Annotated in this window: 41 protein-coding genes; 19 read left to right on the top strand and 22 right to left on the bottom strand. The window is 64.9% G+C overall.

Features of this window, described 5'->3' with window-relative positions:
• Nucleotides 1-218: 218 nt before the first annotated feature.
• The 3 genes from AAF481_18665 to AAF481_18655 all read right to left on the bottom strand — a co-directional run bounded on the left by AAF481_18665 (nucleotide 219) and on the right by AAF481_18655 (nucleotide 2,492).
• Complete coding sequence (locus tag AAF481_18665) at nucleotides 219-599, bottom strand: hypothetical protein (protein ID MEM7483193.1); 381 nt, start codon at nucleotides 597-599, stop codon at nucleotides 219-221.
• A 432-nt stretch (nucleotides 600-1,031) separates the two neighbouring features.
• Entirely contained in the window at nucleotides 1,032-1,778 is a 747-nt protein-coding gene (locus AAF481_18660; protein MEM7483192.1) for a glucose 1-dehydrogenase, read from the bottom strand.
• Nucleotides 1,779-1,889: 111 nt separating this feature from the next.
• Nucleotides 1,890-2,492, bottom strand: coding sequence for a TetR/AcrR family transcriptional regulator (locus tag AAF481_18655; GenBank protein ID MEM7483191.1), 603 nt, complete (start codon nucleotides 2,490-2,492; stop codon nucleotides 1,890-1,892).
• A gap of 144 nt (nucleotides 2,493-2,636) precedes the next feature.
• On the opposite strand from AAF481_18655, the gene AAF481_18650 reads away from it, so the two are divergent.
• The 3 genes from AAF481_18650 to AAF481_18640 all read left to right on the top strand — a co-directional run bounded on the left by AAF481_18650 (nucleotide 2,637) and on the right by AAF481_18640 (nucleotide 8,186).
• A complete protein-coding gene (locus AAF481_18650; GenBank protein MEM7483190.1) occupies nucleotides 2,637-4,118 on the top strand; it encodes a phosphatidylserine decarboxylase in 1,482 nt (493 codons plus the stop codon).
• A gap of 118 nt (nucleotides 4,119-4,236) precedes the next feature.
• Entirely contained in the window at nucleotides 4,237-5,625 is a 1,389-nt protein-coding gene (locus AAF481_18645) for a 3' terminal RNA ribose 2'-O-methyltransferase Hen1 (GenBank protein ID MEM7483189.1), read from the top strand.
• Nucleotides 5,622-8,186, top strand: coding sequence for a polynucleotide kinase-phosphatase (locus AAF481_18640; protein ID MEM7483188.1), 2,565 nt, complete (start codon nucleotides 5,622-5,624; stop codon nucleotides 8,184-8,186). The genes AAF481_18645 and AAF481_18640 overlap by 4 nt, the downstream gene beginning before the upstream one ends.
• On the opposite strand, the gene AAF481_18635 is transcribed toward AAF481_18640, so the two are convergent.
• Nucleotides 8,183-10,582 carry a DUF305 domain-containing protein gene (locus AAF481_18635; GenBank protein ID MEM7483187.1) on the bottom strand — a complete coding sequence of 800 codons (2,400 nt, stop codon included), beginning with the start codon at nucleotides 10,580-10,582 and terminating at the stop codon, nucleotides 8,183-8,185. The two genes, AAF481_18640 and AAF481_18635, sit on opposite strands and share 4 nt — an antisense overlap.
• A gap of 169 nt (nucleotides 10,583-10,751) precedes the next feature.
• On the bottom strand, nucleotides 10,752-12,971 hold the full coding sequence (locus tag AAF481_18630; GenBank protein ID MEM7483186.1) for a hypothetical protein: 2,220 nt from the start codon (nucleotides 12,969-12,971) through the stop codon (nucleotides 10,752-10,754).
• A gap of 40 nt (nucleotides 12,972-13,011) precedes the next feature.
• On the opposite strand from AAF481_18630, the gene AAF481_18625 reads away from it, so the two are divergent.
• Nucleotides 13,012-13,881, top strand: a complete 870-nt coding sequence (locus AAF481_18625) for a tetratricopeptide repeat protein (protein MEM7483185.1) — start codon at nucleotides 13,012-13,014, stop codon at nucleotides 13,879-13,881.
• A 12-nt stretch (nucleotides 13,882-13,893) separates the two neighbouring features.
• On the opposite strand, the gene AAF481_18620 is transcribed toward AAF481_18625, so the two are convergent.
• Both AAF481_18620 and AAF481_18615 read right to left on the bottom strand, forming a co-directional pair.
• Nucleotides 13,894-17,469, bottom strand: a complete 3,576-nt coding sequence (locus tag AAF481_18620) for an amino acid adenylation domain-containing protein (GenBank protein ID MEM7483184.1) — start codon at nucleotides 17,467-17,469, stop codon at nucleotides 13,894-13,896.
• On the bottom strand, nucleotides 17,466-19,544 hold the full coding sequence (locus AAF481_18615; GenBank protein MEM7483183.1) for a CRTAC1 family protein: 2,079 nt from the start codon (nucleotides 19,542-19,544) through the stop codon (nucleotides 17,466-17,468). Before AAF481_18615 ends, AAF481_18620 begins: the two co-directional genes overlap by 4 nt.
• 234 nt (nucleotides 19,545-19,778) lie before the next feature.
• On the opposite strand from AAF481_18615, the gene AAF481_18610 reads away from it, so the two are divergent.
• Nucleotides 19,779-21,224: a hypothetical protein gene (locus tag AAF481_18610; protein MEM7483182.1), complete on the top strand. Its 1,446-nt coding sequence runs from the start codon at nucleotides 19,779-19,781 to the stop codon at nucleotides 21,222-21,224.
• Nucleotides 21,225-21,253: 29 nt separating this feature from the next.
• Here the strand turns inward: AAF481_18610 and AAF481_18605 are convergent, their stop codons facing one another.
• Nucleotides 21,254-21,664, bottom strand: coding sequence for a thioesterase family protein (locus tag AAF481_18605; protein MEM7483181.1), 411 nt, complete (start codon nucleotides 21,662-21,664; stop codon nucleotides 21,254-21,256).
• Nucleotides 21,665-21,688: 24 nt separating this feature from the next.
• On the bottom strand, nucleotides 21,689-22,105 hold the full coding sequence (locus AAF481_18600) for a MerC domain-containing protein (GenBank protein ID MEM7483180.1): 417 nt from the start codon (nucleotides 22,103-22,105) through the stop codon (nucleotides 21,689-21,691).
• Between the two features lie 236 nt (nucleotides 22,106-22,341).
• On the opposite strand from AAF481_18600, the gene AAF481_18595 reads away from it, so the two are divergent.
• The 4 genes from AAF481_18595 to AAF481_18580 all read left to right on the top strand — a co-directional run bounded on the left by AAF481_18595 (nucleotide 22,342) and on the right by AAF481_18580 (nucleotide 25,039).
• Complete coding sequence (locus AAF481_18595; GenBank protein ID MEM7483179.1) at nucleotides 22,342-23,109, top strand: GNAT family N-acetyltransferase; 768 nt, start codon at nucleotides 22,342-22,344, stop codon at nucleotides 23,107-23,109.
• A gap of 135 nt (nucleotides 23,110-23,244) precedes the next feature.
• Nucleotides 23,245-23,472, top strand: coding sequence for a ribbon-helix-helix protein, CopG family (locus AAF481_18590; GenBank protein ID MEM7483178.1), 228 nt, complete (start codon nucleotides 23,245-23,247; stop codon nucleotides 23,470-23,472).
• A gap of 15 nt (nucleotides 23,473-23,487) precedes the next feature.
• Nucleotides 23,488-23,889, top strand: a complete 402-nt coding sequence (locus AAF481_18585; protein ID MEM7483177.1) for a type II toxin-antitoxin system VapC family toxin — start codon at nucleotides 23,488-23,490, stop codon at nucleotides 23,887-23,889.
• Nucleotides 23,890-24,148: 259 nt separating this feature from the next.
• Nucleotides 24,149-25,039, top strand: a complete 891-nt coding sequence (locus AAF481_18580) for a hypothetical protein (protein ID MEM7483176.1) — start codon at nucleotides 24,149-24,151, stop codon at nucleotides 25,037-25,039.
• On the opposite strand, the gene AAF481_18575 is transcribed toward AAF481_18580, so the two are convergent.
• From AAF481_18575 to AAF481_18550, 6 genes are all read right to left on the bottom strand, one after another.
• Entirely contained in the window at nucleotides 25,036-25,401 is a 366-nt protein-coding gene (locus AAF481_18575; GenBank protein MEM7483175.1) for a hypothetical protein, read from the bottom strand. The two genes, AAF481_18580 and AAF481_18575, sit on opposite strands and share 4 nt — an antisense overlap.
• A 47-nt stretch (nucleotides 25,402-25,448) precedes the next feature.
• Nucleotides 25,449-27,029, bottom strand: a complete 1,581-nt coding sequence (locus tag AAF481_18570) for a GWxTD domain-containing protein (protein MEM7483174.1) — start codon at nucleotides 27,027-27,029, stop codon at nucleotides 25,449-25,451.
• Between the two features lie 55 nt (nucleotides 27,030-27,084).
• Nucleotides 27,085-28,425 carry an ATP-binding protein gene (locus tag AAF481_18565; protein ID MEM7483173.1) on the bottom strand — a complete coding sequence of 447 codons (1,341 nt, stop codon included), beginning with the start codon at nucleotides 28,423-28,425 and terminating at the stop codon, nucleotides 27,085-27,087.
• Nucleotides 28,426-28,441: 16 nt separating this feature from the next.
• On the bottom strand, nucleotides 28,442-29,833 hold the full coding sequence (locus tag AAF481_18560) for a sigma-54 dependent transcriptional regulator (protein ID MEM7483172.1): 1,392 nt from the start codon (nucleotides 29,831-29,833) through the stop codon (nucleotides 28,442-28,444).
• Nucleotides 29,834-29,912: 79 nt separating this feature from the next.
• Complete coding sequence (locus tag AAF481_18555; GenBank protein ID MEM7483171.1) at nucleotides 29,913-30,662, bottom strand: ABC transporter ATP-binding protein; 750 nt, start codon at nucleotides 30,660-30,662, stop codon at nucleotides 29,913-29,915.
• 224 nt (nucleotides 30,663-30,886) lie between these two features.
• On the bottom strand, nucleotides 30,887-32,143 hold the full coding sequence (locus AAF481_18550) for an HlyD family efflux transporter periplasmic adaptor subunit (protein ID MEM7483170.1): 1,257 nt from the start codon (nucleotides 32,141-32,143) through the stop codon (nucleotides 30,887-30,889).
• Nucleotides 32,144-32,520: 377 nt separating this feature from the next.
• Here AAF481_18550 and AAF481_18545 point away from each other — a divergent pair, with 377 nt between their 5' ends.
• From AAF481_18545 to AAF481_18515, 7 genes are all read left to right on the top strand, one after another.
• Nucleotides 32,521-33,033, top strand: coding sequence for a MogA/MoaB family molybdenum cofactor biosynthesis protein (locus tag AAF481_18545; GenBank protein MEM7483169.1), 513 nt, complete (start codon nucleotides 32,521-32,523; stop codon nucleotides 33,031-33,033).
• A 51-nt stretch (nucleotides 33,034-33,084) separates the two neighbouring features.
• The gene (folE, locus tag AAF481_18540) at nucleotides 33,085-33,696 is read left to right on the top strand and encodes a GTP cyclohydrolase I FolE (protein MEM7483168.1); all 612 of its coding nucleotides are present in this window, start codon (nucleotides 33,085-33,087) and stop codon (nucleotides 33,694-33,696) included.
• A gap of 13 nt (nucleotides 33,697-33,709) precedes the next feature.
• Nucleotides 33,710-34,303, top strand: a complete 594-nt coding sequence (locus tag AAF481_18535; GenBank protein ID MEM7483167.1) for a GWxTD domain-containing protein — start codon at nucleotides 33,710-33,712, stop codon at nucleotides 34,301-34,303.
• A 201-nt stretch (nucleotides 34,304-34,504) separates the two neighbouring features.
• The gene (locus AAF481_18530; protein MEM7483166.1) at nucleotides 34,505-35,575 is read left to right on the top strand and encodes a 3-oxoacyl-[acyl-carrier-protein] synthase III C-terminal domain-containing protein; all 1,071 of its coding nucleotides are present in this window, start codon (nucleotides 34,505-34,507) and stop codon (nucleotides 35,573-35,575) included.
• A 233-nt stretch (nucleotides 35,576-35,808) separates the two neighbouring features.
• The gene (locus tag AAF481_18525) at nucleotides 35,809-38,613 is read left to right on the top strand and encodes a tetratricopeptide repeat protein (protein MEM7483165.1); all 2,805 of its coding nucleotides are present in this window, start codon (nucleotides 35,809-35,811) and stop codon (nucleotides 38,611-38,613) included.
• Nucleotides 38,610-40,658, top strand: a complete 2,049-nt coding sequence (locus AAF481_18520) for a CRTAC1 family protein (protein MEM7483164.1) — start codon at nucleotides 38,610-38,612, stop codon at nucleotides 40,656-40,658. The genes AAF481_18525 and AAF481_18520 overlap by 4 nt, the downstream gene beginning before the upstream one ends.
• A gap of 270 nt (nucleotides 40,659-40,928) precedes the next feature.
• Complete coding sequence (locus AAF481_18515) at nucleotides 40,929-42,083, top strand: hypothetical protein (GenBank protein MEM7483163.1); 1,155 nt, start codon at nucleotides 40,929-40,931, stop codon at nucleotides 42,081-42,083.
• Between the two features lie 198 nt (nucleotides 42,084-42,281).
• On the opposite strand, the gene AAF481_18510 is transcribed toward AAF481_18515, so the two are convergent.
• Nucleotides 42,282-44,003: a tetratricopeptide repeat protein gene (locus AAF481_18510; GenBank protein ID MEM7483162.1), complete on the bottom strand. Its 1,722-nt coding sequence runs from the start codon at nucleotides 44,001-44,003 to the stop codon at nucleotides 42,282-42,284.
• 49 nt (nucleotides 44,004-44,052) lie between these two features.
• Here AAF481_18510 and AAF481_18505 point away from each other — a divergent pair, with 49 nt between their 5' ends.
• The gene (locus tag AAF481_18505; GenBank protein MEM7483161.1) at nucleotides 44,053-44,826 is read left to right on the top strand and encodes an exodeoxyribonuclease III; all 774 of its coding nucleotides are present in this window, start codon (nucleotides 44,053-44,055) and stop codon (nucleotides 44,824-44,826) included.
• A gap of 27 nt (nucleotides 44,827-44,853) precedes the next feature.
• Here AAF481_18505 and AAF481_18500 read toward each other — a convergent pair whose 3' ends face one another.
• From AAF481_18500 to AAF481_18485, 4 genes are all read right to left on the bottom strand, one after another.
• A complete protein-coding gene (locus AAF481_18500; protein MEM7483160.1) occupies nucleotides 44,854-45,645 on the bottom strand; it encodes an SDR family oxidoreductase in 792 nt (263 codons plus the stop codon).
• Nucleotides 45,646-45,655: 10 nt separating this feature from the next.
• Complete coding sequence (locus tag AAF481_18495) at nucleotides 45,656-46,129, bottom strand: type II toxin-antitoxin system VapC family toxin (GenBank protein MEM7483159.1); 474 nt, start codon at nucleotides 46,127-46,129, stop codon at nucleotides 45,656-45,658.
• A 64-nt stretch (nucleotides 46,130-46,193) separates the two neighbouring features.
• Nucleotides 46,194-46,448, bottom strand: a complete 255-nt coding sequence (locus AAF481_18490; protein MEM7483158.1) for a type II toxin-antitoxin system prevent-host-death family antitoxin — start codon at nucleotides 46,446-46,448, stop codon at nucleotides 46,194-46,196.
• Nucleotides 46,449-46,557: 109 nt separating this feature from the next.
• Nucleotides 46,558-47,580 (bottom strand): tetratricopeptide repeat protein, encoded by a 1,023-nt coding sequence (locus AAF481_18485; protein ID MEM7483157.1) that lies wholly within the window; start codon nucleotides 47,578-47,580, stop codon nucleotides 46,558-46,560.
• A 75-nt stretch (nucleotides 47,581-47,655) separates the two neighbouring features.
• On the opposite strand from AAF481_18485, the gene AAF481_18480 reads away from it, so the two are divergent.
• Nucleotides 47,656-48,735 (top strand): AAA family ATPase, encoded by a 1,080-nt coding sequence (locus AAF481_18480; GenBank protein ID MEM7483156.1) that lies wholly within the window; start codon nucleotides 47,656-47,658, stop codon nucleotides 48,733-48,735.
• A gap of 306 nt (nucleotides 48,736-49,041) precedes the next feature.
• Here the strand turns inward: AAF481_18480 and AAF481_18475 are convergent, their stop codons facing one another.
• Nucleotides 49,042-50,091, bottom strand: coding sequence for a hypothetical protein (locus AAF481_18475; GenBank protein ID MEM7483155.1), 1,050 nt, complete (start codon nucleotides 50,089-50,091; stop codon nucleotides 49,042-49,044).
• Nucleotides 50,088-50,540 (bottom strand): helix-turn-helix transcriptional regulator, encoded by a 453-nt coding sequence (locus AAF481_18470; GenBank protein MEM7483154.1) that lies wholly within the window; start codon nucleotides 50,538-50,540, stop codon nucleotides 50,088-50,090. Before AAF481_18470 ends, AAF481_18475 begins: the two co-directional genes overlap by 4 nt.
• A 212-nt stretch (nucleotides 50,541-50,752) precedes the next feature.
• Here AAF481_18470 and AAF481_18465 point away from each other — a divergent pair.
• Nucleotides 50,753-50,947: hypothetical protein (locus AAF481_18465; protein ID MEM7483153.1), on the top strand; the 195-nt coding region annotated here is incomplete at its 3' end.

Genomic DNA, 50,947 nt, shown 5'->3' with positions numbered 1-50,947 from the left:
TTGGGCCTACCGCATCTTGATGGAAGAGCTGCGCAGCCAATACCTGCTGACCTACTACCCGCCGGAACGCCCCGACGACGACTGGCGGCGGGTGCGAGTGGACGTCGAAAGGCCGGGGATGACGGCGCGGACCTTGGCGGGCTACTACCCGTAAGAGAGGGTCGGCGCTTGATGAATAGGTGGGGGACTGAAGGCCGCTTGTGCTCGCCGTCAGTGGGTCACCGGGCCATTAGGATTTCGGTTCTTCGCAAGTTCTTGGCGGCGACTTCGAAGGTAGCCAATCGCTCGGTTCCGCTAGCCAGATAGTCGCCGTGGATCATGCGATCCACGAAGCCCGGTCTAGCGGTTTCGAGGTCTGGTGTCGCGAGAACGGCTTCGGCCTCGCCGGTGGGTTCGATTCCCGAACTGGCTAGGAAGGCTGCGAATGCATCGAGGCATTGCTTCTTGGAAACCCCATAGTGATGCTGAAACGCGTGATAGGCCTCGGCAACGACCAAGTCCGAGACCGAGAAGCGGTCGCCGGCTTCGATTCGCGATTGAAGGTACTGCAGAGCGGTGACGGCGAGATCTTGCGGTTCACCGGAGAGAACCCGAACCACGACCGAAGTATCGAGTCCGATTTTCAATCTCGGTACTTCTCGGCGATGCCCGCCGCGATGCTCTTGCGAATGGACTCCATGTCGTGATCCGCTCCTGTGCGCAGATGTGGACGCAAGATTCCGAACCAGGCCGGGGTGTTCGGTGGGGATACGTCCCTTTCGTCGCCTGGTGGACCGATCGTTTGGTCCCTGGGGGAGCCTCTTCTTACATAGTGCTCGAAGAGTTCGATCGCCACCTGCCGCACCGGCCGGCCTTCGAGGGCGCTTCGTGCCTTGACTCGGCGATACAACTCGTCGGGAACGTCGAGCGTCGTCTTGATGGAGCAATAAAACCATATTGCCGTATTGTCCGCAAGAATTTCGACTCAGATCGAGTGAAAAACAGAACCCTCGCCCGGGCGATCCCGGGCGAAGGCGGTCGATGGCCAGTGATCACATGGTCGCCAAACCCCCGTCGGCGATGATCTCGGCGCCCACCAGGTACGACGAGTCCGACGACGCCAGGAACAGCGCCGCCGTCGCCATCTCTTCGGACTTGCCGAAGCGGCCCATCGGGGTGCTGTCGATGATCTGCTGCTCGAAGGCGTCGGCGGCCTCCTCGGGCATTCCCATGCGGTCGTAGATCGGCGTCTCCACCGGTCCCGGGCTCAGCACGTTCACCCGGATGCCGCGCGGCAGAAGTTCCGCCGACAGCGACCGGGCCAGCGAGCGGACCGCCGCCTTGGTGGCCCCGTAGACGGACATCCCCGGGAAGCCCTTGTAGGCCACGATCGACGCCGTGATGACCACCGAAGCGCCGTCATTGAGGTGCTCCAGGGCCTTCTGGATGGTGAAGTACACCCCCTTGAAGTTGACGTTCGACACGAAATCGAATTGCTCTTCGCTAGTGTCCGCGAAGGGCACTGGCGGTGCCACGCCGGCGTTGGCGAACAGCACGTCGATCTTGCCGAAGCGCTCGACCGTCTCAGCGTACAGGCGGTCGAGATCCGCCATCGAGGTGACGTCCCCTCGCACCGCATGGGCGCCGTCGCCCAGACTGGCGAGGGCGGAATCGAGGGTTTCTTGGTCGCGGCCGAAAATCACCACCTTCGCTCCTTGGCGCCGGAATTCCTGCGCCGAGGCCAGTCCAATGCCGCTGTTTCCTCCGGTGATCACCGCTACTTTGCCTTCGAGTTTCATCAGTTATCTCCTATTAGTTGACCGTTCGTCTATTGGGTCGTGTTGGTTGATTTTGCTCAGTCGGTTCGGGGTTTGGGCGGATTTCGGTTCAGCGCAAGGGGTGAGGGTGCTTCAGGCCGCCGCCGGTGACACCAGCCGCAGCGCCTGATCTGCCGCCTTGGCGAGGATCTCGGGATCGTTGCGGGTCTTGGCGAGGAGGATCATGCCCTCCAGGTGAGCCAGCACGGCACGGGCGGCGTCCGCCGGATCCACCGCATTGGGCAGCTCTCCCTCGTCCACGGCCTCCGCAATCACCTCCGCGAGGGCCGCGATCTGGAGTTCGAAAATCTCCGCCAGGCGATCCCGCAGAACGGGATCCTGAGCGCTCATCTCGAGCGCCAGATTGCCCGCCGGGCAGCCCAGGAACTGGCCGCTACCGTCGCAGCTCATGGACCGCTTGCGGTAGGGCTGTTGGCAGAACGAGCGGAGCCGATCCAGCGGTTGGCCGGCGGCGCGCAGCGACTCGTCGAGGCGCTGGTGTACCGCGACCTCGAGTGCGTCCAGCACCGCCAGCGCCAGCGCCTGCTTCGACGGGAAGAAGTGGTAGAAACTGCCTTTTTGTACCCCCGCCTCGCGGCAGATCTCGCTCACCCCCACGGCGGTGTAGCCGCGGGCGTGCATCAGCTCCGCCGCGCTGGCGAGCAGGTGGTCGCGTGCTTCGCTTGTCCTTCCCATAGCGAAAACTATAGACGACTGGTCAACTATTTGTCAAGGAGGACGAAGCGGGCGCTTCGCGAAACGCTTCTGCTGGCCGGGGACACTGACGATTGAATGGTCTTTGAAGATAAGGCTGAAACTGGGAACGGGAGGAGGCGTGTGATGTCGAAGAAGTTGCGGAGGTTCGAATTCTCGGCGCTGTTGGGGATGATCCTGCTGGTGGCGGTGCCGTCGCTAGCGCAGAACGACGGCAAGGCGGCCGGTGAGGTGATGGAGTCGCCCTGCGAGGCCTCGATCCGAGGACTAGCCGAAGCCTACGAGCGGGATGCTCGAACCCGTGCCGCGTTTCAGGCCGTCTACGATGGGCTGGCGCCGCTGCCCTACGGCTACTACTACGATGGAGCGCGCGAAAACCCTTGGAAAAAGGCCGGTGACGGTGCCGGTCTGGCCCGGGCGGTGGGGGAGTTCTACCGCCAGGTCTGCACTCTGCTGCCGGCGATCATCGGCAGCAACGACAATGCGCTGGATTCGATCCAGTACTTTGCGTGGTTCTACTTCCACAACCAGGCCGGCGAACGGCTGGTGGCGGGGATCGATCCTCTCGATCCCTCCCAACCGCTCGATTCGGTGAAGCACTTCTTGATCGAGTTCAATCGCGAGTACAAGCACTACATGGACAGTCCGGACTCCACCGGCAAGGTGGCCGAGTGGATCGCCGATCCGCGCCTGGAGATCGAGGACTACGTCTACCAGAATCCGGCCGACTACCCGAGCTGGAACGCCTTCTTCGCGCGCAACCTGAAGTCGGTCGATGGGCGGTATCCCTCGCGGCCGGTGACCATGCCGGAGCGAGACTATGTGGTGGTGTCGCCCACCGACTGCATCATGAACCCTCTCGTGCAGCCGGTGGTGACAGCCAGTGGCGAGGTGACCCGGGCGCTGATCGAAAACCCGCTCCAGAAGGACACGGTGCTCGACGTCAAGGGCATTCCAATCTCCGTCGACGATCTCTTGGCCGGCGCGCCGGACGAACTCAAGGCCAAGTTCGAGGGCGGTAGCGGGCTGGCCTGTGTACTGATGCCCAACACCTACCACCACTTCCACAGCCCGGTGGACGGCGTCATCCGCTATGCCGAGATCGTCGAGGCCGGCGCTGGCGACCCGTATGCGTACGGCACCTTCGGCTACAGTGACTGGCCCAATTGGGTGCCCCTCGACGGCAACGTCGGCCGGCCCGGCACGGACTTCAGCCAGTTCCAGGGATTCCAGCGCGGCGTGATCATCATCGAGGTGGCCTATGACAACCTGCCGGGACGGCAGCCGAAGAAGCTCAAGGGGTGGGTCGCATCCATCCCGGTGGGCCTGGACACCGTCGGTTCCCTCGTCTTCCACAAAGGAGTGAAGAAAGACGCGCGGGTCACCAAGGGCGTCACCCCCTTCGGCAACTTCTACTTCGGCGGCTCCCTCAACATCCTGCTCTTCTCACCCATCCAAGGCACCGACGCCCAGATGTTGAGCCCGGCGGTGCAAACCCGCATGGGGAACCAGATCGGCATTCTGAACACCCCCTACCCGGCACCGCCGACGCCGTGGACACCGGATTCCGGACGGTCGCGGGATCGCAAGGTCCGGAAGCATCGGTAGCGGAGCCCATACGGTGGCTGACTAAAGAAAAAGCAGCAAAGCCTGACGTGAGGCTGGACCTCGACCATCCGGAGCAACTAGTCTTGGCGGTTCCGAATCGAAGTCATGAGGTACTGCCATGTTCATGACCCTGACCACCACCCACACGCCAGCCACAGACCTCGGTTACCTGTTGCACAAGAATCCTGCCCGGATTCACAAGATCGAGTTCCCCTTTGGGGTGGCGCGGGTTTTCTACCCGGTTGCGACCGAGTGTGAATGCACGGCGGCCTTGATGCTGGACATCGATCCCGTGTCCCTCACCCGACGCAGTTCGGTTCAGGTGATGGCGGAGCACTACGTCAACGATCGACCCTACGTGGTGTCGTCGTTTTTTAGTGTTGCGATCGGTAAAGTCTTCGGCACCGCGTTGAGTGGACGCTCGAAAGAACGGCCCGATCTCGCGGAGCGTTCGATTCCGCTGCGAGTCGAAATGCCCGTGGTTCCAGCGCGAGGAGGTTCGAAGATCCTCTCTCGCCTTTTCGAGCCGTTGGGCTACTCGGTCGAGTACGAGCGATACCCCCTGGATGCCCAGGTGCCGGACTGGGGCCCATCGCCGTACCACCGCGTTGTCCTCGAGGCGGAGTGCCGCCTCCGCGACTTGCTGCGCCACCTCTACGTGTTGATTCCGGTGCTCGACGACAAGAAGCACTATTGGGTCGGGGAGGCGGAAATCGAGAAGTTGGTCAACCGGGGAGAAGGCTGGTTGGCCGACCACCCGGACCTTGAGTTCATTCTTCGTCGAGGTTTGAAGCGCCGCGGGCGCCTGACGCGCCTGGCGTTGGAGCAGTTGACGGACGACGAGCCGCCGATCAGCGAACGAGAGGCCGCTGCGCAAGAGATCGGCTTGGAACAGCCGACCCGCCTCAATGACGTGCGCCTCGACACGGTGAAGCAGATTCTCGAAGAGGCCGGGGCTCGCAGGGTGCTCGACCTCGGCTGTGGTGAAGGCAAGCTCATGCAGCGTCTGTTGCGCTCGAAGCAGTTCGAGATGGTAGTTGGTCTCGATGCCAGCGTGCGGGCATTGGAACTGGCGCACCGGCGATTGCGGCTGACGGATGCTTCTCCCAAGTTGCGAGAGCGAGTCGAGCTTCTCCACGGAGCGCTGACCTACCGAGATGACCGGCTCGCCGGATTCGACGCGGCGGTTCTGGTAGAGGTTATCGAGCACCTGGATCTTCCCCGGTTGCCGTCGCTGGAGCGGGTTGTCTTCGGCTACGCCCGCCCTTCCGTAGTGGTGGTGACGACACCCAATCGCGAGTACAACGCACGCTTCGAGAGTTTGTCGTCGAACAGTTTTCGGCATCGTGATCACCGCTTCGAGTGGAGCCGTGAAGAGTGCCGAGCATGGGCTGGGCAGGTAGGCGAAGAGTGGGGCTACGCGACCACAATCCAGGGCATCGGCGAAGAGGACCCGGAACTGGGAACACCAACCCAGATGGTGATTTTCGAGAGGGTCGAAGAATGAATCTCAAAGTGCCCGCATTCTCTGTGGTGGCGCTGATCGGCGCCTCCGGCTCCGGCAAGTCGACCTTTGCCAAGAAACACTTCCGGGCGACGGAGGTACTCAGCTCCGACAGGTTCCGTGGCCTTGTCGCTGACGATGAAAACGATCAGGCTGCGACGGCGGATGCTTTCGATGCGCTGTACTACCTGGCGGAGAAACGACTCGCCCGCCGACGCCTCACTGTCTTCGACGCAACCAACGTACAGCGGGATTCGCGCAAGAAGATTCTCACCCTCGCACGGCAGTATCACTGCCTGGCGGTGGCCGTGGTGCTGAAGATCGACCCGAAGATTTGCCACGAGCGCAACCAGGGTCGACCGGATCGAGCCTTTGGGCGTCATGTGGTGCGCAACCAGAGCCTGCAACTCCGAAAGTCCCTCCGCAGCCTGAAGCGCGAAGGCTTTCGGTTTGTTCATGTGCTTTCGACCCCCGAAGAAGTGGCCGAGGCAACCTTCGAAAGACAGCCGCTCTGGACGGATCGGCGCAACGAGAAAGGTCCTTTCGACCTCATCGGGGATGTCCACGGTTGCCACGACGAACTGCTCGCGCTGCTGGATGCGCTGGGTTGGAGGGTCTCTTTCGATGACGGTCCGAACGGCAAACACTATGAGTTGAACCATCCTGAAGGCCGCAAGCTGGTCTTCGTAGGCGATCTGGTCGATCGCGGACCGCACACCCCAGAGGTTCTCCGACTGGCGATGGATGCCGTTGACGCGGGACGAGCAATCTGCGTTCCCGGCAACCACGATGTCAAGCTTCTCAAGGCGCTGCGCGGTGCCAAGGTTCAGCTCAAGCATGGCCTCGACCTTTCTCTCCAGCAGCTCGATGACGAGAGACCCGAGTTTCGGGAGCGGGTTGTGGAGTTTCTGAGGAGCCTGATCAGCCACTACGAGCTCGACGACGGCCGCTTGGTGGTGGCACACGCCGGCATGCGGGAGGACATGCAGGGTCGGGCTTCTGGTGCCGTGCGGGCCTTTGCCCTGTACGGTGAGACCACGGGTGAGACGGATGAGTTCGGATCGCCGGTGCGGCACGACTGGGCACGGGAATACCGCGGCTCGGCAACGGTCGTCTACGGTCACACGCCGGTGCCGGAGCCTGAGTGGCTCAATGGCACCCTCAACATCGACACCGGATGTGTCTACGGCGGTCGCTTGACGGCGCTTCGGTATCCGGAGCGGGAGGTCGTTTCCGTGCCGGCACATCAGACCTACTGTGAGCCGCGCCGGCCGTTGGCTGCCCCAGGCGAAGGCGAGCAGAGTGCTCAGCACGCCCATGACCGCCAGCTTTTCCTGGAGGATGTCGCCGGGCGACGCATCATCTCCACCCGGCTACGCGGCAACCTGACCATCAGCGAGGAGCACTCGGCAGCCGCTCTGGAAGTGATGAGCCGCTTTGCAGCTGATCCGCGCTGGCTGATCTATTTACCGCCCACCATGGCACCCACCAAGACGAGCCGGGAACACGGCTTGTTGGAGCACCCGGCGGAGGCTTTCGGCTACTACCGCCGGCTGGGGATCGAGCGGGTGATTTGCGAAGAGAAGCACATGGGTTCCCGGGCGGTGGTGGTGGTCTGTCGCGATGCGGATGCGGCCACGGAGCGCTTCGGAGTTGCTACCGGAGAGACCGGAATCTGCTTCACCCGAACTGGCCGCCGCTTCTTCGCGGATCCGGAACTCGAAATCCAACTGCTCGATGCCGTTCGTTCCGCGGCGACGTCCGCCCGAATTTGGGAGGAACTCGAGTCGGAGTGGCTTGTTCTCGACTGTGAATTGATGCCGTGGTCCGTCAAAGCACAGGAACTCCTTCGCGGTCAGTACGCGCCGGTCGGAACCACAGGTGGGATGAGTTTGACCTTCGGCGCCGAACTGGCGCGCCGAAACGCCAATCCATTGATCGACTTGACGGGTTTGGCGGCGAGTCTGGAGGAGCGTCGCGAAAACCTCGGCCGATACCAAGTGGCGTACCGGCGGTATTGCTGGCCTGTGGATTCCCTCGACCAGATCCGGCTGGCGCCCTTCCACCTGTTGGCGTCAGAGCAGGGGGTGCATCGCGACCGCGACCACCTCTGGCACCTCGACATGTCGGAGCGAATGGTCGAGGCCGATCAGGGCTTGCTGATGTCCACCGCCCATCGCACTGTGGATCTCACCGACGATGGGAGCCGTGGTGCGGCAACCGACTGGTGGACCGAGCTGACAGAGGCCGGAGGCGAGGGAATGGTGGTCAAGCCCTTGGACTTTGTCGCAACGGGACGCAAGGGGCTCATCCAGCCGGCCCTCAAGTGTCGAGGCAGGGAGTACCTCAGGATCATCTACGGTCCGGAATACACCGAACCGCAGCATCTCCAGCGCCTGCGGAGTCGTGGCGTCAGCCGCAAGCGCTCCCTCGCTCTGAGGGAGTTTGCCCTCGGAATGGAAGCGCTCGATCGCTTCGTGGCAATGGAGCCCCTACGTCGGGTCCACGAATGCGTGTTCGCCGTTCTGGCTCTTGAGAGCGAGCCAGTCGATCCCCGGCTCTAACCCTCTCGACGCATTCGGTCTGCGATCTCCCCCAGCACCCGGCCCAGTGCCGCACGCCGGTGTTGGGCCAAGCCGCTGGCCTCAGCTTCGGTGACGGTGGAGGCGAGCGTCTCTAGCTCGTCGGCGAGGTCGGCGTCGGCGCCGCCGTTGGCGAGCGTTTCAGCGGCGCGACCGAGGGCGTCGTCGAGTTCCGTTGCGAATTCCTCCGGCAGCGCTTCGTCGCGGCCGAGCTGGTCGATGTAGGCGCGGGCCACCATCGGGTCCGCCGGCCAGGTGACCGGGAACTGCTGTTGCGGATTGAAGATGCCGTTCTGGTCCGCCAAGGCGGCGGCGGCGATCTCGTTTTCGGTCAGGTGCTCGCTGGGCAGGAGGGCCAGCACGTCCAGGCCGCGCACGATTTCCGTGCCGTAGATCCGGTTACCGTACCAGTAGGTGGACCAGAAGCCGGCGAGGATCTGCTCTTCTTCGTCGAGCGGTCCGCGGTCGAAGTACGCGATCTCCAGCGGGTTGGCGGTGTCCGTGAAGTCGATCACCGACAGGCCGCCCTGATACCAGGCCTGAACGAACAGATCCCGCCCCGGCACCGGCACCACCGAGCCGTTGTGGGCCACGCAGTTCTCGGACTCGAGCTGCGGTGCCGGCATCTTGAAGTAGCTGCGGAATTCGAGCTTGCCGTCCACGATGTCGTAGAAGGCGTTGGCGCCCCAGGTAAGCGGGTCGTAGGAACGGCAGCGCGGCCGGCCGCCGCCGCCCCACTCATCCGTGAACAGCACCTTGGTGGCGTCGTTGTTGAAGGTCGCCGAGTGCCAGTAGGCGAAGCCTTTGTCCACCACCACGTCCAAACGCTGCGGGTTCATCGGGTCCGAGATGTCGAACAGGATGCCGTTGCCGGAGCAGGCGCCGGCGGCGATCTTCTTGGTGGGGAAGACGGTGATGTCGTGGCAGTGGTCCGTGCGGTTGGTCTCCTGGGTCTCGTCGCCGTGGTCGCCGCCGCGCCACAGGCCCGCCAGAACGCCGTCCTTCTCGGGATCCGCGAACACCGCCGGACTGGCGACGATGCGCGCCAGGGAAGGATCGTCCACCGGAATCTCGACGACATCGATGCGGAAGAGCGCGGTGCGCTCGTCGCCGGGGGATTCGTCGAAGCAGCCGGGCAGTTCCTCTTCCTCGCGGACCGAGGCGGTGCCGGAGTTGTACACCAGGATCTTGCCATTCTCGTCCGGGCCGGAGACCACCGAGTGGGTGTGGGAACCGCGGCAGGTCTGCACCGCGCCCACCTGGCGCGGCCGGGTGAGGTCCGAGATGTCGAAGATGCGCAGGCCGCGGAAGCGCTCGTCGCTGACGTCCTCGCTCACTCCCTGGAGGCCGCAGTCGAGGCGCCCGCGGGTCTGCTCGACGGACATGATCAACAAGTCTCCGACAATCGACACGTCCCCCTGGCCGCCGGGGCAGACCACCGAACTCAAGTGCTCCGGCACGCCGTTGTCGCCCAGCCGGTAGACGTTGAATCCGTGGTAGTTGCCGGCCACCATCACGTCGCCGGAAAAGGCGATGTCGGAGTTCGAGAAGGAGAGCAGCGGGAAGCGGTCGTCGTCGCCGTTGCGGTCGTCTTCCTCGTCTTCGTCCTCGCTCTCCTTCTGCTCGTCCTCGGGATGCTCCAGGGGCAGGCCGGCGGGGTTTTCCGGATCGAAGAAGCCCGGCGGTTTGGGTAGCGAGGCCACCAACTCCAGGTTCGAGATGGCCTGGCCGGCGTCGAACACCCCGGCCTTGAGACCGGCGCGCGGATCGGCGGAGAGGCCCACCCGCAGCACGTTCATCTTTTCGATCTCGGCGGTCTGGTCGTTGACGATGTCGGACGTGAACTCAAACAGCACCGGGTCATAGGCCGAGCCGGGTTGGTCGTGCAGCTCTTCGACCATCGTCACGGCGCCCTCGTGGTGGGTGATCATCAGATCCAGGAACATCCGGTCGAACTCCGTGTCCTCAGCCGCCGCCAGCGCTGCCATCTGCTCCGGCGTCGCCATGCCGGTCATGGTGTGGTGCATGTGCATGGCGTGGTGAGCGGTGGGATCCGGAGTCTCCTGGCCGCGTGATTCGAGCCACTGTTTCATGAATTCGATCTCGTCGCCCTGCGAGGCGTTGATCCGGCCGGCCACGTCGATCAGCTCCGGCGAATTCGTCCGCTCCGCCACCAGCGCCGCCATCTCCAGCGCCTGGTGGTGGTGCGGGATCATGTCCTGCATGAAGCGCACATCCGCCGGCGAGTAGCTGGTGTTGGCAATCTCGATGGCCTCCTCGGCGGACAGTTCCCGGGGTGCCTCGCCCGGCACGCCGGGCTGCACGATGGGGGCCTGGGCTTGACTCCAGGTGGCGAAAAAGCAGCCGAGGACGGCGATTCGAAGAAGGTGGGCGCGGGCAGCGAAGAGGATGGTCACGGGCTGTGCTCCTTTGCCGAGAGAGACGACCGGAGGCGGTCAGTTGTACCTATGGCAAAGGGAAATCTAGCAGACTGCCCGCGCCATCACCGGTCCCAGACCCGCTGCGAAGAACCGGTGATGGCCAAACCTAGAACTTCACTTCGACGCCGAAGGTGACCACTTCGTGCCGGCCCCGCGCCGTGAGACCGGAGATCTGAAACAGCCTTCCGTTGTCGTCCATGCCGACTCTCTCGATTCCCGCGATCGGGTCGCTCAGGGGTAGCAAGCTGAACTCGTCGAGTCCGCGATCAAGGGAGAACCTGGGCGGATTGGAGTCGTGGTACTCGATGAAACTCGCCTTGAGGGAGACCCTGGGGCTACCGCCGGTCAACGCGAACGTTCCCTCGATGCCCGCTTGACTTCGGTAGTCCGTATCGCCGCCAGGTGAATCCTCCAAGGAGTACTTGTAGTAGTACCAGCCTCTGAAGGTCAGATCGTCGGTGGGCCGGAGAGTGATCACCGGCCGCACGGTGACCCGGGCCATCTGGTCGGACTCTGGGCGAAGGGTGATCGGGTCGGGATTTTCGGCGTCCTCAATGGGGATACCGTTCGCGTCGATCTCGGTGGCCATCAGGGAGAGCTCGGCGGGTTGCTCCAGGTCGGAGAAGACGCTGAGGGCGATGCTGGCCTGAAACACCGCATGGCGTTTCTCGATGCCGGTTTGATATCGGCAGTATTCTTCGGCGGTCGCCGTTGATACAAAGCCCTTGGACAGCAGTTCGTGGCGAATCATTTCCCGGTACTGCGCCATCCGCTGCTCGGCTCGCCGGGTGAGGTGTGGCCGTTTGCCGGTGTAGCCGCGGTTGCCGAGTCCCCGCGAGGCGCAGAAACGGTCCATCGATTGGGACCGCTTGTCGTATTCGAACAGGACCCCGCCGCCCCCTTCCCAACGTTGGTCGATGGCGAGGAAGTTGTTGGTGAACCGTTCGACGAATCCATAGACCTCCATCCACGGTTTGAGGTAGTGGTCGTAGTTGAGGCGAATCCGAGTGACGTTTTCCTCCAGGTCATCCTCATCGTCGTCAAAGACGACCTGGGCGCCGACATTGAGGCGAGTCTGGCTTGGATAGGTGCCGCGCGATGCCGTGGCGTCGATCGAGAGCTTGGCTTGATCGTCTGAGGCGGTACTGTTGCTGACCGAGTTGAAAGTGAACTTGGCATTCAAACCGTCTTCAGACTTTTTCTCATTTTTCAGCCATGCCTTGAATTCGGCGCTGGGGCTCGCGGTTGCAATGGGGATCGTGAGGGGGCGAACCAGGCGGGGCTCGAGGAGCCAGAACTTGCCGAGTGACTTCTGCAGTGTTTGGGGGTCACTACTCGCTCGAGAACCGCTGAGGAGACCGCATCTTTCCACAATCTTGCTGACCTTAGTGCAAACCTTTTCGATTACCTCGTCCTGGTTGCGGGCGCTGCAGTCGATGGTGTCGGGATCGCTGATGTCTTTTCTGTCGAAGTCACTGTTATGGGTGGCGACGCAGGTCAGTACGTCGAGTCCGTCGAGGAACGACCGGCCTGATGAAGTGCCTTGGTGTAGGACGTCGAGCAGAGCCCCGTGCTCCGGATTGAAAGGCTCCGGTGCGATCACGCTGAGCCCGGCCGCCGTCAACAGGGCCGTGTCGTCGTCGTTGAAGGGAAAGCGCAAGTCACCTCCGACCTCGACGACGATCTGGTCGAGCAGGATGAATTCGCCCGGAGCGTTCGCGCGCCTGCCGAGGGCGCCGGCTGCTTCGACTCCGTCGAGGCGGGAGATCTGGTTGGCTAGCCAGAGAATCTCAGGCTCCGTTTGGCACTGCTTGACTTTGTAGATCGCGATCTTGGGATCGCTCTTGCCGAGTGGCATCAGTTCCAGGGCCTTGGCGTTGGGGCAGCATGCAGGCCCGATGGTTGGATCGCCGGCGGCGAGTTCCGGAAGCCTCGAAGCAGCTTGGGGGTTCTTCAGCTTGACCGCGATGCGATTCGGGACGATCGAGTAGAAAACCTGGCACTCTTTTCGACCGCTACGCTTTTTCTTTTGAATATTCGGATGCCTGAAGTCGCAGTCGTAGTAACGGTGCTCGATGAGGCTGGAGGCGCTTGCCGATGTGGTGGCGCTCGCGGCGAACGGTACGGCGAGCAGGCTCAGTCCAGCGAGTACGAGGCGTAACGACCGCGCGGCGGTGAGAAAATGTTGCATGATTCCCTCCTGTTGGTTCGGCTGGAGGGACGGACACCATCGGTCATTTTCTCCGGGTGGGGTGCTTTCCCGCTCGACCCCGAGACCGGATGGGATTCCCTGGATCTGGATCTCTGGACTGCCGATGAAGCCCATTGCTATCGGGTCCGTCTGCACTTGTTGAGGAGGCGTTGTGATGAATTGGTTGACGCTGCAGAACTTCTTTCAATTGGGCTTTCATGCCGCCGCGCTGGTGTTCTTGTACTTGGGGTACCGCCTGCTCCGGCAAGTGGTGGCGTCCGGTGGCGAGGAGCTGCCGCTGAAGCTGAAGAATGTCCGGTTCTTCATGATCATGTCGCTGGCGTTCTTTGTGCTGGGAGCCAGCCTGCAGCTTTACGAGGGCTGGGCGCGGCGGACGGATCGCAGTGGCGCCCGCCAGCTCCTCCTCCATCTCAGCCCGACCCGCATGCCCGAGGATGTGCCGCCGGCGGAGGTGCGATTGGCCGGAGAGTTACTGGAGTTCGACAATGGGCGGGCGGCGCCGGAGATTCACGCCGCCACCGACATGGCCATCAATCTCGAGAGGATTCGCGATGTGGTGGTGCGCCTGCGGGCGATCAATCGGGAACTCCAGCTCGACCAGGCGGCGGCTTTGCCGGATGTGGGAGTCGGTACCGACGACCTGCCGGGTGAGTGGACGCTTTCGGATCAAAGCCTGCGCGAGGCGGGCGCCGCGGAACTGGACTCCACCGTCGCCCGCCTGAACGAAGCCCTGGAGGAGTCGGATGGCGCGGATTCGGCGGCGATTCGCTCTTCCCTCGGCTGGGTCTACTACGCCCGAGGCGACTTCGGCGCCGCGACGGCGGAACTCGAGCGGGCCGCTAGCGAAGCGCAGGATGAAGAGATCCGGGTGCGTGCCTACAACAACCTCGGCCGGGTACTGCTCGACCGGGGGGATCTGGAAGGCTCGCGGGCCGCCTTCCAGAACGCCGGCTCCGGCGTCGCCGCTCGCGGAGGGCTGGGTCAGGTGGCGGCGACGGAGCAGGCGTTGCGGGTGGCGAACTAAAGGCTCGTGGCGTCAGGCTGCCGCCTCATGCCGCCGCTCGGTCAGTCGCCCGATGAGCCAGATGAACGGCTCGATTTGGCCGCTCACTTCGCATTCGCCCCTGACCAGACTGCCGAGCAGTCCTTGCACATCGGAGGTGCACAGGGCGGAGACCGCCCGGCGATCCTTGAGAAGCAAGGAACAGAACGGCGTATTCGATCTCTGCTCGGGTTGGGTCCCGTGGGTTCCCGCCGTGACCTCCCGTCCGTGACAGGCGAAGGTGATGGGCTCGCCATGATCTGGAACCCCGAAGGATAGGGCGAGGTTGGGGGTTGGAGCCGGGCCGTTCTCCTGCCAGCCGGCGGAGAAGGCGTGAACCCAGTTTTCCAGATCGGAGCGCTCAGGACCTTCGCTCCCGGATCGATCATCGGCCGCTTCGCGCGCCTCTTCCGTTTCTCGCTCGGCGTCGATCAGGGCTTCCAAGGTTCGGTCCACGTCCTCGCGGCTGTGAGCCGCCGAGCAGATGAAGCGCAGGCGGCCCCGTCCGCTCTCGACGATCGGGTAGGTCACGGCCGCCGTGTGAACGCCGCGTTCGAACAGGCCCCGGACGATCGCGAAGAGGGTGTCTTTGTCGGAGAAATGCGGGGTGACGATGGGACCGTCGCCGGTCCCGAGGTCGTAGCCGGCTTCGCTGAACCTCTGCCGCATGTAGGCGGTGGTGTCCCACAGGCGCTCGCGCAGCGAGTCGTCCGTGCGCAGGCGGCGCAAGGCGGCGAGCGCCGCGGCGATGTCCGCGGGGCTCGCCGATGCCTGGAAGATGTAGGCCCTGGAGGACGCCTTCAGCAAGGCGACGTGCTCTCGGCGGGCGGCGACGACGCCCCCGAGGCTGCCGAGGGCTTTGCTGAGGGTGGTCATGATGAAGTCGACCTGGTCGGTCACCCCTTCGGCGGCGCACAGGCCCGCGCCGCGCGGGCCGTAGAACCCAAAGGAATGGGCCTCGTCGACGAGGACCAGGGCGCCATATTTCTTGGCTGTGCCCGCGATGTCCGCCACCGGCGCCGCTCCTTCGCCCATGCTGTAGACGCTTTCTAGCACGACCAGCACTGTGCGGTAGGGCGACGCTTCGGTTTGGAGAATGGACTCCAGATCCGCCGGATCGTTGTGCCGGAAGGTTCGGATCTGCGCGCCGGCGAGCAGGGCACCGTCGACGATGGAGGCGTGGCAGAGCTGATCCATCACCACGACGTCTTGCGCACCGAGAAGGCCCGCGACCAATCCGAGATTGGCGGTGAATCCCGTGGGAAACAGGCAGGCGGCGGGTTTTTCCACCAGCTCGGCAAACTCCTTCTCGAACTCCAGGTGGAGATCGGTGACGCCGGAGGCCGCTGCGGATGTGCCCATGCCGGTGCCGAGGTGCTCCAGAGCGGCGCCGGCTGCCGCCATGACCTCCGGATCGCGATTCAGGCCGAGGTACAGATTGGTGGTCCAGATGATGGCCTCGCGTTCTTCCTGGGTCACCGCGTCGGCGACGATGCCGCGGTGTGCGCTACCGGTGCGCACCAGCTTGCCGTAGGGGTCTCGGCCGGGAGCGGCGGCCTGGAGTTTGAGTTGTTCGACCAGTGTGCCCTTGTCGGTGGCGGACCAGGCCGGTAGCTTCGCCGCCAGAAACGGCGGGTGGCAGAACTGAAGCTGCGCCTGAAAGCGGCCGAGGGGATTCGAGGTTCCGTTCCGTTTCTCCTCGGTTACGGGAGGTGCCGAGTCGCCTGCGACCGCTCCGAGGAGGTGGCCCGCCACGTCTGCCGGAGTCCAGCGCTCCAGGAGGGCCGACGCCGGCAGTTTTCGCTCGAGGGTAGCGGCGAGGCGGGAGTTCAACTCCACGGAGGTCAGCGAGTCCAGTCCTAATTCGTCCAGGGGAACGTCCGGCGGCACCTGGCCGGAACGAACGCCGAGGAGCGAGGCGACCTCGCGCTGGATGACTTCGAGCAGTTCGGCGCGCCGCTTGCCCTCCGGTAGCTCCGCCAGATGGCGGGCCAGATCCCCGGTCTCTCCGGCGATGCTGCCGCGGCGGTCGCCGAATTCTGGTCTCGGGAGCGCGTTGCGGTCCAGCTTGCCGTTGGGCAGCCGGGGGAGCTCGGCGATGTGCTCTACGACCTGAGGCACCATGAATGGGGGCAGCCGTTCCGCCAAGAAGGCTCTCGCCGCGTCCTGGGTCACGCCGTTTCGGCCCACGACGTAGGCGACCAAAACCTTGCGATCACCGGTCCCGTCGACCACCGCGGCGGCGGCGCCGTCCACGCCGGTCATCGATTCGAGCGTCGACTCGACCTCTTCGAGTTCCACCCGGAAGCCGCGCAATTTCACCTGATGGTCCACCCGTCCCAGAAACTCAATCTCACCGTCTTCTCGCCATCGGCAGAGATCTCCCGTTCGGTACAGCCTTTCCTCGGGGATCGGCCCGTTCGGGTCCAGCTCGATGAAGCGCTCTTGGGTCAACTCTTGGTCGTGCAGATAGCCGCGGGCGAGCTGGTCGCCGGTCAGGTACAGCTCACCTGGCTCTCCCGCGGCCACCGGCTGCATGGAGTCGTCGAGGATGTAGGACCAGGAGTTCACCACCGGCTTGCCGATAGTGATGGTTTCCACCTCGGTCGTCACCTCCTTGGCGGTGGAGTAGACCGTGTCCTCGGTCGGCCCGTACACGTTGACCACCCGTGGCGGCGGATCGAGGGCGTGTAGCTGGTCCACCAGGGAACGCGTCAGCACCTCGCCGCCGAGCACCAGGCACCGGATGCCGGCTGGCGGCCGTCCGGCCGCCAGCAAGGCCTGCATCGCCGACGGCACCATGACGCAGGTTCGCACCCGGTGGGCCGCCGGCAGGTCCAGCAGCTCGAGCACATTCTCCGCCAGCACCACCGTTCCGCCGAGGCACAGCGTTCCCAGGATTTCCATCACCGAAGGGTCAAAGCAGACGGAAGTGGCCGCCAGCACGCCGGCGAGTTCCCGGTCATCGAGCAGTTCGCGCATCGACCGGCTCATCGCCACCACGCTGCGGTGCTCCATCGCGACCCCCTTCGGTCGCCCGGTCGAGCCGGAGGTGTAGATGACGTAGGCGAGATCCTTCGGGGAAGGTCCGATCACCCCTTGGGCCGTCCGTTCCACCACCTCGTCGAGGCGGAGGATCTCGGGTACCCCGGCGCAGAGCTCCGCCCGCTTCTCGTGATCTACGATGGCGGCCTCGGCGCGCGCGTGCTCCAGCATGTAGCGCAACCGTTCCCGTGGGTATGCCGGGTCGAGCGGCACATAGGCGCCGCCGGCGCGCAGCACTCCCACCAGTGTCGCCACCAGTTCCCAGGTGCGGTTCATGCACACCCCGACCATCGACCCCGGCTGGACGCCCCGGGCCGCCAACGCGCCCGCGATGGCGCGTGCCCGTTCGGTCAAACGCCGGTAGGTGATCTCCAAGGTACCGTCGATGATCGCCGTCCGCTGAGGCTTTGCCTCCGCCTGCCGGTCGATCAATTCCAAGATCGTTTCGCTTCGGTCGTTTTCCTCTCGCTGGCGGCTCGGCTCGGTGGAGCCCGACCGCCGCCGACCGCCGGAGATGGTGGTCATGGCTGTTCGAACCTCGCAATTTTGGGAAGGGGAGGCCAACCAAGGTCTCGCAGGATTTCCAGGGCGTCGGCTATGCACGAGCGGTACTTCCGGCGGTCCAGCGATGGGTCGCAGGGCAGTTCGGGGAAGACAATGCGTTCTCCGGCCCGGACATTCCGCAGGCGGTTGACGGTGCCGCCGGGCCACAGGACCTCCACCGTGGCGGTCTCGGCCCGCTCGAGTCCGAAGAGCTGGGCCAGGGCGTTCTGGGAGGCGAAGCCCGAACCGCCGGTGACCGGGCGCAGCGCCGTCCGGCCGCCTTCCGGGGTCACCCGGATCACGGCGCCCACGCCGTCCCGGTTGACCCGTCCGTTCGGCAACAGGCCGACGGTTCCCAGGGCGCGCACCTCGATCCAACGGTTGCCGTTGCCCCGGTTGATCTCCACCGCCAGGCGCCCGTCCGGAAAGCGCAGGCCGTTCCAGGTGAACTCGCCTTCTCCGACCGGCGAAAAGGCCTCCACGAACCAGGCCGTTTCATCGAACGGGCTGCCGTGCTTGACGGGGTAGCGCTTTAAGGGAATGTCTTCCGGGATGTCAAAGGCGGAGGCGGTCACCAGGTCCGGAAATCCGTCTCGGTTGAGGTCGCCGGTGGCTCCGCCGTGGACGTTGCGCCGGGTGTGGTTCACGGCCAGGGCCTCGAGGTCGGCCTCGAATTCGGCGGAGCAGTCCGGGTTCAGAAGAACGACCCCGGGGTTGTCCGCGGTGATGGTGTGGATGGCGCCGTCCAGACTGCCGAAGAACACCACGTCCGGGTCGCCGTCGTTGTCCAGGTCCGGCGCCATTACCGACCAGCCGAAGGGGGTGGCCCGCAGCCCCTGCCCGGGCCCGGCGTCGGCGAATCCGCCACCGGGGGTGCCGAGGAAGGCCCGCGACGAGAGCTGCCCGCGGTAGAACGGCATGCCCACCGCCGAGAAGACGTAGTCGCCCATGTTGGTGGCGTAGAAATCCATCCGGCCGTCGCAGTTGAAGTCGGCAAAGGCGAGACCCATCCACGAGGTGCCCGGCAGGTCCGTGCCGGATCGGTCCGTGACGGCGGTGAAGCGGCCGTCGCCGTCGTTTTCGAGTACCTGGATCAGCCCGCGGCTCTCCTCATCCGGGGAGATGCCGCCCTGATCGTCGGCCTGGAGGAGGTCGAGGTCGCCGTCCTGGTCGTAGTCCACCAGGGCGAGGGCCCAGGTGATGGTGGCGGAGGCGTTCCGCCGCGGCCGGAAGCCGTTCATTTCCAGAATGCCGGAGCTCTCGCTGGCGTCCCGAAAGGCGAGGCCGCCTTCGTTCACGAAGAGCTGGTTCGGGTGATTGTGGGTCCACGGCTCCGTCAAGGTAGCCTCGCGGCGGCTCCAGTCGTAGGAGTTGGCCACCGCCAGGTCGAGCAGGCCGTCGCCATCCACGTCGCCCACGGAGCAGTCCGTGTGGCCCCAGCCGGTGCCGCCCAGGCCGCTCTGGGCGGTGACGTCCCGGAAGGTACCGTCGCCTCGGTTTTCGAACAGCAGATTCGGCTCCGAGCGCCCCAGCACCACCAGGTCCGGGTCGCCGTCGTTGTCCAGATCGCCAAAGCAAACGCCGGTAGAGTCCTGCGCCTTGGCCGTGACACCGGCGGCTTCCGCCACGTCCTCGAAGCGCAGGGCGCCGGTGTCCTCCAGGCGGCTGGCGTACAGGCTGTTGGCGGCGCCGGGACCGTTGGTGACGTAGAGATCGAGATCGCCGTCGCCGTCGTAGTCCAAGAGCGCCACTCCTGGAGAACCGCGAGGCTTTTCCGGCGTGGCGACCACCAACGGCATGGTGTAGCGGGGCTCGGTCTTGATCCGCTCGAAGGCGTCGTTGGTGACTGACGGGACGCGCGCGAAGTCGATCCCGGACGCTGCGTCGGCGGCCAAGTCATAGAACGTGACGCTCGCCATGTCGTTGCCGCCGGTCGGCACGCTGGCGGCGGTTTGTGGTGGAGACGGACAGCCGGTTATCGCCGCCGCCAGGAGAGCGGCGAGCAGGATCGTGGTGATGCGGCGGAGCGTCAGTCGCTGCGTGTAGTGAAAGAACATATATAGATATCTTGCCATGTCAGTATAAGATGTGCAATCGAATGACCTGAGATCGAGGACGAGGCAGTGGCCTTCGACATCGTCTTGGTCGTATCGAAAATCTGTAATATGCTGCCTTGAGCAAAGCTCATAGTTCGAATTGACACGCTTCGGCCGGGTCGGCCAAGACGCCCGGAGGCGGTCGTGCAGCTCCCGTCTCACGGGCACGTTTCTCTTTGTAATAAGGAGCGTCCGATGAAGAGATCACTCGTTCTCACAGCCCTCGCCACCGTTTGCGTGAGTTCTTCTGCCGCCGGTCTCGCCGGTAGCTTCACCGTCGCCTGGACGCTCGGCGAGGATCCGGGTGTCGGCTTCGAAGGATCACCGTCGTACTGTGACCTCGACGGCGACGGCCAGGACGAAGCGATTGTCGCCGTGGGGTCCGGCGCGGCTCCTTTCCCCGCGGACCCCGCTTACGTCGAGGCGGTCGATCCGGTCACCGGTAGCCGACTCTGGCGCGCTGCCCAGGGCGACTCCGGTTTCGCCCAGCCGCTCTGCCGAGACGTTGACCACGACGGCGTTCTCGACGTGTTGACCGCCGGCCGCTTCGGTGATGTGCGCGCGCTGTCGGGGGTCGACGGCACCGTGCTGTGGTCTTTGAATGCCCTCAATCCCGGCGAGGTCGGCGCGAATGCCAACACCTACAGCCCCGTCTCCGCGCCGGAGCGCCCGGACTTGATCTTCGTTTCGACCGGAGGTGGAGTCGAACCGGCCGACGGTCCGCGCAACCCGGGAGCGGTCCTCGCCATCGACCTCGACGGAACGGTGCTCGCTCGCTGGGACGAGCCCGATCAGGCGGAGATTTACACCTCGCCGGCGGTCAAGGCGATCGGCAGGCACGCCCGCAACCTCCTTCTGGTGGTCGGTTCTGGTGGCGAAACGCTTCCCGGCAGTTTGCACTTCCTGCTGTACAACACTCGCTTCCGCCGCTTCTTTCCCTACGCCCAGATCCCCTCCTCCTGCGACACCGGAGGCTTTGTCGCGAGCCCGGTGCTCGGCGACATCACCGGTGACCGGTTTGGAATCCCCGAGGTGGTGGCAGCCGAATTCTGCGGCTCCGTCGCCGCCTTCAATCTGCTGGGCCATGAACTCTGGCGTCAGGATCTGAACTGGCCCTACGTGATCTCCAATCCTCTGCTGAACGATTTGGATGCCGACGGAGTGTTCGATGTCGCGGTGGCGAGCATCGCGGTCAACCCCAGCCGGCCGGAGACCTTCCCGCTCCTCGACGCTTCCCTCGAAACCTTCGAGGGAGCCAACGGTACGCCGATCTGGTCCACGCCCCTGAAGCTGCCGCCCTTTGCGTCGCCGGCCGCCGCCGACATCGATGGGGACGGCGTGCAGGACATCTGGGTGGCGACCCAGCATTTCTTCCTACCCAGTGAGTTGACGGTGTACTCTGGCGTCGACGGCTCAGAGCTGATCGCCCACGGCAGTGTGAGCTGGGCCGGTTCGCCGCTTCTCCACGACGCCGATGGCGACGGAGCGATCGACGTGCTGGTGATGGATGCGCCGCCGGTGTTTGCTCCGCCTTTCCCTCCGGTCAGCACCAGCCTGGTCAACCTACCCGGCGTGGCCTTCGATCCGAACGCCTCCTGGAGCGGCTTTCGCGGACCGGATCACGACGGCTATCGTCGCTGAATGGGGTAAGGGCGGCGCGGGGAATCGAGTTAGCCGAGATCGGCGAGTCGGGCGCGAAGGTCCGTCGGAATCGGTACCTTCGCGCCGCCTTGGTAGTCGAACATCACCACCACCCCCGAGCCCTCGGCGACCGCCTCTTCGGGCTTCGCTTCGAGGGCAGCCCGGTAGTCCATCACGAAACTCGTATTGCCGAGTCGGGCCACGCGGGTACCCACTTGAACCGTCGCGGGATACTGAACCGGAGCTTTGAACCGGCATTCCGTTTGCGCCAGGATCGGGCCGATCTTCGGCAGTCCGGTGGTGGCGAGCCCGACCCGCTGGAACAGCTCCATCCGGGCGGTCTCGAACCAGGTGAAATAGCGGGCGTTGTTGACGTGTCCGAGAGCGTCGAGTTCGGCCCAGTGGACAGGAAACGACACCTCGACGGGGAAAGTACCCATGGTTCGATTCTATGCCGGGTGCCCTCAGGCGTCGTCGTGCCGGCACGCATCCGACCGGCAGAGCCTGTAGTTTCGGAGATGTGCACAGACGAGCAGGATGGCCGACCCCAGGGTCGCCAGTTTCTCTGCCGTCTCGCCCATCAGGTCGTGGAGGACGGTCCCCGACAGCAGGAGACCGGCAACGCCCAAGACCCCCAATAGCAGCACCCGCCGATCCCTGTGCCGCTTACAACCGAGCGCGAAGGCGATCACGGCCGCTGGAACGACCCACCACAGCATCGAGCGGTGGAAGGACTCGTCAGCGAAGAAGACCGTCGGAAGCGTCGTGCCGAGGACGAGGAGAGCCGGCAGAGCGATGCAGTGCAGGGCGCAAGCCGCTGCGCCTAGGACTCCGAGCCCATCGGCGATGGTTCTGATGTCTGGAGTGGATGTCGATTTCATTTTCGGTAGTCTCCTAGCCAGTTCCCTCGAGTCGGGGCTGAATCTTGGCGGACCGTTTCAAGGCTCGATGCGGCTGCGGTATTTTCCCTGCGAGACGTGAGTCTGGGCAGCACGGGTGCGTTCGCGCAATGGCCGATCCCGCATATCGATAATGAGATCTGATCATCATTAGAGTTCGACGGCAAGTCAAGCGAGCAGAGTCAAGCGAACCGATGAGACCTAGCGAGCTCCCGGTGGTGTCTGACGTCCGCGAGGCGGGTTCCCTGGGCGAAGGGTTGAGTGCGCTTTTCTCATCCTTTCCCTATCTCCCCGTCGTCCTGGAGGCAGGGCTTGCGGGGCGAGGCACGGTGTGGGTCGATCCCGCAGGGCCTGCGGCGGCCGCCCGCCTCGACATCGGCTGCTACTCGTTCTTCGCGGGCAACCCGGAGAGCGCCTCGGCCGCGGCGCTCGTGGAGAAAACGCCCTTGCCGCGCGAATTCATCTTCCCCGGGGAGGATGTGCGGTGGCGGGCGAGAGTGTTCGAGGGTTTCGGCGACCGAGTCCGCGATCGGCCGATGTGCTCGTACCTGGCGAATGCTCTCGACCTGGACACCCTCGCCGATCAAGCCTCGGTGCCCGCGGGTTTCGAGGTGCGTCGAATGGGATTGGCCGACCTGGAGCAACTCGGCGAGCACTTGGAGCCGCACGGATTGCAGGTCGAAGCGAGCGTTGAGAGGTTTTTCGAACAGGGCATCGGCTTCTGTGTCGTCCGGTCGGATCGCGTACTGGCGGCGGCGACCTCCTATGCCCGAACGACAAGTGGAGTGGAGATTTCCGTTGCCTGCGATACGGCCTATCGGCGGCGCGGATTCGCGAAGGCGGCGGCATCCGGCCTCCTTCGGTGGTGCCTGAGGAATGGCGTTCGACCGCACTGGCATGCGGCCAACCCCGTCTCGCAGCATCTCGCTCTCGCCTTGGGCTTCACTGAAGGACCGGAGTGCCCTGCCCTCTTCGTGAAGCGCTAGCGTTGATTCCTCGCGGGTGGCGCTGTTTCTCTCGATGCCACCCGAGTGTCGAGGAGCCGAGCAGCAATCTCAAAGATCTTGGGTGAATCCTGAGTGCGGATTGACATCAAGGGTTCAGCAGATTAGCTTGAGCATATGAGCCATCGCCTGCAAGTGCTGATTCCCGACCCGCTCAACGCCGAGATCACCAAGGCAGCACAGCGCAAACGGTCCTCGAAGGGCGAATGGGTGCGGCGTGCGTTGGAGCAAGCCCTCGCCGAGGAACAAGCGGTTGGCGATCCGCTACAGCGGCTCGCCGCCCTAGACGCTCCCACCGCCGATATCGACCAGATGCTCGCCGAGATCGAAGCCGGACGCCGGTAACCAGAAGAGCCGTCGATGAAGGTCTTCTTCGACTCGAACATCCCTATGTATGTCGCCGGGGGCGAGCATCCCAACCGGACCCCGGCCTTGCGGCTACTAGAGCGCGCGCAGGCCGGCGAAATCGAGGCCTTCACCAGTACCGAGGTTCTGCAGGAGGTCCTCTATCGATACACGGCTTTGAGAAGGCGTGATTTGGCCTTCGAGGTCTACGATCGGATGACCGAGATCTGCCCAGTGATCTTGCCGGTCACTCTCGCCGACACCGACCACGCCAAGCGCCTGCTCCAGCAGATCCCTACCCTCGGCGTCCGAGATGCCATTCATGCCGCGGTGATGCTGCAACGCGACATCGAAACCATCGCTTCCTTCGATACAGGATTCGATGTTGTGCCTGGGATTCGACGACTGTCGAGTTAGCAACTCTTCAAAGTACCGCCTAGAGTTGGCGCCTGAGGCTGGATACTGGGCGCTGTGGACGGGATGATGAGCCTGGGCCTCAGGCGACCTGGCGGTCTGTCTTCACCACGAAGGAGACGCTCGCCCCGGCATGGCCGAGCATTTCCAGCAGAGCGGGGCGTGTTGACAGACTGGGTGCAGCCATCTACCCTTCACGGTGATCTGAACAAACGAAAATGTAATTTTTTAATTATTAGCATATCTTGGATCGAGGTGAGTTGTGGAGGATTGGATTCACCGATTCGGTGCGCAGCATTGGTTCGCGCAGACCCTCGCTGTTCTCGTACTTTTTCTCTTCACGTTCATTCCCCTCGTCAGCCTTGAGTGGGCGCCCCGTTGGGGGTGGCTGGTGGCAGGTCTTGAGGTGGGGCTGATCGTTGGAGTCATCGCCGTCGTCAAATTGTCGGAGCGCTTCCATCTGGTGCTGCTGAGTAGCGTTGTGACGATCATGTTGAATGGATTGTTCGTGGGGCGCCCAGAAGGGGCGACCTATTTGAAAGGCCTCGGGTCGTTTCTCGGTGCTCTCGCGGACTCTCTCAGCTCGGCTTCAGCGGCCCTTGGCTCCTCCGCGCCGTCCAGCGAGAATCTCGTTCGATTTGTATGGGCGGCAACTGCGGCTTTTGCTCTTTGCCTACTCTTGGGAATCTTCCGTCATCGCCACCAGGAACCCGAGGGATTTCACGCCACCCTTGATTTCGATCGAGTGGACGCGTCGACCGTCAAGGCGCTGATTGGAGACTGGAATTATTGCGTGCACGGTCCGACCGGGGACTTCTCTCATTCCGGCGAAGCGGCCTTCACGATGACCGGCAAGAACCTTCAGCTTGGCGGCACCCGCAGAGAGATGAAGGTCGAAGACGGCCGGACGTCATGCACGATCACCTGGAACGCCAGGTTCATGATCTATACCAATTTGAGTTCCGGCCGATTTCTACGCTTTGAGTATGTGATCCGACTTCCCGACGGCAATCTGGAAGCCTACGCCACCCTGGACCTGCGCAATGTCAAGCGAGGCCTGCTGACCGGGGCCTATGACCACCTTGCCGGTGGCTGTGGAACCGGAACCATCGAGTTTCAGAGACTGGATTTAAAGCAGATAGGGGTTGCTTAAGAACTTTTGAGATCTGTTTCTGCCCGATCGAAGAAGTCCTCAATGAGCGTGCTGACTTCCGAAAACGGAACTCGCTCTCTCGTGGTCACTTTCGGAATGCGCCAGAGGAAACCCAAGAGCCGAGCGGGCTTCATCCAATGAACCATGGCGACATCGCCGTCAGGGCAGATGCGTAGATGATGCCCGCCAGCTCGCACCAATCCCAAGCCGGCGGGACAGTTTTCTTTGCCTTCGGACTCTAGCTTCTCGAAGAGGCTATTCTCGCGGGACCCATCGTGGTTTCGGAATTCCCGAACCGCCCCTTGACCATCCACCTCAATCTCTCGAACTGAGAAGTCTGCGGATTGAATCCATGCCTTCATAGGATTCTCGAGCTTCAGCCCAAAGGCCGGAGCCCCTTTCTAGTTCTCTAGGGCACCACCACCGAGAAGGTCTCAGTACTCGAAGTCACCGTCTTCCGAGCCTCGGAGTCCCGCACGTAGACCTTCATCTCGTAGTCGCCGGCCGGGAAGCGGTCGGCGGTGAGTTCCAGGCCTTGGGCCAGGACCCAGCAGTCGTCGCCGGCTTTGACTGGGTCGGCGGCGGCGGGGCCGCGGAATTTGGCGGCGCCGTCGAGTTCTACGGTGAGGCGAAGGTTGGGCAGGTTGTTGTCGGCCAAGGCCGGGTGGCAGGTGTGGAGGTAGTACCACAGGACACCCTCTTGCTCGAAGGTGCGGTCGCCCTTGGGCACGACGACGATGCCCTGCCAGGCAAAGGGTTCGAGCATCGCCTGAGCTTCTTTCATCGGGAAGATGTTGTCCGACACGATGAGGTCCGAGAGCCACAGTTCGTCGCTGATAGCAGGAATTTCGATCGCTTCGCTGGCGGACCACAGGATGGCGCCGTCGCTGCCCTTGAGGCCGGTGCGCAGTTCGTAGGCGCCCGGCGGGGCGACGACGGTGGTTTTGCGCAGTTTCTGGTCGCGCGCGTTTTTCCAGTCGCTGTCGATCTCGAAGGAGACGGCGGATTCGCCTGCGGCGTCCACCAGCTCGCCCACCACCACGGCGTCGGCCGGCGGCTCGCCGGTAGTGGCGATTTGCACCGGGATGATGGTGGTGCCGTCGCCGGCCAGGAAGGGCGCGGCGTCGAGATGGGCGGAGAAGGAGGATTCGGCGTCGCCGGTGAGGGCGGCGCGCAGAGATTCGAGGGCCGCCGGGTCGGAGAGGGTGGAGGCCCCCCAGGCCTGGTAGTCGGAGTCCATCGCCTCGCCGCCCAGGGCCGACGGCGCCGGGGCGGTGGAGAGATCAGCGACGGTCATCGTCGGGTGAAGCACGGCGCGGTCCGCCGCCTCGGCGGCCAGGGCGAGGGCTTCTTCGCCCTGGTGGATCTGCACCTCCTCGGTGCCCGGCTTGGTGCGAAATTTCACTCGTAGGCGCTTTTTCTTGATGACCTCGGGCTTTTCGTCCCCTTCATAGACCCACACTTCCTCCGAGGCGACGCCGAAGCGGTCGGTGGTGCCTCCGCGGCCGAAACGGCCACCACCGCCGCCGCTCGCCACGCCGCCGCCGCCGCCGAAGGCGGAGTCGCCGCCGAGGGCGCCGCCGCTGGTGGAGCCACCGGCGCCCGGCTGCTGGAGGCGCCGCGGGGCGCCGAGCATGACGAAGATGCGGCCGCGGTCGGTCAGGGAGCCGCGGACGGTCTCATCGTCTTTTTTGTGGGCGAACTGTTGGTCGGCGTAGGCCACGCGGCGTTCGAACTCTCGCTGATACTCGTTTTCGGCACTCTCCGGGGTGGGATCCCGCTGGGCCCAGAACAGACGGATGAAGTTTTCCGCCGCGGCTTCGTCGGCGAGGGCGCTCCAGGCGTCTTTGTCCGCCTTGGTGAAGAGGTGCTGAATCGGGCCTTCGGCCCACTCTTGGTAGCGCTGGGGCAGTTCGGCGGTGGCCGAAGGGACGAGCAGGCAGGCGGCGACGATGGCCGCGCCGAAGTGAAGACTCGAACGGATGCGCATGGTGTTCCTCCTCGTGGTGTCGTTCTATTCCACTCAAAAACTTAGCACATCGCCCTTATCCCGTCGGCGCCGGAGCGGCGGGCAGCAAGGGGAGCCGGAGGGTGGCTTCGCAGCCGCCCCGGTCGGCGCGATTGCGCAGCTCGACGGTGCCGCCGTGGCCTTCGGCGATCTGCCGGCAGAGCACCAGGCCGATGCCGGTGCCCTCGGGCTTGGTGGTGTAGAAGGGGACGAAGAGGTTTTCGGGGTTCGATAGGCCGCGGCCTTCGTCCAGCACGCGGATCTCCACCGCCTCTCCGCTCGGCTCCCAGGTGATCTCGACGACGCCGTTGCCGGCGGCGAGGGTTTCGTCCACGGCGTTTCGGACCAGGTTGATGAGGAGTTGTTCGAATTGGTCGCCGTCGGCTTCTAGGGTCACCGGCGGTCCGCCCTTCACCTCGACCGGCAGGCGGTTCTCGAGGCTGGCGATGCGCTCGATGCGGCGCTCCAGGTCAAGGGGAGCGAGGGTCGGCGGCGGCAGCCGCGCCAGGCCGGAGTAGGCATTCATAAAGCGGGAAAGGGACGCCGAGCGGTTGGCGATGCGCCCCAGACCGCGGCGCATGTCGTCTTCCCAGTCGTCCGGCCGGGGCTGGCGATCGAACAGCCGCGCCAGGGTTTCCGCCAGCGAGCGGATGGGTGCCAGGGAGTTGTTCAGTTCGTGACCCAGGACCCGGATGAGTCGGCGCCAGGCCTGGCGCTCTTCTTCCCGCAGGGGGCGGGACAGATCCGACAGCACCAGGAGACGCAGGGGGCGACCTTCCTGGCGCAGGGTGCCGTGGCGCACTCCCCAGCGGCCTTCGCCGCCGGGGAAGCGCGCCGAGAGGGGGCGCGACGGGTCCGCCGCTAGCACCTCTTCCAGACCGAGGGACGAGGCCGGTTGACCGATCAGCTTGTCCGGCGGGCGCGACAGCAGCCGCTCGCTGGCGCGGTTGGCGAGGCGCAGGCGGCGGTCTTCGTCGAAGGCGAAAACGGCGACGTCGATCTCTGCCATCACCCCTTTGAGGAGAGCCGTCGCCTCCTGGGCGCCGCGCCGTTCTTCCTGGAGCCGTTCGCCGAGGAGGTTGGCCTCCTGCAGCGCCTGGCCGAGAGCGTCCCTTGGATCGCTGCGCCGGGCGCGCAAGGAGTAGTCGCCCTCGCGCAGCGCTTCGAGGACATTGGCGAGGGTGTAGATGGGGTAGGAGATGCGTTTGCGGAGAGCGATGGCGGCGGCGATCGAGAGGCCGACCAGGGCGATCGTCAGGCTGATCCGCAGGAGCGTGGAGTAGGGTCCCAACCACAGCAGGCCGAGAGCGATGGCGACCGCCGGCAGGGCGACGCAGAGAGCGGAGAGGAAGAGGCGGTCGTCGAAGGAGCGGGCCAAGGGGGGAGACCGTTCGCTAGAGATCGTGCTTTTCGAGCCGGCGGTAGAGGGCGCTGCGGCTCAACCCTAGCAGCTCGGCGGCCTGACTGACGTTGCCTTCGGAGCGGTCGAGGGCCTTCCGGATGAGCACTTTTTCGACTTCTTCCAGGGTCATCTCTCCGAAGCCGCGCCCAGCGCCCGGCGAGCCGAGGGCGAGGTCCGATCGTGCGATCTTCTCGCCCCGCGCCATCAGCACCGCCCGCTCCACGGCGTGGTCCAGCTCCCGCACGTTGCCCGGCCAGTCGTATGCGAGAAGGGCGGCCAGGGCGTCGTCGGTGAAATCTTCGGTGGATTTCCGGTAGTGCTGCCGGTGGCGGGCGAGGAAGTGGCGGCCGAGGGCCGGGATGTCGTCCTTGCGCTGGCGCAGCGGCGGCAGCGGGATCTCGACGGTGCGCAGCCGGAAGAGGAGGTCCCGCCGGAAGGCGCCGCTCGCCACCTCGGCGCCCAGATCGGCGTTGGTGGCGGCGAGGATGCGGGCGTCCACCCGCCGGGTGCGCGAAGAGCCGATGCGCTCCAGTTCGCCGGTCTCCAACACCCGCAGCAGGGAGGCCTGCTGGTTGGCGGAGATGTTGGCGATCTCGTCGAGAAACAGGGTGCCGCCGTCGGCCAGCTCGAAGCGGCCGACGCGGTCGCTGCGGGCGTCGGTGAAGGCGCCGCGCACGTGGCCGAAGAGCTCGCTTTCGAACAGCGAATCGGACAGGCCGCCGGTGTTGACAGTCACCATCGGCCGGTCGGCGCGCTCGGAGACGTGGTGCAGGGCGCGGGCGACCAGCCCTTTGCCGGTGCCGTTCTCGCCGGTGATCAGGACGCTGGCGTCGGACGGACCCACCCGGTCGATCAGCTCCAGGACCGGTTCCATAGCGCGGGAGGAGGCGATCAGTTCCGGCGCGCCGTCGCCCCGTAGGCGGCGATTCTCTTCTTCGAGCAGGCGCCCGCGGCGCAGCGCTTGGCCCAGTTCGAGCTGCGTGCGCACCACCGAGAGCAGACGGGCGTTCTCCCAAGGCTTCTCGACGAAATCGCGGGCTCCCCGGCGCATCGCTTCCACCACCACCTCGACGCTCGGCCAGGCGGTCATCACCAGCACCGGCAGGGTGGGATCCAGGGCGCGGATCTCCTGCAAGAGATCGAGGCCCTCGCGGCCGGAGGTGGTGTCGCGGGTGTAGTTGAGGTCGATCAGCGCCGCGTCGAGGTCGCGGGTGCGCACCGCCTCCAGCACACCGGCCGGCGAGGCGGCCGTTTCGGTGCTGTAGCCCTCGCCCTTGAGCAGCAGGCAGAGGGCTTCCCGCACATCCGCCTGGTCATCCGCCACCAGCAGGCGGGCGGGATGGGAGGGGATGTCCAAGGGCTGGCGTTTGGCGGCTGTGGTCATGGCGTTCACGCTTCAACTGCCGCGAGTACGCCGAAGACCTGGAGTTCGGCCAGAACTTCGGGGGCTACCGGCTGCTCGGCTACCCCACTTGGAAGCCGCTGGCTTCGAGCTGCTGTTCCTCGAAATCCTTGGTCTCGGCGTCCTCTTCCTCGACAATGCGGCCGTCGAACAGGTGGATCGTGCGCGTGGCGTAGCGAGCATAGCGCGGGTCATGGGTGACCATGCAGATGGTGGCGCCCTCGTCGTGCAGCTCGCCGAGGAGTTCCATCACCGCTTCGCTGTTCTTCGAGTCGAGATTGCCGGTGGGCTCGTCCGCCAGCAGGATAGAGGGCTTGCCGGCTACCGCCCGAGCCACCGCCACGCGCTGCTGCTGACCGCCGGAAAGCTGTGACGGGTAGTGCTTCACCCGGTGCGCCATCTCCACCCGCTCGAGGGCTTCGATCACTCGCGTCTTGCGCTCCGCCGACGGCATGCCGCGGTAGGTCAGCGGCAACTCGACGTTCTCGTACACCGTCAGGTCGCCGATCAGGTTGAAGGCCTGGAAGATAAAGCCGATCTCTTGGTTGCGGATCTTGGCGCGGTCCGAGAAGGAGAGGTTCGCCACCTCCTTCTGGTTGAGCCGGTATTGGCCGCTGGTGGGGGTGTCCAACAGGCCCAGGATGGAGAGCAGGGTGGACTTGCCGCAGCCGGACGGGCCGGCGATGGACAGGTACTCGCCGCGCTCGATGGCGAGGTGGATACCGGCCAGGGCATGGGTCTCCACCTCGTCCGTGTAGAAGACCTTGGTGACGTCCGTCAGTTGGATCAGGGATTCGTGTTCGGCGTTCATAGAAAGAAATCTCCTCGCATTAGTCGTGCAGATCTTGTTGAGGCGGCTCGTCGCCTCGAATCCTCCAGATCACTCAACCGAGCCGAAGGCTCGCCGGCGAAGCCGGGGACGGGGGTGAGCCGCGAAGAAAATGCAGTTCTTCGCGACTCGGGGGGCGCCGAGCCCCCCTGAAACGGAGTAGCAGGCCGCTGGAAAATTTGCATCGTCATTCTTCTGGCGGCCTGCTACCTGAGCCGGATGCGGTCCGCCCCTTCCCACTCGGAAGGGTCCGACAAGATCACCCGGTCGCCCTCTTCCAGGCCCGAGACCACTTCGACGGTGTTGACCGAGGTGCGGCCGAGCTGCACCGTGACGGCCACCGCTTCGCGCCCGTCGTCGATCATCTTGTAGAGCTGAATGGTCGAGTCGCGTTGGCCGCGGGTGGGCCGGCCGACGTAGAGCACGTCCTCCAACCGTTCGATCTCGATGGTGCCGTCGACGGACAAGTCCGGGCGGGCGCCGTTCGGTAGATCCTCGGTGAAGGCGACATCGACCAGCACGTAGCCGTCCTGCACCGCCGGGTCGATGCGGGTGACCTCACCGGCGGCCTTGCCGTTGCGGGTGTCGACCACCACCGTTTGGCTGACGGCAACGTCCTTCGCCTGGGTTTCGGGAATGCGCAGTTCAGCCTTCAGGGTGTCTGGCTGGGCGACCCGGGCCAGAAGTTCGCCCGGGGTGACCCGCTGGCCCACCTCCAGCGGGAGCTCCTGCAGCACGCCGTCGAGGCCGGCGGTCACCTTCAGGGCATCGAGCTGCTTGCGCCGCAACTGGAAGAGGGAGCGGAGCTGGTCGACCTTGGCCTGTTCCGAGGCGATCTGCGCGTCGTTCGACTGGGAGATTTTCTCCAGGCGCTGCTGCTCGATCTCGTGCCGCTTGCTGAGCTGCTGGTTCTGGAGACGCGAGCGCTTCAAATTGATGTCCGGAATGAGGCCCGCCTCGAACAGCTCTTCGTCCGCTTCCTTCTGCAGCTTTGCCGCCCCCAGATCCGCCTCGACGGCGTAGACCTTGGCCTCCTGGTCGAGGAGCTGACTGGCCAGCCGAGCCCGCAAGTTGGTGAGTTGGGCTTCCGCTTCGCGCAGCCGCAGTTCTGCGTCCAGAGCTTCCTGCTCGAGTTCCGGGTTGGTCATTTCGAGGAGCACCGTGGTCGATTGCACCTCGCTGCCCGGCCGCACCAGGATCCTTTCGACGCTGCCTTCCCGGAGGGCCGGAATCCATCGGATGTTCTCCGGCACCAGGGTGCCCGGCCCGCGGACTTCGCGCACGAAGGTGCCGCGCTGGACGGTTTCGTCCCACACGGACTCCTTCTCCACCACCCGGGCGGCGGGTTCGAGGTTGGCGACCGCCGCGCTGACGGCGAGCAGCACAATGAGCGCTGCGCCGATCAAGGCGTAGCGCCGGATCTTTTTCTTGCGAAGGATCGAAGGGTCCCTGGGTTGATCCATTGTCATCGTCCGTAGCCTCCACTGCGCTGAAAAGCACGGCGCGTGCCAGCACCGCCGGCGCGTCGCGGACTCAGGAGAACCGGGGAGATTTGCGCCGCGATGGCGACTCGTCCGCCCCCTCGGTGGTCGCTTTCGGGACGGATCGTCCCAAAAGCGGACACTCTTCGGATCGGCTCGATGCAGCGCAAACGCTTGCAACGGCGTCGTCTAGTCGGTCCCCATGCGATCTCCATGAATTCAGCTTATGTATCTTAGTCGATTTTTTGATGCACGTCCTCTGACAGGGGAAGAGGGAATGGCGTAGCAGGGAAAAACAGCGAGCAGAGCGTCTGAAACCGTAGGCGAAGCCCTTTCAGCCATCTGCTAGCCTGCACCCAATGTCCGTTGAAGAACATCGCAGAGAGGGCGCGGACGACCTCGGCTTCCTGGGCGTCACGGTCACCAGCAGCCGGGGGGAGTCGGACGACGTCAGCGGTGCCCTGCTCCGCCGGAAGATCGGAGGCGCCGGCTATCGCTGGGTGGCATCGCACCGGGTGTCCGACGACGTGCCGGCGATCCGGGAGATCACGGTCCGAGGCCTGGAGGATGAGGCGGTCGACGTGGTGGTGCTCACCGGCGGCACCGGTTTTTCGCCGGCGGACCTCACGGTGGAGGCGGTGGTGCCTCTCTTCGATCGCATCGTCGATGGTTTCGGTGAGCTGTTCCGTAGCCTGTCGTATGAGGAGATCGGCCCGGCGGCGATGCTCTCCCGGGCCTGCGCCGGTCTCGCCCGAGGCAAAGCGGTTTTCGCCTTGCCGGGTTCGCCAAAGGCGGTGGAGCTGGCCCTCGACGCGCTGATCTTGCCGGAGGTCAGCCACCTGCTCGGGCAAGCCCGACGTGTCGACAAGTAAGATCTGACATGTAAGATGAGTGGCTTTTCCACGCTAATGGAGCCCGACAAGATGACCCATTCCACGACAGTTCTTTCTCCTCCTACTCCGGTTCCGGCGGATGCGGATCCCCGCCAGGAAGGAATCCAGCGCCACGTCCGCGGCATCCTCACGGAGTTGGGCCTCGATTTGAGCGATCCCAATCTGCGCGAGACCGATCGACGGGTGGCCAAGATGTACCTGGAGATGTTCCAGGGCCTCGACGAGGGAGCGGAGCCGAAGGTCACGACTTTCCCGAACGAAGAGGGCTACAGCCACATGGTGATGGAACGGGACATCCCGTTCTACTCGATGTGCGCCCACCATCTGGTGCCCTTCTACGGCCATGCCCACATAGCCTACATACCGGAAGACCGCATTATCGGCTTATCGAAGTTCAGCCGGATTCTGGAGTTCTACGCCAAGCGGCCGCAGCTTCAGGAGCGCTTGACCGAGCAGGTGGTCAACTACCTCGACGAGACGCTGTCGCCGAAAGGCGCGATGGTGGTGATTGAGGCGCGCCACCTCTGTGTCGAGATGCGCGGGGTCAAGAAACCCGGCTGCCTGACCACCACCTCGGCTCTGCGTGGCTGTTTCCATGACCGTCCGGTGCGGGAAGAGTTTCTCGACCTGTTGAAAAGGTGACCCGATGAGCGCCTTGAAGAGATTTCTTGGCATCGCGGGCGTCACCGCGGCCGCCCTCGCCGTTTTCGCCTGTAGCACCAACACCACCGGCCGCGACGGCGATCGGTTGATCAACCCACTGCTCGGACCCTCCTATTCGAGCTGGTTGGTCGGTCCCATCGCCCGCATGGCGACGCCGGAGGAGATCGACCAATTCGCCGCCCTCACTAACGACGCGGCGGCCGAGGCCTTCGTGGAAGGCTTTTGGGAGCAACGCGATCCGAGACCGTTGCGACCGGACAATCCGCTGCGCGAGCGGTTCGAAGAGCGCGCCGACGAGGCGGACCAGAAATTCAGCGAGGCCGGCGTCTCCGGTCGACGCACCGCCCGCGGCACCATCTGGATCCTGTTCGGCGAGCCCGGCGAGACGGACTACGAGATTCCCATCGACCACCGCGACCCCCCGGTCGAGGTGTGGGAATACGACAAGCAGGCGGAAACGGGCCTCGACGGCTCCCGTCCGGCGCCCATCTACCGCTTCATCAAGCGCGGCGAAGTGACCGAGCTCTACATCCCTCGCAACCGCCTCGACGAGCGGCGCGGGGTGTTGGACATTGACCGTAACTAGCAGGCGCGCTGAGAGAGCCTCGCCGAGGGTCTCCGCCCGCCTGCTCGCTTTGCCATTTAAGGGGCTAGGTGCCCCCTCGCCCGAAGAAGCTTGTGCTGCTTCGGGCTCACCCCGTCCACGGCGGCGAGCGGGGGCGCCCAGCCCGCCGCCTCGCCCTCGGGCAAACTGGCCTGTGGTGGACACTCGGACACCGGAGGCGATTTGAGCAATCTACGAGCGGTACTTGCCGGTAGCGGAATTTCCGTGCCGGAGCGGGTGATCGACAATCACGCCCTGGCGCGGGTGATGGAGACCAGCGACGAGTGGATCCAGGAGCGCAGCGGCATTGTCGAACGGCGCTATGCCGAGGCCGGTGTCGCCTCCTCGGACCTTGGCACGGCGGCGGCGCGGGCGGCCCTCGAAGACGCTTCCATCGCAGCGGACGAGGTCGACTACATCGTGTGCGCCACCATGACGCCGGACCACTACTTCCCCGGCGCCGGCACGATCATCCAGCAGAAACTCGGCATCCGGCCCGTCCCGGCCCTCGACATCCGGCAGCAGTGCGCCGGCTTCGCCTACGGCCTCCAGATGGTCGATGCGCTGATCCGGTCCGGGGCGGCGCGCACGGTGCTGCTGGTGGGAACGGATGTCCACACGGTGCTGATGCCGTTCTCCGAACGCACCTGGGACGTACTCGAAGGGCGTTCGTCGGAGCCTCTGTCGCCGGAGGAGCGCACCGCAAACTCCACCCATCGGCATCTGCTGGTGCTGTTCGGGGACGGCGCCGGAGCGATGGTCTTCCGCGCCGAAGAGAACACCGAGCGCGGCATTCTCGGCTGTGCTCTCTACGGCGACGGTGACCACAAAGACATCCTCTTCGTGCCGGGCTTGGGGTCTGCCCGACGGCCCTTCGTGACACCGGAGATGATCGCCCGGGACGAAACGATTCCGATCATGGACGGCCGCAAAGTCTTCCGCCTGGCGGTCACCCGGATGCCGGAGGCCACCCGGCAGATGCTCGACGGATTCGGCTGGACCACCGACGATCTCGACCTGCTGGTGATGCACCAGGCCAATCTGCGCATCAACGAGGCGGCTCAGAAGGCCCTCGGCCTGCCGGACGAGAAGGTCCACAACAACATCCAGAAGTACGGCAACACCACCTCCGCCACCCTGCCCCTTTGCTTCGACGACGCCCGCCGCCTGGGCAAGGCGCCGGCCGGTTCGCTGGTGGCCTTTGCGGCCTTGGGCGCCGGCCTCCACTGGGGTTCGGTGTTGCTACGCCTCTAAACACAATTTCTGTGCGCATCGTCTTTCGGTCTAAAATAGTGAAAACCGTCTATGAGTCCGATGAGTTCGGATTCGGTCGGTGGAATGGTGGTTTCGTCGGGCGGCTCGCAAGACCCCGTCCGCACCGCTCCAGCGGCAAATCCCCAGGTCGGGCTTCGGGAAGGACGCGGCTGGAGAGCTGAACCAATCGATTCTGCTGCGTTTCACGCTATGAGCATCGGAAGCCCAGATTCATGACCCGAACTCAGCGCCGCCGCTATGTCCCTGCCGTGGGACCCCGCCTCAAGAAGCTGCTGTTCGTGGTGTTCGGTCTGTTCGCCCTATTGGCCGTCAATTCGGTCTATCTGCTGAGCGTGCGGGCCCTGGAGGCTTCGACCGGCGAGACCTACCAGAACTGGTTTTACCTGATCATGTTCCTGGCGCACCTGCTGCTGGGGGCGGCGATCGTCGTGCCGGTGGTGGTGTTCGGCCTGGTTCACATGAAGAACGCCCACAACCGGCCCAACCGCCGGGCGGTGAAGGTGGGCTACGGGCTGTTCGCCACGGCGCTGCTGCTGTTGATCACGGGCATCGTCCTGACCCGCCTCGAAGGGGTGATCGTGGTGAAGGATCCGGCGGTGCGCTCCGTCGCCTATTGGCTCCACGTGATCAGTCCGCTGGTGGCGGTGTGGCTGTTCGTGCTGCACCGGCTGGCCGGCAAGCGGATTCGCTGGAAGGTCGGTCTGCGCTGGGCGGCGGTGGCCGGCGTCTTCGCGGTGGTGATGGTGATCCTGCAGGCGCAGGATCCCCGCAAGTGGAACACCGAGGGGCCGGAATCCGGCGAGCAGTATTTCTTCCCGTCGCTGTCGCGTACCGCGACCGGTGAGTTCATTCCCGAGCGGGTGCTGTCGAATGACGCCTACTGCCAGGAATGCCACGGCGATATCCATGCGTCCTGGTCGAACAGCGTGCACAAGTTCAGCTCCTTCAACAATCCGCCGTACCTGTTTTCGGTGCGCGAGACCCGCGAAGTGAACCTGCGCGGCGCGCGCTTCTGCGCCGGCTGCCACGACCCGGTGGTGTTCTTCACCGGCAAGTTCGACGACCCGAACTTCGACGACGTCAACGATCCGGCCGGCCAGGCGGGCATCACCTGCACCGCCTGCCACGCCATTACCCACCTGAACAGCGTGCGCGGCAACGCCGACTACACCATCGAGGAGCCGCTGCATTATCCGTTTGCCTTCAGCGAAAACCGAGCCCTGGCCTGGACCAACCGACAACTGGTCAAGGCCAAGCCGGAACTGCACAAGAAGACCTTCTTGAAGCCGCTCCACAAGACGCCGGAATTCTGCGCTTCGTGCCATAAGGTGCACCTGCCGGAGGAGCTCAATCGTTACAAGTGGCTGCGCGGCCAGAATCACTACGACGCCTTCCTGCTCTCCGGCGTCTCCGGTCACGGCATCACCAGCTTCTACTATCCGCCGAAGGCCGAAACCGGCTGCAACAACTGTCATATGCAGGCCGTGGAATCCGACGACTTCGGGGCCTATGACATCGACGGCTCCGGCCTGCTGCAGGTCCACGATCACCAGTTCCCCTCCGCCAATACGGCGATCCCGTATCTCTTGGGGCTACCCGAAGAGGTGATCGATGCCCACCGCGAGTTCAACGAAGGGGTGATGCGGGTGGATCTCTTCGGGGTCAAGGAAGGCGGCGCCGTGGACGGTGAGCTGACGGCCCCGCTGCGGCCGGAGGTGCCGGCGCTGGTGCCCGGCGAGCGCTACCTGCTGGAAGTGGTGATCCGCACCGTCAAGATGGGGCACCTCTTCACCCAGGGCACGGCGGACTCGAACGAGGTGTGGCTGGCGGTCAAGGCCACCAGCGGCGGCCGCCAAGTAGGGGTGAGCGGCGCGCGGGACGAAGAGGGCCGGGTGGATCCGTGGTCGCACTTCGTCAATGTTTACATGCTCGACCGGGAGGGCAACCGCATCGACCGGCGCAACGCCCAGGACATCTTCGTGCCGCTCTACAACCATCAGATTCCGCCGGGCGCGGCAGACGTCATTCACTACGCCCTGGAGGTTCCGAGAGGGCTGACGGCGCCGCTGGAGGTGGAGGTGGAACTCCTCTACCGGAAGTTCGACACCACCTATATGCAGTACATCTACGGTCCGGAGCGCAAGAACGACCTGCCGATCATGGAGTTGGCGACGGACCGGGTGGTGTTTCCCATCGCCGGCATTGCCGGGGGGGTGGACAATCCCCCCAGCCCGATCGCCCTCGGATGGCAGCGCTGGAACGATTACGGCATCGGCCTGTTGCGCAAGGGCGGCAAATCGAGCGGCGAACTGCGGCAAGCGGAAGAGGCCTTCCGCCGGGTGGAGGAGCTGGGGCGCCCGGATGGCCCGCTCAATCTGGCGCGGGTGTACCTGGCCCAGGGCACCGTGCGGGACCGCGCCATCGAGGCGCTGACCCGCGCCGCGGAATTCGACCCGCCGGCGCCAAGCTGGTCCGTCGCCTGGTTCACCGGCCTGGTCAATAAGCAGAACGGCTTCCTGGACGAAGCCATCACAGCCTTCCGCAGCATCATCGACGCGGACACCGAGGAGACCCGCGAGCGCGGCTTCGACTTCAGCAAGGACTACCGCTTGCTCAACGAGCTGGGGCAGACTTTAGTCGAGCGCTCGCGCCAAGAGCGCGGAGCTCGCCGCCAAGTCGCCCGCAACGCTCTGCTGGAAGAGGCGGTGAGCGTATTTCAGCAGGCCCTGGTACTCGACCCGGAGAACGTCACCGCCCACTACAATCTGCACTTGGCACTCCGCCAACTCGACCGCGCCGATGAGGCGACGGTGCACTTCGAGGCGTACCAGAAGTACCGGCCGGACGACAACGCCCGCGACCGGGCCATCGCCATCGCTCGGGCCAGGGACCCGGCGGCGGACCACGCCGCCGATGCGATTGTGATCTACGACCTCCAACGGGAAGACGAAGACCCTGCCGCCCGGACCGCCGAGGGCGACTCCGATGACGGTCTCGGGGAGGTACCGGCCTCGTGACCCAGACCATCGAACGCCAGCTCGAAAAGCTGGTGATCTTTCAGGAGCGCCTCGAGAAAGAGCGCGCCAAGGATCCGGACCGGCCGCTGATCGAACTCCTCGAAACGCAGTACGTCCGGCTGCGAGGTGAACTGGCCGATGTCATGGACGTCACCGAAGAAGCGGCCGAAGCGCGTATTCGAAGGGAACGCTTCGGGCCTGCGCCGGGTGACGAGGACTGGGTACCGGAGGACGACGCGGTGATCGGTCGCGCCTTCCGCGGCTCGCTGCTGGTGCTGGTGGCGGTGGGGGTGCTGGCGCTGGTCTTTTTCTTGTTCAGCCGCCGGACGGTGGAGGCGCCCCCGACGCAGGCGATCGCCGACGCGGCGCCGGTGGTGCTGGAGGATGTCCCCGCGCCGGAGCGGCCGGTGGTCTCGTTCACCGACAGCACCGCCGAATCGGGTATCGACTACGTGCACCACAACGGAGCCTACGGCGACAAGCTGCTGCCGGAGACGATGGGCGGCGGCGGCGCCTTCACGGATCTCGACGGCGATGGCGATCCGGATCTGCTGGTGGTCGACGGCTCCGACTGGCCGCATCGGTCCGCCAAGGGCAATCGCGGCGGCGCCATCCTGTACGAGAACGACGGCAGCGGTTCCTTCCGCCGCACCGCCGAAGGCCTGGGGGCGCCCCTCTACGGCCAGGGCGTGGTGGTGGGGGACTACGACAACGACGGCCGCACCGACATCTTCTTGACCGCCGTGGGCGCCAACCGGCTGCTCCGAAACACCGGCGCCGGCTTCGAGGATGTCACCGCCCGCGCCGGAGTGGGCGGCGGCGAGGACACCTGGAGCACCGCCGCGGCCTTCGTCGACGTCGACAACGACGGCGACCTCGATCTGTTCGTCGGCAACTACGTCGAGTGGTCGAAGGAGATCGACTTCGAGGTGGACTACCGCCTCACCGGCCTCGGCCGCGCCTACGGTCCGCCGGCCAATTACCAGGGCACCTACTCGTACCTCTACCGCAACGAGGGCGACGGCAGCTTCAGGGACATCTCGGCGGAGAGCGGGATTCAGGTGAACAATCCGGTGACCGGCGCGCCTTCCGCCAAGGTGCTCGGGGTGGCGCCGGTGGATGTCGACGCGGACGGTTGGATCGACCTGCTGGTCGCCAACGACACGGTGGGCAATTTCTTCTTCCGCAACCAGGGGGATGGCACCTTCAGCGAAGAGGGCTCCGCCGCCGGGGTGGCCTACGATCGCATGGGGAGCGCCACCGGCGCCATGGGTATCGACTCCGGCGACTTCCGGAACGACGGCGAGCTGGGCTTCGTCATCGGCAATTTCGCCAACGAGATGACCTCGCTGTTCGTTTCCCAGGGCGATCCCGGCCTGTTCGCCGACGAGGCGATCGGTACGGGTATCGGCGCTTCGAGCCGGACGGCCCTCACCTTCGGCCTGTTCTGGTTCGACTACGACCTCGACGGCCGTCTCGATTTGCTCCAGACCAACGGTCACCTGGAGGAGGACATCGCCAGCGTCGATTCCAGCCAAAACTACCGGCAAGCGGCGCAGCTCTTCTGGAACGCCGGACCGGAACAGCGACAGTCCTTCGTGCCGGTACCGGCGGAGGAGCTGGGAGACTTCGCCCAGCCGATCGTCGGCCGGGGCTCCGCCTTCGCCGACCTCGAGGGCGACGGGGATCTCGACGTAGTGCTTTTCCAGGTCGCCGGTCCGCCGCTTCTGCTGCGCAACGAGCAGGGCACCGGTCACCATTTCCTCCGCGTGCGGTTGCAGGGGGATCCGGCGGCCGGATCGTCACGCGACGCCTACGGTGCCTGGATCGAGCTGGAGGCCGGCGGAGTCTTGCAGCGCCGCCAGGTGATGCCCACCAAAAGCTACCTGTCGCAGTCCGAGCGGGTGGTGACCTTTGGCCTGGGAGCGGTGGATCGTGTGGACTCCCTGACCGTTCGCTGGCCCGGTGGCGGAGTGCAGGAACTTGGGCCTGTCGAGGAGGTCGACGGCACCCTTACGGTGCATCAGTCAGCCTTGTCTCCGTAAGCCTCGGGGCCGATGCGTCAAGAGGCCCCTACTTCCAATACCTCCTGATTTCGTAGACTAAGCAGTCAGTGATTCCATCTCTGACTGCTCCGAGCCTAAAAGGCGAGGCGGTGCCGCAGGCGCCGGGGATGGGGTGAGCCCGAAACGTCTTTTCGGGCGAGGGGGCGCCTGAGCCCCCTCGGATAGAGCTTGCAGGGCAGCTGAAACGATAAAGCGAAGCTTGATTCAGCCAACTGCTAGCGCTTCACGATATTCAAGGGGGAACTTGCGATGAAAGAGTTCACGCTACGCATTGCGTTGGGGGCGGTGGCTGCTCTCATGTTCGCTCCAGGGTTGGCAACGGCGGCCGTGGGGGCCCTACAAACCATCAGCAGCGGCGGCAAGGAAGCGTCGATCGTCGGCGATCGAAATCTGTCCTTCGACTTCGGTATGGATCTTGACGCGCACGCTCGCTTCTGTACCGAGGGCACGATGGATGAAATGGATTGCTCGCCGCCGGTCGGTGGATTGGATCACGCCGCCGCCGGCACCGGCTTGCGCAACTCCGGCTTCGGCACGGTGAGTTTGCGCGGCGTCCCGTCCGATGCCAAAGCCGTCCTGGCGCGTGTGTTCTGGGGACGTATTCTCCACCGCGACGACGATCCGGAGGCGGACAAGAACATCTATTTCGAGTTCGACGGCCACAAGCTCAAAGGTCGCCTATTGGGAACCACCGATTCGCCCTGCTGGGACGAAGCGAATACCTTCGCCGCTTACGCGGCAGCGGTGCCCCTGCGGCTTCTCCGGCCCGATCTCAACGGCGACTACGGCATTGCCTTGTTTGGCTCCGAGACGACGAACGGAGGTGCCCTTTTCGGAACCGAGTACCTCCCGCCACTCGATGAAGGGGCGAGCCTGGTGCTGATCTACAGCGATCCCAGCGTGTCCACCAAGTCCCGGGTGTACCTGCACACGGGACCGGAGAGACTGGTGGGCCGGCTCATTCTCGATCAGGAACTCGATCCACCCTTGCAGGGTACTCTCGGCTTCTTTCGCCACACGCGCATCGGCGGCGATGGCCAGCGAATGGTGCCGCACGAGGCGGTACGGCCCTACGGTACGTGGATTGGCAATCGAGAGCGGCAGATCGCCCTCCGAGGACCGCTCTCGAAGATCGATGCGACGACCGACTGGAACGGCGACGACGGCAATCCCCAAAACGCCATGTGGGACACTCAGAGCAACTACTGGCCGAGCGCTCTGACGCCGGAACTGGCTCCCGGTGCTCTCGCCTACCGACTGGAATACTGGGCGATCTTTCCGCCGGCCCAGCCGGAGCCGCTCGACAGTGCGAACGGCGGCCGCACCGCCCAGCCGATGGCGGCGCCCCAGACCTACTGGGTGGACTGCGTGGCGGTGGTGGCGCACGTTCTCACCGCCGGCTAGCAGATTGCTGAAAAAGGGCTTCGCCCGATGTTCTCAGCGGCTCTGCTAGCTACTTCGTCTTAGGGGGGCTGCGCGCCCCCCTCGCCCGAAACGCAAGGCATTTGCGGGCGCACCCCCAGCTTCGGCGGCTTGCGCCGCCGCTTCGCCCTGCGGGCTCGGAGCGAGTTTCTCGACACCATGCTGGCCGAAAAGGTCGGGCTAGGGGATCTTGGCAGCGTTTGCCCACCAGCCGCTGTCGAGGTCTTCGAGGACGACGGCGACGGAGCCGGTGGTGAAGGAGTCCGGTAGGTCGAAGCTCCAGGGGCCTTCGGGATCGGAGCTGACTTGGCGGTGGAAGAGGATCTCCGAGGTGCCCGAGCCCAGAGGGTGTGGTGGCGCGACCCAGCGGGCCGCGGAGAGTCGTAAATTGCTGCCGCGCGGAGGCCCGGTGCCTTCCGTCAAGGTCATCACCCACCGGTGGCCGTCGCGGGTGAGTTGAACTCCACCCGCCTCGGCGCCAGCTCTCAGAGTTCGGCGCAGCCGTCCTTCGGTTACCGGTGCCGGGCTGCCGGAGCGCACCCAGCGCGGCCCTTTGATCGCCCCTCCGCGCGCTCGGCCGCGGAAGTCCACGGTCACCGGCAGGATTCGGCCGGTCGCCGGGCCCGCAACCTGATAGGTCACCCGCAGGCGATCCTCGAGTTTGCGCAGCGCGTCGTCGAAGGCCGGTGCCACCCGCACCAGCCGGCCGCCGGTGGCTTCGGCCAGCGTGGCGAGCGGCGCCGTCGGTGCCACCAGCGAGCCCGACAGGTGAGGGAATCGTTGCCCCAAGGACGGATCTAGGGCCAGGGCCTGGCGCAACGACCGCCGCGCCTTCTCCGCTTCGCCGCGCTTCCTCTGCACCTCCCCGAGGGCGGCTAAGGAACGGGCCTCTTCGGTGGCGAGCTTCGGCTGGCCGTAGAAGTGATAGACCGCCTTGCGGTAGGCGTCTTCGGCATCGGCGAGTTTGCCCTGGGCTTGCAGGGAGTTGCCCAGCTCGTGGAAGGCACGGGCCTTCTCGGGGTTCCAGTTGCGGTCCAAGCGGACCTCGATCGAGCGAAGCAGGCCCCAGCGTTTGTCCGGCTTTGCCGCCTCTGGGGTGAGCGCCAGGACGGTCCAGCCGTAGGCCGCTAGCAGCCGGCCGAGCTGTGCCGTGGCGGCGCCTTCTTGGGCCAGGGTCGGAAGCGTCGGAGTCTCCAGCAAATCGCCGTAGAAGTCGTCCGGCCGCAAGTCGTAACCGTCGCTCACCAGCAGGAGTGCGCGCCGGGCGGTCGGCGGAGGTGCCTCCACCAAAGTGAGCAGCATCAGATCCCGCCGCCGTTCGATTTCCGCTTGCTCCTCAGCGATCACCGCCGGCATGCTCGCCGCATCGAAGGCCTCCTCGGCCAGGGCGGCCAGGAGCTCACCGCGCAGATCGGCGATCGCCTGGCGGCTTTCAGGTTCGAAGGCGAGGGCGGCGAGACGGTTGCGCAGCGCTTGCGGGTCGCGGGTGCTCAGCACGGTACGGGCAGCGAATTCGTTCGCCACCATCAATTGGACGGTACCGAGATCGGTCAGAGTCTCCGCCCGGCTATTCAACAGGTCCGCCGCCCAGCGCAGGGTCGACGGTCGGGTGAGGCGGCGGTCGAAGTACACCACCAGGGTCCAGGGTTCGTCGCGGTCGATGGCGAGGACCGGCCGGGACTGTCCGTCATGGCGGACGGTGATGTCCCGAGCCTCGATCGACTGCGGGGCGGACACCACCAGGTCGATCGCGGTGATCCGTTCGTCGGCTGAAAACTCCTGCGCCGCAAGGTCTGCCGACCCGGAGAGCGTCAGCACGATCAGGATCGGCCAGGCCCAGGCGTGGCGAGAGCGCGGCAGCGGGGGGAGGCGAGAGCGGTCCACATCTTCCAAACGGAGCAAGGCGGGTGCCAGAGAGATCGGGCGTCGATCCGGTAGGATCGCCTGCGCCATGCGAATCGTGACCTGGAATGTCAACTCCTTGAACGCCCGTCAGGACTACGTCGGCCACTATCTGGACGCCGAATCGCCGGATGTGTTGTGCATCCAAGAACTGAAAATGGAGGAGGACAAGATCCCTCGGGACTTGTTCGAGGAGCGCGGCTACCCGCACCTCGCAATCCACGGCCAGAAGAGCTGGAACGGCGTGCTGATCGCTTCGAAATCGCCGCTGGAAAATGTCGCAAAGGGTCTGCCGGAGGTGGACGACGGTCAGTCGCGGATGATCGCCGCAACGGTCGGCGGCCTTCGCCTGGTCAACCTCTATTGCCCCCAGGGGCAAAACGTTGACTCGCCGCAGTTTCCCTACAAACTAGCGTTCTTTGACGGACTGGTCCGTTGGCTCGGAGAGCACTGCGATCCGTCTCAGGACCTACTGGTGGTGGGTGACCTCAACGTCGCTCCGGCGGCGCGGGATGTGTGGTCCGAAGAGGCTTTGGCGGGCGTGCCGAGCTACCACCCGAAAGAGCATGCGCGCTGGGCACGACTGCTCGACTTCGGACTGGAGGACGTTGTCGAGCCGCGGGTCGAGGCGGGTACCTTCTCCTTTTGGGATTACCGTGGCGGCGCGTTCCGCTTCAATCAGGGCATGCGGATCGACCACATTCTGGCGACCCGATCCGCCGCCGATCGAGTGGTGGAAGCCGCCATCGAGCGGCCCTGGCGCAAGAAGGTGGAAGGCCTGACGGCCTCCGATCATGCTCCCGTGAGCGTCACCCTGGACTGATCTCCCAAGGTTCGAGTAGGTGCACGCTCAACCGGTGACGCGGCTGATCCAGTCACCGAGGCGTGGAGCGACGCGCCGGGTCCAGGCGTAGAAACGCATCATCGGCGGCAGGACCACTTCGCTCTTGTTGCCCGCGATCGCCCGCAGGGTCGCCCGGGCGACCTCATCGGCGGACAGCCGGCGCACCGTCAGCCGGGCAAGGCGGGGAAGATCTTCGTCCGGATCGAGATCGGCTTTCTCGATGAACGGGGTTTCGACCAGACCCGGGCAGATCCAGCTCACCCCCACGCCGCGCTCTAGTACTTCCAGCCGCAGAGTCGCCAAGTAGGCGTTCGACGCCGCCTTCGAGGCGCAGTAGGCCGAGGCCATCCGGTGGGGGATCAAGGCGGCGGACGAGGTCACGCCGACGACGTGGGCCGGCGCCGCGGCCAACAGGTGCGGCAGGGCATGGCGGACGGTGCGGGTCATTCCCACGTAGTTGATGCCGATAGTGGTGTCCACATGTTCGGGCGGCTGCTCCGCCACCGGGGCGTAGCGTCCGAGGCCGGCGTTGGCGATCACGATCTGCAATGCCCCGAAGGCCTCGACGGTGCGCTCGACGGCGGCCGCCATCTGCTCCTCCGACCGCACGTCAGTGGCGATCGCCAGCCCTTCGCCACCCGCCGCCGCAAGCTCCTCGGCCAGCTCTTCCAGCGGCTCGACGGAGCGGGCCAACAGAGCCACCCGGCAGCCGCGGTCGGCCAATGCGAGAGCGATGGCGCGGCCGATTCCGGAGGAGGCGCCGGTCACCAGGCAGGCCATTCCGCGGGAAATCTTCATCGTCTGATCCTCATGGAGAAGTTCCTTCGTGAACCGTTTGTGGCGCCTCGTCGTCCGCCGTCGCCAGGGGGACCGTCGCCACCCCCAGGTCACCGGCGGCGGCGAGCAGCGAGGGGTCGGCGGAGGCGAGAGTGCGGCCCTCCAGCGAGGCGATGGCGAGGTGCAGGCTGCCCGACGGCGTGGGGGCTCCGAAACCACGGCCGGCCCACTCCCGGGCCAGTCGGTAGTGCGATCGCCCAACCGCCACGCGGGTGAACAGGCCGTCCTCCAGGTGGCCGAGAAACACCGCCTGGATGCGCCGCGCATCGTCGAGGGCGAGTTCCGCCCGTTCGACCTTGGCGGACAGGGCGCTGAACAGCTCCAGCTCCGAGAGGTCGCTCACCGCCGGTGCCGGGGCGGCCCGCAGCATACTCTCGGCGGGTTCGCTGTGGGCCTCCGGCGTGTAGTAGGCGGCGAGCACGCTGCTGTCGAGGTAGAGCTTCATGCCGCACCTCGGTGGATCGCCAAGGCGGGAAAGCACCGTCGCGGGCGGCGCGGTCGAGGGCGGTTCAAGGGTAGTGACTCCCGCCCCGTGCCTCGACGATCTGTTCCCTCAAGGGGCGCCCGGCGATGCGCAAGGAAGACCGAAAGTCAGCGAGAGAGGGCAAGCGTTCGGCCGACGGGTCCGGCGGCACCAGCTTCGCCACCGGCGTGCCGTGGCGCAGCAGGACGATCTCCTCACCGGCCTGGGCACGGTTCACCAGGGCGCGAAAGCCCTGGCGGGCTTCTTTGACGTTGATGCTCTGTGGCTTCGCGGGGCTCATCTCGACGGCAGTCGCTTTGTGTACGCGATAAGTGTACGCTCGATGCGAGGACCTGTCAATCCCACCGACTCAACGGATCCGAGCCGTGCGAATGGGTTGGCCGAAAGTTCTAGGGCAGGCGCATCGTCAAGTCGAGGATTCGCTTCTCGATGCCGCGAAACAGTTCCTCGGTGCGCTGGCGCCACTCCGTGGGGGTGAAGCGATCCGGCGGTGCGCTGACCTGCACCAGTCCTTTGCCGCCGAAGGTGTAGACCTTGATCCGCAGGTCGCCGCGGATGAGCGCCCAGCGGTCCGTCACCTCGACCCGCGGGTCGAAGGGCCGCCCGGCCAGCTGGAGGCTGTCGATCACCGCGGAAAGGAGCACCGGATCGGCCGCATCGTAAGGCGTCTCGAAGGTCGTCGAGTCGTTGTAATACTCCGCCGGTACCCGGTAGCGGTCCACATTCAGCAGTTCTTGATAGCGGCGGTCCGCCACCAGCGACTGGAAATTAGGCTCGGTTCGGGCTCGCAGACGGGCCACTTCGTCGAGATCGATCGCCTGGCGTAGGTGCTGGAGGGCCAGGGCGGCGTAGCCGGCGAGGGCGTAGTTGGTGGCGACCAGGTACTGCGCATCGGCGGAGCGCGGGTTGGCCGCCAAATGGTGTCCGAAGCGCTCTGAAGCGGGCTTCAGCTTGCCGAGGAGCAGCTCCACGGCGCCGATGTTCAAGTCATTGTCCGGCGCCTTGGGGTCGATCGCTTCCGCTCGTTGAAAACTCTCGAGGGCCGCCTCGTAGCGCTCTTCGGCGATATCCAGGGCGGCACGGTTGAGCCAACCTCGACGCTGCTGGGGATCGAGCGCGAGTGCCCGCTCGAGGTCCTGGCGGCCCTCTTCGCGCTCGCCGACCATCAATCGGGCGGTGCTGCGCAGCAGCAGCGCCTCGGCGTTCTTCGGATCCTGCGCCAGGATCGAGTCCACCAGCTCCAGGGCTTCATTGGGGCGGTTCCCGTCGACCAATTCCTGGACCTGTGCCAGGTTGGAGGCGGCGGAGGAAGCCGGTTGCGGCGCGGCGCCGGCGCCGGCCAGCGTCCAACCGGAGGCGACGACCAGAACCAGGGCGATGCGAATGCGGCAGGCGTTGGTGGGCAAAGTCATCACGACTTCACAATCTAGCCAACTCCGCTCCCTTTGCCAAGGTCTCTCGAACGCCGGGGCCGGTACAATCGCCCCATGAGCCGCGAACTGCCCACCCCCCTCGAAATCGTCCAGTCCCTGGAGCAGCGGGTGATCGGCCAGCCGGAGGCGGTTCGTGAGCTGTCCCTGGCCCTCGCCAAACACCTGGCCGGCCTCGCCACCGGCAACATCCTGATGATCGGTTCTTCCGGTACCGGCAAGACCACCCTGATGCGGGCCGTCGAGGCCTACCTGGCCGGCCGGCCGGATCTCGCCTCGCGCTCCAACCTGGTGCGCATCCACGCCAACGTCCTGTCCCAAGAGGCCGAACGCGGGCGGCCCGGCGAGGTGATCCTCTCCCGCCTGCTCGTCCGGGCCGGCGAGGTGATCGGGCGCGACGCGGGCCGCGAAGCGCTGCTCGATCGAGTGCGTCACGGCATGGTGTTCGTGGACGAAGTGGACAAGATTCGCTCGCGGGTGGGGGATCGCCCGAACGTCGCCGGTATCCGCGCCCAGGAGGCGCTCCTCACCCTGATCGAGAACGAGGCGGTGCCCTTCGACCTGCCGGCGTGGGCCGGCGGCGGCACCGAGCGCATCGATTCGTCGTCCATCCTGTTCGTCTGCGCCGGTGCCTTCGAGGGGCTCTACGATGCGGTGTACGACCGCGTCACCATTGGCGCCGACCGCGGCGCCCTGCGCTCCACCACCCGGGTCGAAGGACAAACGGTCAAAGAGGAAACCAGGTTTTCGCTGCGCGATTGGCTGCGCAACGAAGATCTCTTCGACTACGGCATGACCCCGCAGTTCTTGAGCCGCTTCGACGCGGTGGTGCTGCTCGAAGACCTGGCGCTCGAACAACTGGTGACCATTTTCCTGGAAGCGCCGGACTCCGGCTACCAGCAAAGCCGCGCCTACTTCGAGAACCGCGGCGTCGACCTCGCTCTGTCGCCCGCCGCCGTGCGCCGCATCGCCACCGTCGCCGCCGAGCGTCCCCGCCTCGGCGCCCGCGCCCTGAAGGAAGTCTTCCGACGCGTCATCCGGCGCTACGAGCTGGATCCTTCCGCCGCGCCGGATGGGCCGGAAGGGGCACTGCTGATCGATCTGGCGGAGGTGGAAGAGGCGCTGGGGAGGGGGTAGAGGGCGCGTTGATCCTTCGCCTGAGAAAGGTTCGCTCAGAGCAGCCCGGGCGCCCGCCTGGAGTCGTCAGGTTATTTGGACGAAGGCGAATAGCTCGCTGAGCTGTGTAGGCAATGTCATGATGCGACGGACTGTGGCCTGGAGGGCCATGGAGGCCCTGCCGGGACTCCGGTCAGGAGGCGTGAGCTATGTGGGATTGGATTTTGGGACTTTTGGGCCTGGACGAGGGGTCGAAGGACGATCACTCGGAGGCTGGTCCAGCGCTCGACCCAAACGGCTAGGAGCGGCTTCGGTGGCGGCTCCTGCCTAAACGTTGGTTCCAGGAAGCTGCCTAAGGTCGGCACGAAGGGCGGCGATTGCCGTGGCGAAATCTACCCTTAGGTCTTGTTGCTCGAGACCCGCAAGTGTTAGGGCTGATGCGGCTGCTTCCCTGCAAAGCCCTAGCTTTGAAGTCAGGGAGAGGGCCTTTTTCGCGCTCTCCCTGGCTAGGTCAGTTCTTCCAAGTTTGCAGTAAGTCTCGACGAGGTCGAGCAATAGCAAGCCATAGTCGATTGTCGTGCCTTTCTCGGCAAGGTCCTGACGAATTCGTTCGAGTAAAGAAGCGGCCTCGTTCAGCCGATCCTCGGCGAGTTCAACGCGCCCGAGTGCCCAATAGTAGGCCGTCTCGCCGAGAGTGCCACCGTAGATTGGGTAGCCTTCCTTTAGGCCGTCCAGGAGCCACCTCGCCCGATCCAATGCGCCTGTATCAATACTCCACAGAGCCACGAGATGCATTCCAATGAAAGTAAGCCGCACGTCCACCTTGGAATCGATCAATTCGAGCCCTGAGTAAAGATGTTGGAGCGCAGCCTCATAGTTGCCATCGGTAGCTTCGAGGTTGCCTAACTGGATTAGGATCTTGCCCGCCTCGTGCCGGTCTCCTTGTTGCTGATGAAACGAAAGCGCCTGCCGAAGGAGCCTTTCGGCCCGCCCGAAGTGCCTTAAGTCTGTCCGAAGTGAGGCTTCGAGTGAGGCTAGTTCGGCATGAACCGCGTTCCTCGATCGTGCGGCGCTGTCCCACGCCTGCTGAAAGCACCTTTCCGCCTCCCGGAAGGCTCCAGTGCATCGCTTGGAGTTGCCCAAAATGGCCAGAGTCAAAGGAAGCAAGTCGAACCTCTCGGCGTCCTTGAGCCTCCGAGCCAGGGAGACGGCCAGGCTGGCCCAATGGACTGCCTCGGCTGTATCCGAGCAGCGAGCGTCGATCGCTAGCGTCAAACAATTGCGGATGGTCTCCGAAGTCGCAGGAAAATCCTCCAGCGCCGCCCGCAATCGCTGCCGAGGCTCCAAAGCGACCAATTCGTCAATGGCGCGGCTCATGATCTACGCTTCCTCACCCGGCCGCCCCGAGCCTCTCGGGGATCGCGATCAAACTCCAAATCTCGCGCCGTTTCCCGCAGGCTCATCGCCAGGGAGCGGCGGATCTCGTCGAGGCGATCTTCCATCAGGCTTTCCAGATGACGGCCCGTCCACTGGGGTCCTTCCTCGGGAGAATCCTCCGGCACCAAGAGATCGAACTGTTCCACCAGGCGGTCGCGGGTTTCCGGAAGAACCGATTCCACCTCCATCGCCACGGCCAAGTCGAGAAAAGTCGCTCCCATCGCTCGCAAAATGCGGTCCAGCACCTTCAAGCTCGGCGTGTAGGCCCCGCGCTCGTACTCGCTGAAGCGTCCTTGGGGCACACCGGAGTCGCGTGCCAAATCCTTCTGCCGCCGCTCTCCCCGCAGTCGTCGCAGTCCCTTGCCTAAAGCACTGATTCCGGTGTCCATGGCTGAGTACCTTATAGGCACCAAGCGTAATTCGTCAAGAATGACGATACGAAAAACACGCTAGATTCATTGAATATTTGGTTTCGAGACTTGACATATCAAGCTTGTTTGATTTAAATATCAGAAATATGATATTAATAGTTAGAGTGCATCTAAGAACTGATGAATAACAGTGGATGCAGTCTAGCAAAGCGATAGAGAGGAGACACCCCATGTACCGCCCCACCCACCCCGACCTCCCAAATCCCCTTCCGGGGCCGACGGTTCTGGAGCCGGCCCGCTACTTCCAGTTCCTGTGGCAAAGCGGCCTGGCGGCGTTGCCCGGCCCCGGGGATTTCCCGGACTACCTGACGCCTGGGCGCATCCAGGAGACCCTTTCGCGCGGCTACGAGGGCCTGGTGGGGTCA

This window comes from Acidobacteriota bacterium (assembly GCA_039030395.1).
Taxonomy (GTDB): Bacteria; Acidobacteriota; Thermoanaerobaculia; order Multivoradales; family JBCCEF01; genus JBCCEF01.
Note: the sequence above shows the minus strand (reverse complement) of the source record. Positions and strands in the feature narration are given on the sequence as shown.

What these genes read in the sequence shown, in the direction of transcription:
- AAF481_18660 (MEM7483192.1), bottom strand. Translation starts at nt 1,778, where the DNA reads ATGAAACTCGAAGGCAAAGTAGCGGTGATCACCGGAGGAAACAGCGGC.
- AAF481_18655 (MEM7483191.1), bottom strand. Translation starts at nt 2,492, where the DNA reads ATGGGAAGGACAAGCGAAGCACGCGACCACCTGCTCGCCAGCGCGGCG.
- AAF481_18650 (MEM7483190.1), top strand. Translation starts at nt 2,637, where the DNA reads ATGTCGAAGAAGTTGCGGAGGTTCGAATTCTCGGCGCTGTTGGGGATG.
- AAF481_18645 (MEM7483189.1), top strand. Translation starts at nt 4,237, where the DNA reads ATGTTCATGACCCTGACCACCACCCACACGCCAGCCACAGACCTCGGT.
- AAF481_18640 (MEM7483188.1), top strand. Translation starts at nt 5,622, where the DNA reads ATGAATCTCAAAGTGCCCGCATTCTCTGTGGTGGCGCTGATCGGCGCC.
- AAF481_18630 (MEM7483186.1), bottom strand. Translation starts at nt 12,971, where the DNA reads ATGGGCTTCATCGGCAGTCCAGAGATCCAGATCCAGGGAATCCCATCC.
- AAF481_18625 (MEM7483185.1), top strand. Translation starts at nt 13,012, where the DNA reads ATGAATTGGTTGACGCTGCAGAACTTCTTTCAATTGGGCTTTCATGCC.
- AAF481_18620 (MEM7483184.1), bottom strand. Translation starts at nt 17,469, where the DNA reads ATGACCACCATCTCCGGCGGTCGGCGGCGGTCGGGCTCCACCGAGCCG.
- AAF481_18615 (MEM7483183.1), bottom strand. Translation starts at nt 19,544, where the DNA reads ATGTTCTTTCACTACACGCAGCGACTGACGCTCCGCCGCATCACCACG.
- AAF481_18610 (MEM7483182.1), top strand. Translation starts at nt 19,779, where the DNA reads ATGAAGAGATCACTCGTTCTCACAGCCCTCGCCACCGTTTGCGTGAGT.
- AAF481_18605 (MEM7483181.1), bottom strand. Translation starts at nt 21,664, where the DNA reads ATGGGTACTTTCCCCGTCGAGGTGTCGTTTCCTGTCCACTGGGCCGAA.
- AAF481_18600 (MEM7483180.1), bottom strand. Translation starts at nt 22,105, where the DNA reads ATGAAATCGACATCCACTCCAGACATCAGAACCATCGCCGATGGGCTC.
- AAF481_18590 (MEM7483178.1), top strand. Translation starts at nt 23,245, where the DNA reads ATGAGCCATCGCCTGCAAGTGCTGATTCCCGACCCGCTCAACGCCGAG.
- AAF481_18585 (MEM7483177.1), top strand. Translation starts at nt 23,488, where the DNA reads ATGAAGGTCTTCTTCGACTCGAACATCCCTATGTATGTCGCCGGGGGC.
- AAF481_18575 (MEM7483175.1), bottom strand. Translation starts at nt 25,401, where the DNA reads ATGAAGGCATGGATTCAATCCGCAGACTTCTCAGTTCGAGAGATTGAG.
- AAF481_18570 (MEM7483174.1), bottom strand. Translation starts at nt 27,029, where the DNA reads ATGCGCATCCGTTCGAGTCTTCACTTCGGCGCGGCCATCGTCGCCGCC.
- AAF481_18560 (MEM7483172.1), bottom strand. Translation starts at nt 29,833, where the DNA reads ATGACCACAGCCGCCAAACGCCAGCCCTTGGACATCCCCTCCCATCCC.
- AAF481_18555 (MEM7483171.1), bottom strand. Translation starts at nt 30,662, where the DNA reads ATGAACGCCGAACACGAATCCCTGATCCAACTGACGGACGTCACCAAG.
- AAF481_18550 (MEM7483170.1), bottom strand. Translation starts at nt 32,143, where the DNA reads ATGGATCAACCCAGGGACCCTTCGATCCTTCGCAAGAAAAAGATCCGG.
- AAF481_18545 (MEM7483169.1), top strand. Translation starts at nt 32,521, where the DNA reads ATGTCCGTTGAAGAACATCGCAGAGAGGGCGCGGACGACCTCGGCTTC.
- folE (MEM7483168.1), top strand. Translation starts at nt 33,085, where the DNA reads ATGACCCATTCCACGACAGTTCTTTCTCCTCCTACTCCGGTTCCGGCG.
- AAF481_18525 (MEM7483165.1), top strand. Translation starts at nt 35,809, where the DNA reads ATGACCCGAACTCAGCGCCGCCGCTATGTCCCTGCCGTGGGACCCCGC.
- AAF481_18515 (MEM7483163.1), top strand. Translation starts at nt 40,929, where the DNA reads ATGAAAGAGTTCACGCTACGCATTGCGTTGGGGGCGGTGGCTGCTCTC.
- AAF481_18505 (MEM7483161.1), top strand. Translation starts at nt 44,053, where the DNA reads ATGCGAATCGTGACCTGGAATGTCAACTCCTTGAACGCCCGTCAGGAC.
- AAF481_18500 (MEM7483160.1), bottom strand. Translation starts at nt 45,645, where the DNA reads ATGAAGATTTCCCGCGGAATGGCCTGCCTGGTGACCGGCGCCTCCTCC.
- AAF481_18495 (MEM7483159.1), bottom strand. Translation starts at nt 46,129, where the DNA reads ATGAAGCTCTACCTCGACAGCAGCGTGCTCGCCGCCTACTACACGCCG.
- AAF481_18490 (MEM7483158.1), bottom strand. Translation starts at nt 46,448, where the DNA reads ATGAGCCCCGCGAAGCCACAGAGCATCAACGTCAAAGAAGCCCGCCAG.
- AAF481_18485 (MEM7483157.1), bottom strand. Translation starts at nt 47,580, where the DNA reads ATGACTTTGCCCACCAACGCCTGCCGCATTCGCATCGCCCTGGTTCTG.
- AAF481_18480 (MEM7483156.1), top strand. Translation starts at nt 47,656, where the DNA reads ATGAGCCGCGAACTGCCCACCCCCCTCGAAATCGTCCAGTCCCTGGAG.
- AAF481_18475 (MEM7483155.1), bottom strand. Translation starts at nt 50,091, where the DNA reads ATGAGCCGCGCCATTGACGAATTGGTCGCTTTGGAGCCTCGGCAGCGA.
- AAF481_18470 (MEM7483154.1), bottom strand. Translation starts at nt 50,540, where the DNA reads ATGGACACCGGAATCAGTGCTTTAGGCAAGGGACTGCGACGACTGCGG.